Origin of the sequence: Streptomyces sp. WZ-12 (assembly GCF_028898845.1) — a bacterium.
Classification (GTDB): domain Bacteria; phylum Actinomycetota; class Actinomycetes; order Streptomycetales; family Streptomycetaceae; genus Streptomyces.
In genome coordinates this window covers 3889956-3945841 of the sequence record NZ_CP118574.1, presented here as the reverse complement: position 1 = coordinate 3945841, position 55886 = coordinate 3889956, and the positions used below count along the sequence as shown (strand labels likewise).

The 55886-nt window shown below is 72.8% G+C and carries 50 protein-coding genes, 1 tRNA gene, 1 pseudogene and 1 riboswitch (2 of these 53 cut by a window edge); of the genes and pseudogenes, 26 read left to right on the top strand and 26 right to left on the bottom strand.

Annotation, left to right across the window (positions count from 1 at the left end; genetic code table 11):
• Nucleotides 1–703: the 3' portion of a 23S rRNA (guanosine(2251)-2'-O)-methyltransferase RlmB gene (rlmB, locus tag PV796_RS16595; protein WP_274914007.1), read on the top strand. It extends 251 nt beyond the left edge of the window; 703 of the gene's 954 nt are visible here — the last part of the coding sequence; its start codon lies off the left edge, out of view; its stop codon occupies nt 701–703.
• A 186-nt stretch (nt 704–889) separates the two neighbouring features.
• Nucleotides 890–2488 carry a DoxX family protein gene (locus PV796_RS16590; RefSeq protein ID WP_274914006.1) on the top strand — a complete coding sequence of 533 codons (1599 nt, stop codon included), beginning with the start codon at nt 890–892 and terminating at the stop codon, nt 2486–2488.
• A gap of 405 nt (nt 2489–2893) precedes the next feature.
• Here the strand turns inward: PV796_RS16590 and PV796_RS16585 are convergent, their stop codons facing one another.
• The 3 genes from PV796_RS16585 to PV796_RS16575 form a co-directional block, all read right to left on the bottom strand.
• Nucleotides 2894–3631, bottom strand: coding sequence for a nucleotidyltransferase family protein (locus PV796_RS16585; RefSeq protein ID WP_274914005.1), 738 nt, complete (start codon nt 3629–3631; stop codon nt 2894–2896).
• Nucleotides 3632–3661: 30 nt separating this feature from the next.
• The gene (locus tag PV796_RS16580; protein ID WP_274914004.1) at nt 3662–4078 is read right to left on the bottom strand and encodes a hypothetical protein; all 417 of its coding nucleotides are present in this window, start codon (nt 4076–4078) and stop codon (nt 3662–3664) included.
• Nucleotides 4079–4404: 326 nt separating this feature from the next.
• Nucleotides 4405–5535: an ABC transporter ATP-binding protein gene (locus PV796_RS16575; protein ID WP_274914003.1), complete on the bottom strand. Its 1131-nt coding sequence runs from the start codon at nt 5533–5535 to the stop codon at nt 4405–4407.
• A gap of 269 nt (nt 5536–5804) precedes the next feature.
• On the opposite strand from PV796_RS16575, the gene PV796_RS16570 reads away from it, so the two are divergent.
• From PV796_RS16570 to PV796_RS16560, 3 genes are all read left to right on the top strand, one after another.
• Nucleotides 5805–5878 (top strand) — tRNA-Thr (locus tag PV796_RS16570).
• A 272-nt stretch (nt 5879–6150) separates the two neighbouring features.
• A complete protein-coding gene (locus PV796_RS16565) occupies nt 6151–6336 on the top strand; it encodes a hypothetical protein (RefSeq protein WP_274914002.1) in 186 nt (61 codons plus the stop codon).
• A 125-nt stretch (nt 6337–6461) separates the two neighbouring features.
• Nucleotides 6462–7583: an aminopeptidase P family protein gene (locus tag PV796_RS16560; RefSeq protein WP_274914000.1), complete on the top strand. Its 1122-nt coding sequence runs from the start codon at nt 6462–6464 to the stop codon at nt 7581–7583.
• Nucleotides 7584–7788: 205 nt separating this feature from the next.
• Here PV796_RS16560 and PV796_RS16555 read toward each other — a convergent pair whose 3' ends face one another.
• Complete coding sequence (locus tag PV796_RS16555; RefSeq protein ID WP_274913998.1) at nt 7789–8787, bottom strand: zinc-binding dehydrogenase; 999 nt, start codon at nt 8785–8787, stop codon at nt 7789–7791.
• A 209-nt stretch (nt 8788–8996) separates the two neighbouring features.
• Complete coding sequence (locus PV796_RS16550; protein ID WP_274913997.1) at nt 8997–10175, bottom strand: FAD-dependent oxidoreductase; 1179 nt, start codon at nt 10173–10175, stop codon at nt 8997–8999.
• Nucleotides 10176–10491: 316 nt separating this feature from the next.
• Here PV796_RS16550 and PV796_RS16545 point away from each other — a divergent pair, with 316 nt between their 5' ends.
• Nucleotides 10492–11136 (top strand): pentapeptide repeat-containing protein, encoded by a 645-nt coding sequence (locus PV796_RS16545; protein WP_274919064.1) that lies wholly within the window; start codon nt 10492–10494, stop codon nt 11134–11136.
• A 9-nt stretch (nt 11137–11145) separates the two neighbouring features.
• Here PV796_RS16545 and PV796_RS16540 read toward each other — a convergent pair whose 3' ends face one another.
• Entirely contained in the window at nt 11146–11643 is a 498-nt protein-coding gene (locus tag PV796_RS16540) for a hypothetical protein (RefSeq protein WP_274913996.1), read from the bottom strand.
• Between the two features lie 124 nt (nt 11644–11767).
• On the opposite strand from PV796_RS16540, the gene PV796_RS16535 reads away from it, so the two are divergent.
• The gene (locus PV796_RS16535) at nt 11768–13090 is read left to right on the top strand and encodes an SGNH/GDSL hydrolase family protein (RefSeq protein ID WP_376565638.1); all 1323 of its coding nucleotides are present in this window, start codon (nt 11768–11770) and stop codon (nt 13088–13090) included.
• A gap of 98 nt (nt 13091–13188) precedes the next feature.
• Here PV796_RS16535 and map read toward each other — a convergent pair whose 3' ends face one another.
• The gene (gene map, locus PV796_RS16530; protein ID WP_274913993.1) at nt 13189–13956 is read right to left on the bottom strand and encodes a type I methionyl aminopeptidase; all 768 of its coding nucleotides are present in this window, start codon (nt 13954–13956) and stop codon (nt 13189–13191) included.
• Between the two features lie 105 nt (nt 13957–14061).
• On the opposite strand from map, the gene PV796_RS16525 reads away from it, so the two are divergent.
• Nucleotides 14062–14349, top strand: coding sequence for a helix-turn-helix domain-containing protein (locus tag PV796_RS16525; RefSeq protein WP_274913992.1), 288 nt, complete (start codon nt 14062–14064; stop codon nt 14347–14349).
• A 177-nt stretch (nt 14350–14526) separates the two neighbouring features.
• On the opposite strand, the gene PV796_RS16520 is transcribed toward PV796_RS16525, so the two are convergent.
• Entirely contained in the window at nt 14527–15102 is a 576-nt protein-coding gene (locus PV796_RS16520) for a TerD family protein (RefSeq protein WP_274913990.1), read from the bottom strand.
• 279 nt (nt 15103–15381) lie between these two features.
• Between PV796_RS16520 and arfB the strand changes: the two genes are divergently transcribed.
• Nucleotides 15382–15810 (top strand): alternative ribosome rescue aminoacyl-tRNA hydrolase ArfB, encoded by a 429-nt coding sequence (gene arfB / locus PV796_RS16515; protein ID WP_274919063.1) that lies wholly within the window; start codon nt 15382–15384, stop codon nt 15808–15810.
• A 60-nt stretch (nt 15811–15870) separates the two neighbouring features.
• Here arfB and PV796_RS16510 read toward each other — a convergent pair whose 3' ends face one another.
• On the bottom strand, nt 15871–16479 hold the full coding sequence (locus tag PV796_RS16510) for a flavin reductase family protein (RefSeq protein ID WP_274913989.1): 609 nt from the start codon (nt 16477–16479) through the stop codon (nt 15871–15873).
• Nucleotides 16480–16836: 357 nt separating this feature from the next.
• Between PV796_RS16510 and cdgB the strand changes: the two genes are divergently transcribed.
• A complete protein-coding gene (cdgB, locus tag PV796_RS16505) occupies nt 16837–18525 on the top strand; it encodes a diguanylate cyclase CdgB (protein WP_274913987.1) in 1689 nt (562 codons plus the stop codon).
• Nucleotides 18526–18777: 252 nt separating this feature from the next.
• Complete coding sequence (locus PV796_RS16500; protein ID WP_274913985.1) at nt 18778–19689, top strand: CBM35 domain-containing protein; 912 nt, start codon at nt 18778–18780, stop codon at nt 19687–19689.
• 29 nt (nt 19690–19718) lie between these two features.
• Here the strand turns inward: PV796_RS16500 and PV796_RS16495 are convergent, their stop codons facing one another.
• The 3 genes from PV796_RS16495 to PV796_RS16485 all read right to left on the bottom strand — a co-directional run bounded on the left by PV796_RS16495 (nt 19719) and on the right by PV796_RS16485 (nt 23031).
• Nucleotides 19719–20648 (bottom strand): 1-phosphofructokinase family hexose kinase, encoded by a 930-nt coding sequence (locus PV796_RS16495; protein ID WP_274913984.1) that lies wholly within the window; start codon nt 20646–20648, stop codon nt 19719–19721.
• A gap of 206 nt (nt 20649–20854) precedes the next feature.
• A complete protein-coding gene (gene nagA, locus PV796_RS16490) occupies nt 20855–22099 on the bottom strand; it encodes an N-acetylglucosamine-6-phosphate deacetylase (RefSeq protein ID WP_274913983.1) in 1245 nt (414 codons plus the stop codon).
• Nucleotides 22099–23031 (bottom strand): ROK family protein, encoded by a 933-nt coding sequence (locus PV796_RS16485; protein WP_274913982.1) that lies wholly within the window; start codon nt 23029–23031, stop codon nt 22099–22101. The genes nagA and PV796_RS16485 overlap by 1 nt, the downstream gene beginning before the upstream one ends.
• A 306-nt stretch (nt 23032–23337) precedes the next feature.
• Here PV796_RS16485 and PV796_RS16480 point away from each other — a divergent pair, with 306 nt between their 5' ends.
• From PV796_RS16480 to otsB, 3 genes are all read left to right on the top strand, one after another.
• On the top strand, nt 23338–24606 hold the full coding sequence (locus PV796_RS16480) for an extracellular solute-binding protein (protein WP_274913981.1): 1269 nt from the start codon (nt 23338–23340) through the stop codon (nt 24604–24606).
• A gap of 107 nt (nt 24607–24713) precedes the next feature.
• Nucleotides 24714–24968, top strand: coding sequence for a DUF3263 domain-containing protein (locus PV796_RS16475; protein WP_274913979.1), 255 nt, complete (start codon nt 24714–24716; stop codon nt 24966–24968).
• A 206-nt stretch (nt 24969–25174) separates the two neighbouring features.
• Nucleotides 25175–26143 carry a trehalose-phosphatase gene (gene otsB / locus PV796_RS16470; protein ID WP_274913978.1) on the top strand — a complete coding sequence of 323 codons (969 nt, stop codon included), beginning with the start codon at nt 25175–25177 and terminating at the stop codon, nt 26141–26143.
• Here the strand turns inward: otsB and PV796_RS16465 are convergent.
• The 4 genes from PV796_RS16465 to PV796_RS16450 all read right to left on the bottom strand — a co-directional run bounded on the left by PV796_RS16465 (nt 26133) and on the right by PV796_RS16450 (nt 30591).
• The gene (locus tag PV796_RS16465) at nt 26133–26807 is read right to left on the bottom strand and encodes a hypothetical protein (RefSeq protein ID WP_274913976.1); all 675 of its coding nucleotides are present in this window, start codon (nt 26805–26807) and stop codon (nt 26133–26135) included. The two genes, otsB and PV796_RS16465, sit on opposite strands and share 11 nt — an antisense overlap.
• A gap of 84 nt (nt 26808–26891) precedes the next feature.
• Nucleotides 26892–27926, bottom strand: coding sequence for a cytochrome c oxidase assembly protein (locus tag PV796_RS16460; protein ID WP_274919062.1), 1035 nt, complete (start codon nt 27924–27926; stop codon nt 26892–26894).
• Nucleotides 27927–28077: 151 nt separating this feature from the next.
• Nucleotides 28078–29583, bottom strand: coding sequence for an alpha,alpha-trehalose-phosphate synthase (UDP-forming) (locus tag PV796_RS16455; protein ID WP_274913974.1), 1506 nt, complete (start codon nt 29581–29583; stop codon nt 28078–28080).
• 48 nt (nt 29584–29631) lie between these two features.
• Entirely contained in the window at nt 29632–30591 is a 960-nt protein-coding gene (locus tag PV796_RS16450; protein WP_274913973.1) for a glucosyl-3-phosphoglycerate synthase, read from the bottom strand.
• A gap of 175 nt (nt 30592–30766) precedes the next feature.
• A riboswitch (SAM riboswitch) is annotated at nt 30767–30922 on the top strand.
• Nucleotides 30923–30939: 17 nt separating this feature from the next.
• On the opposite strand from PV796_RS16450, the gene thrC reads away from it, so the two are divergent.
• The 5 genes from thrC to PV796_RS16425 all read left to right on the top strand — a co-directional run bounded on the left by thrC (nt 30940) and on the right by PV796_RS16425 (nt 36804).
• Nucleotides 30940–32217, top strand: a complete 1278-nt coding sequence (gene thrC / locus PV796_RS16445) for a threonine synthase (RefSeq protein ID WP_274913971.1) — start codon at nt 30940–30942, stop codon at nt 32215–32217.
• Between the two features lie 53 nt (nt 32218–32270).
• The gene (locus PV796_RS16440) at nt 32271–32549 is read left to right on the top strand and encodes a MoaD/ThiS family protein (RefSeq protein ID WP_274913970.1); all 279 of its coding nucleotides are present in this window, start codon (nt 32271–32273) and stop codon (nt 32547–32549) included.
• Nucleotides 32550–33012: 463 nt separating this feature from the next.
• The gene (locus PV796_RS16435; protein WP_003949956.1) at nt 33013–33216 is read left to right on the top strand and encodes a cold-shock protein; all 204 of its coding nucleotides are present in this window, start codon (nt 33013–33015) and stop codon (nt 33214–33216) included.
• A 456-nt stretch (nt 33217–33672) separates the two neighbouring features.
• Nucleotides 33673–35298: a chaperonin GroEL gene (gene groL / locus PV796_RS16430; protein WP_274913949.1), complete on the top strand. Its 1626-nt coding sequence runs from the start codon at nt 33673–33675 to the stop codon at nt 35296–35298.
• A gap of 330 nt (nt 35299–35628) precedes the next feature.
• A complete protein-coding gene (locus PV796_RS16425; RefSeq protein WP_274913948.1) occupies nt 35629–36804 on the top strand; it encodes a DUF998 domain-containing protein in 1176 nt (391 codons plus the stop codon).
• A 176-nt stretch (nt 36805–36980) separates the two neighbouring features.
• On the opposite strand, the gene PV796_RS16420 is transcribed toward PV796_RS16425, so the two are convergent.
• The 3 genes from PV796_RS16420 to PV796_RS16410 all read right to left on the bottom strand — a co-directional run bounded on the left by PV796_RS16420 (nt 36981) and on the right by PV796_RS16410 (nt 40864).
• The gene (locus PV796_RS16420; protein ID WP_274913947.1) at nt 36981–38621 is read right to left on the bottom strand and encodes a PTS transporter subunit EIIC; all 1641 of its coding nucleotides are present in this window, start codon (nt 38619–38621) and stop codon (nt 36981–36983) included.
• 67 nt (nt 38622–38688) lie between these two features.
• Nucleotides 38689–39654: an N-acetylmuramic acid 6-phosphate etherase gene (gene murQ / locus PV796_RS16415; RefSeq protein WP_274913945.1), complete on the bottom strand. Its 966-nt coding sequence runs from the start codon at nt 39652–39654 to the stop codon at nt 38689–38691.
• Between the two features lie 256 nt (nt 39655–39910).
• Nucleotides 39911–40864 carry a MurR/RpiR family transcriptional regulator gene (locus PV796_RS16410; RefSeq protein ID WP_274913944.1) on the bottom strand — a complete coding sequence of 318 codons (954 nt, stop codon included), beginning with the start codon at nt 40862–40864 and terminating at the stop codon, nt 39911–39913.
• A gap of 132 nt (nt 40865–40996) precedes the next feature.
• Here PV796_RS16410 and PV796_RS16405 point away from each other — a divergent pair, with 132 nt between their 5' ends.
• From PV796_RS16405 to PV796_RS16395, 3 genes are all read left to right on the top strand, one after another.
• Nucleotides 40997–41359, top strand: coding sequence for a hypothetical protein (locus PV796_RS16405; protein WP_274913943.1), 363 nt, complete (start codon nt 40997–40999; stop codon nt 41357–41359).
• A 1-nt stretch (nt 41360) separates the two neighbouring features.
• The gene (locus tag PV796_RS16400) at nt 41361–41630 is read left to right on the top strand and encodes a DUF4031 domain-containing protein (protein WP_274913942.1); all 270 of its coding nucleotides are present in this window, start codon (nt 41361–41363) and stop codon (nt 41628–41630) included.
• 212 nt (nt 41631–41842) lie between these two features.
• Nucleotides 41843–42133 (top strand): hypothetical protein, encoded by a 291-nt coding sequence (locus PV796_RS16395; RefSeq protein WP_274913941.1) that lies wholly within the window; start codon nt 41843–41845, stop codon nt 42131–42133.
• Between the two features lie 51 nt (nt 42134–42184).
• On the opposite strand, the gene PV796_RS16390 is transcribed toward PV796_RS16395, so the two are convergent.
• From PV796_RS16390 to PV796_RS16370, 5 genes are all read right to left on the bottom strand, one after another.
• Nucleotides 42185–43540 (bottom strand): Cmx/CmrA family chloramphenicol efflux MFS transporter, encoded by a 1356-nt coding sequence (locus tag PV796_RS16390; protein ID WP_274913940.1) that lies wholly within the window; start codon nt 43538–43540, stop codon nt 42185–42187.
• Nucleotides 43541–43628: 88 nt separating this feature from the next.
• Nucleotides 43629–44309 (bottom strand): HD domain-containing protein, encoded by a 681-nt coding sequence (locus PV796_RS16385; protein WP_274913939.1) that lies wholly within the window; start codon nt 44307–44309, stop codon nt 43629–43631.
• 18 nt (nt 44310–44327) lie between these two features.
• Complete coding sequence (locus tag PV796_RS16380) at nt 44328–45188, bottom strand: transporter substrate-binding domain-containing protein (RefSeq protein ID WP_274913938.1); 861 nt, start codon at nt 45186–45188, stop codon at nt 44328–44330.
• 29 nt (nt 45189–45217) lie between these two features.
• Complete coding sequence (locus PV796_RS16375; protein ID WP_274913937.1) at nt 45218–45961, bottom strand: hypothetical protein; 744 nt, start codon at nt 45959–45961, stop codon at nt 45218–45220.
• The gene (locus tag PV796_RS16370; protein WP_274913935.1) at nt 45958–46425 is read right to left on the bottom strand and encodes a hypothetical protein; all 468 of its coding nucleotides are present in this window, start codon (nt 46423–46425) and stop codon (nt 45958–45960) included. The genes PV796_RS16375 and PV796_RS16370 overlap by 4 nt, the downstream gene beginning before the upstream one ends.
• A 302-nt stretch (nt 46426–46727) precedes the next feature.
• On the opposite strand from PV796_RS16370, the gene PV796_RS16365 reads away from it, so the two are divergent.
• Both PV796_RS16365 and PV796_RS16360 read left to right on the top strand, forming a co-directional pair.
• Nucleotides 46728–47450, top strand: a complete 723-nt coding sequence (locus tag PV796_RS16365; RefSeq protein WP_274913934.1) for a copper homeostasis protein CutC — start codon at nt 46728–46730, stop codon at nt 47448–47450.
• 261 nt (nt 47451–47711) lie between these two features.
• Nucleotides 47712–50000 (top strand): FG-GAP repeat domain-containing protein, encoded by a 2289-nt coding sequence (locus tag PV796_RS16360; protein WP_274913932.1) that lies wholly within the window; start codon nt 47712–47714, stop codon nt 49998–50000.
• Nucleotides 50001–50133: 133 nt separating this feature from the next.
• Here PV796_RS16360 and PV796_RS16355 read toward each other — a convergent pair whose 3' ends face one another.
• Nucleotides 50134–52254 (bottom strand): HelD family protein, encoded by a 2121-nt coding sequence (locus PV796_RS16355; RefSeq protein ID WP_446750688.1) that lies wholly within the window; start codon nt 52252–52254, stop codon nt 50134–50136.
• 547 nt (nt 52255–52801) lie between these two features.
• Between PV796_RS16355 and PV796_RS16350 the strand changes: the two genes are divergently transcribed.
• Nucleotides 52802–53008 (top strand): hypothetical protein, encoded by a 207-nt coding sequence (locus tag PV796_RS16350; protein WP_274913931.1) that lies wholly within the window; start codon nt 52802–52804, stop codon nt 53006–53008.
• Nucleotides 53009–53514: 506 nt separating this feature from the next.
• A complete protein-coding gene (locus PV796_RS16345; protein WP_274913930.1) occupies nt 53515–54816 on the top strand; it encodes a glycosyltransferase 87 family protein in 1302 nt (433 codons plus the stop codon).
• A gap of 180 nt (nt 54817–54996) precedes the next feature.
• On the opposite strand, the pseudogene PV796_RS16340 reads toward PV796_RS16345, so the two are convergent.
• Nucleotides 54997–55886 (bottom strand): annotated as a pseudogene (locus PV796_RS16340) (DNA repair helicase XPB); its annotated part runs 745 nt beyond the window's last position; the annotation flags it as partial.

Below are 55886 nucleotides of genomic sequence, written 5' to 3'. Positions count from 1 at the left end.
CGAGGCGCTGCGCGAGGGCGTGCCGGCGACCACCCTGTACGTGCAGCAGTTCATCGACAACGACGAGCGGGTCCGCGAGGCGCTCCAGCTCGCCACCGAGCTCGGGCTGAACCTCCTGGAGGCGCCCCGCGCCGAGCTCGACCGGATGACGAACGGGCTCAACCACCAGGGCCTGGTCGCCCAGATCCCGCCGTACGAGTACGCGCACCCCGAGGACCTCTCGGCCGCCGCCTTCGACGACGGCGAGGACCCGCTGATCGTCGCCCTGGACGGGGTCACCGACCCGCGCAACCTCGGCGCCGTCGTCCGTTCCGTCTCGGCGTTCGGCGGCCACGGCGTCGTCGTGCCGGAGCGCCGGGCGGCCGGGATGACCGCCGGCGCCTGGAAGACCTCGGCCGGCACCGCGGCCCGTACGCCGGTGGCCCGGGCCACCAACCTGACGCGCGCTCTGGAGTCGTACCAGAAGGCGGGGCTGACGGTGGTCGGCCTGGCCGCGGACGGCGACACCGAGCTGCAGGACCTGGAGCTGCTGGACGGCCCGGTCGTCATCGTGGTCGGCAGCGAGGGCAAGGGCCTGTCCCGGTTGGTCGGCGAGACCTGCGACGTGCGGGTGCGGATCCCGATGCCGGGCGGCGCGGAGTCGCTGAACGCCGGCGTCGCGGCCGGCGTGGTGCTGTGGGAGGCGGCGCGCCGCCGCGCCTGACCCGTTGTGCCGGGCCGTACTTCGGGCCGGGCGGGCCACGCGCCGCCCGGCCCGGACCCGGAACGTCTGCCCGCCCGAGGGCGGGCAGACGTTCCGCGCGTCTCGCCGTATCACGTGATCTTTTGACGGGTCTCGGACAGATCGGGCCGGTCAAGGCAGTGTCTTAACCGCGGGTCACTCGGTTAGATGAGCGTGGACACCAGAACACCCCGCACACCTACGGGGGGACGCTCGCCGGGCTTCGACGACGAGCCGGTCCTGAGCTCGGTCAAGGTGCCGTGCGATCCCGCGCAGGTCATCGTCAACCACGCCAGCTTCCGCGTGCAGCTCGCCGCCCCCGTGGTCGCCGGCGCGCTGGCCGAGACCGCGCGCGTCCCCGCCCTCCGGGGATCGCCGCCCAGACGCCGCACGCCCGTGGTCTGGAGCGGCCGTACCGGACCGGGCGGCACCGCCGGCGCCACCACCCAGCTCCTGCACGCGGTGCGCGACGCGGGCGTCCGCCCGGACCCCCGTCCCGTCGACGACCTCGGCACGACCCAGGTGCTGCCCCGCGTCCGGCTCGGCGACGCCCCCGCCCCCGCCCCCACCGTCGTGGGCCAGCGCGGCCCCGCCGACGGTGAGGACACCCTGCCGCACGGCACCCGCGCGGTGCCCGGCCGGCTCGCCGGTCGCCGGTGGGACGACGGCGGGGACGGCCACGGCGAGGACCGCTTCGAGGACCATTTCGAGGCGCGCGATGGCTACGAGTCCGGGGCCCGGCGGCGCGGCGGCGACGCCGTCCGGCACGCCTACTACCCCGGCCGCCGGATGAACCTCGGCGTCGTCCTGCTGCCGCTGCGGATCTTCCTCGGCCTGATCTCGGTCTACGCCGGGATGGGCAAGCTCTGCGACCCCGTCTACTTCGACGGCGGCCAGCGGGGCTCGATGGTCACCTGGCTGCTCTCCCTGCACCCCTGGGAACTGGCCGTCCCGCTGCGGGACTTCGCGGTCGCGCACCCGGTCGGCGCCGGCCTGACGGTGGCCTTCCTCCAGGTCGTGGTCGGCGTGCTGACCATCTGCGGGCTGTGGCAGCGGGTCGCCGCCGCGTTCGGCGCGCTGCTCTCCGCGGCGCTGCTGATGACCGTGAGCTGGCGCGCCTTCCCCGCCTACGACGCCCCCGACATCATCTACCTCGCCGCCTGGAGCCCGTTGATCATCGCGGGCGCCCCCGTCTACTCCATGGACGCCCGGCTGGCCGGCGAGGCGTGGCGGCGGCTGGGCCCGCGCGTCGAGGTCGGCGCGCTGCGCCGCCGGGTGCTGCGCCGCGGCGCGGTGATGACCGCGGTGGTGGCCGGACTGACCCTGCTCATCGGCTCCCTGCTGGGCGGCGCCGTGCGGACCGCGCGGGTGCCGACCGTGCCGCGGCCCGGCGAGCCCGCGATCAACAACCTCCCCGGCTCGCCGCTGCCCCGCCTCGGCCACCACGCCACCCACCCCGACCACCGCACCCCCGCGCACCCCGGTACGCCCTCGACGAGCGCCTCCCACAAGGCCCACAAGCCCGGCGCGCCCTCGGCCTCGGCCCCCGGCACGCCGTCGGCGGGAGCCCACACCGGTGCCTCGGCGCACCGCCCGGGCGCGACCACCAGCGCCTCGCAGCAGTCGGCCCCGACCCACGCCCCGTCCCGTACGCAGGCGCCGGCCACCTCGGGCGGCACCGGAGCCGGTACGACCGGCAGCTCCAACAGCGGTGCCCCCGGAGGCGACTCCGGCCACGGCAACACCCTGGGCGGCCTCCTGGGCTGACCCGCCCGTCTACCGCCCCCACCTCGTCCCCGATCGCTCCGCTTTCCCCACGGCCCCGCGGCCGGGGTGGCGGGCGGTCGGGGACGACGCGTTGGAGGCGGGGCCGGGGAGCAGGAGAGGGGCAACCAGGAGGGCCTGTGGGGGCGTTGAGGGATGCGCGGGAGGCCGGGGGAGGTTACGGGGAGGGCCGGGAGTCGAGAGGGGCTCTGAGGCCCTTGCGCGCCCGCGACGGGGCCGTTTCACCCCCGCTTCGTCCTGCCTCTGCCGCGGTGTTGGCCCTCCGCGGGCGTGGCTCGGCACCCGGGGAGGCGGGGCGTACGCCGGTGCCGGGAGGGACTCAGGCGAGGGTCGTGTACGGCACGGGCGCCTGGGACGCGAGGGAACGGGCGGAACGGGCGGGCCCGCTCAACGGCCCGGCGACGTCAGCTCGTTCAGCTCCCTGGCGGCCTCGGTCAGGTCCTTGGCGGTGTCGATGGCGCGCCAGTAGGCCCCCTGGGGGAGCGGATAGCCGGCCAGCCGGCGTTCCCGGGCGAGGCGCGGGAAGGTGGTGCGCTCGTGGTCGCCCCGGGCGGGCAGCAGCGCGGTGAAGGCCGCGGAGAAGACGTAGACGCCCGCGTTGATCAAGTACGGGGAGGGCGGCGCCTCGATGAAGTCCAGGACGTGCCCGAAGGCGTCGGTCTCGACGGCGCCCCAGGGGATGCGCGGGCGGGCCAGCGCCAGAGTGGCCACGGCGTCGCGCTCGTGGTGGAAGGCGGCCATCTCGCGGAGCGCGAAGCGGGTCCAGATGTCGCCGTTGGTGGCGTACCAGGGTTCGTCCGGGCGGGGCAGGGAGCCGGCGGCGAACTTCAGGCCGCCGCCGCGACCCAGCGGCTCGGTCTCGACGACGGTCGTGACGCGCAGGGGGAGTTGGGCCCGCGCCAGCCACTCCTGGAGGACCTCGGCGAGGTGCCCACAGGAGACGACGGCGTCGGTGACGCCCTCCGTGGCGAGCCAGTTGAGCTGATGGCCGATGATCGGGGTTCCGGTACCGGGAATCTCGACCATCGGCTTGGGTCGGTCATCGGTGTACGGGCGGAGACGCGAGCCCTGGCCGCCGGCCAGGACCACGGCCTGCGTGGGGTACGGATGCGCTGCTCCGGTCATGGTTCGCACCTTATGCGGTGCGAGCGACGGTCACTGGGCGGCGGCCACGCCGGAGGCGAAGGAGGTGTCGCAGACCGGGCGGGAGAACGCCTGGGCGCGGTGCGCGGCACCGTACTTGGCGACCGCGGCGCGGCCGAGGGCACGGGCGATGGAGGCGCAGTGCTTGGCCAGCGAGGGCCGGGCGTTGGTGGCCTCCTGGAGGTGCGTCAGGGCGACGCCGGGGTCCTCCTCCTGGAGTTCGACGAGGAGACGGTCCCGGAGGACGTCCTGGGCGGCGCGGGGGCCGGCCTTGGTGGAGACCCTCCCGGAGGAAGCGGCGAGTACCTGCGACTCGGAGGTCTTCGAGGCCCAGGGGACGCGGGTGACCGCGAGGGTCCCGGAGAGCACGAGGACGACGGGCAGGACGAGGGCGAGAGTTCGGCCGATACGGCGGGCTGCGGAGTTCACGGTCGTGATGGTAGCGAGGAGTGATGATTTGGCGACATTTGGTCATCACATCGGGGGATGGATTGGGTTGTCGGTGCGGTCGTCGGGTTGACGCATTGATACGAAAACCCGTTTGCATGGCGGGAGATGGGGCGGATCCGGGGGTGCGTGCGCCGCCCCACGGAGCCGTGAGCACGGGTCCGTTGCCGCTCCGGACGCGCCGCGGCGGCGGAGCGGGGACCCGCAGTACCCCACCCTGCCGCCGCGGTAAACCCTGCTGGGCGGACGCAACGGCCCCCGCCCGCCCGGTGTTTGAGGCCGATCGGCCCGTCAACCGGGGCGGCCCCTCAGTCGGTCAGCCGCTTGCCCGTCGAGGTGGAGAAGACGTGCGTCTCGCCCGGCTGCGGGACGACGTGCAGTTGGGTGCCCTTGGCCGGCACCTGGCGGCCGTTGACCCGTACGACGAGGTCCTTGACCGCCCCGCCGACCTCGGCCGTCCCGTAGACGTAGCCGTCCGCGCCCAACTCCTCGACGACGTTGACCGTTACCGCCAGGCCGGCCGGGGCGTCCGCGGCCTCCTTGGACAGCGACGCGGCGGCCGCGCCGTTCTGCTCGACGATCTCGAAGTGCTCGGGCCGGATGCCGACCGTCACCGTCGCGTCGCCCTCGGCGCCGGCCAGCGCCTCCCGGCTGACCGGCACCACGCTGTTGCCGAACTTCACGCCGCCGTCGGTGATCGGCACCTCGACGAGGTTCATCGCCGGCGAGCCGATGAAGCCCGCGACGAAGAGGTTGGCCGGCCGGTCGTACATCTTCCGCGGCGAGTCGACCTGTTGGAGCAGCCCGTCCTTGAGGACCGCGACCCGGTCGCCCATGGTCATCGCCTCGACCTGGTCGTGGGTGACGTAGACCGTGGTGATCCCGAGGCGGCGCTGGAGGCCCGCGATCTGGGTACGGGTCTGCACCCGCAGCTTGGCGTCCAGGTTGGACAGCGGCTCGTCCATCAGGAACACCTGCGGCTCCCGTACGATCGCCCGCCCCATCGCGACCCGCTGCCGTTGTCCGCCCGACAGCGCCTTCGGCTTGCGCCCCAGGAACTCCGTCAGGTCCAGGATCCTCGCCGCGTCCTCGACCTTCTGCCGGATCTCGGCCTTCGGCACCCCGGCGATCTTGAGCGCGAAGCCCATGTTGTCGGCGACCGTCATGTGCGGGTAGAGCGCGTAGTTCTGGAACACCATGGCGATGTCCCGGTCCTTGGGCGGGAGGTGGGTGACGTCCCGGTCCCCGATGCGGATGGCGCCCTCGTTGACGTCCTCCAGCCCCGCGAGCATCCGCAACGAGGTGGACTTGCCGCATCCGGAGGGGCCGACGAGGACGAGGAACTCACCGTCCTCGATGGTGATGTCGAGCTTGTCGACGGCGGGCTTGTCGGAACCCGGGTAGATCCGGGTCGCCTGGTCGTAGGTGACCGTAGCCATGGTGTGTCCCTTCACCGGCAGGAACGTGCCGGACGATCCGAGTAAAGGAGTGCCGGCCCACCGCCCCGGAGGCCCACCACCCGAAGTGGTGTAGTCCACAGCGACGAACCGCCCGCGACGCTACCCGGACCGGCGGCCGGTGTCAGTAGGCGGTTGATTACGAATTGGGGGCGGTGGGCCGTGGACGGGCGCGCTGCGGGAGGGCGGCGGGGCAATGGGCGAAGAGGGCAACCGGCACCGGGCGCGCCTAGGTACACTTCTTCCGGTACGCCTCCTTAGCTCAGCTGGTCAGAGCACCGCTCTTGTAAAGCGAAGGTCGTCGGTTCGAATCCGACAGGGGGCTCTGGGAAGTCCAGGTCAGTTAGTTCCTGACCTGGGCTTTTTCTGTGTTTGGAGGGGGTGAGGGGGAGGTGGGTGATCCTTTGGGCGGAGGGCGTGCCCGTTGCGTGCTCGGTGGTGAGACGTGGGGTGCGGGGTGCGTTCGGGCGGTGTGGTGGGGGGTGACGTTTCTCGGGGTGGGGCGGGTCGTTGGGGGAGGTGAGGTGCGTCGAGGCAATGGGGCCTTGGCGGGAGGAAGGGAAGGTAACTGTGCGTCGAGTGAGTGCCGTTCTGGCCGTGGCTGCTGCGATGGGTGGGGTGATGGTGGGGGCGGTCGGCGCCCATGCCGCGGACAAGCCGCCGTACCGGTACGCCGACTGTGTGAAGACGGCGGAGAAGCAGAACCACGAAACGTCGCACCACGCACGGTGGCACTGCAACATCCTGGTGCAGAAGGGGTGGGTCAAGAAGCCGGGGGCCTGAAGGCCGGCGTGCGTGTGGTGGGGCGCTGGTGTTGGCGCCCCACGTGCGTGGCGGAAGGGGCGAAGTGGGGCGTGGGGGAAGGGTTTTGAGGGGCAGAGGGGGCGTGTGCGGCGTAGATTCGAGGCATGGTGAATTCGGGGTCCCTGACGCGGGACGGGTACGAGCGGCGGATGGTGCGGGCGGGGCGGGCCGCGGTGGACGCCGGGTTGGCGGGGCTGATCGTTACGCCGGGGCCGGATCTGGTGTGGCTGTGCGGGTACCAACCGACGGCCGTCACCGAGCGGTTGACGGCGTTGGTGATCGAGCCGGGGCGGGCGGGGCGGCTGCTGGTGCCCGTGTTGGAGCGGCCGGACGCGGAGCGTGCCGCGGGGGCCGGGGCGTTGGAGGTGGTGGGGTGGACCGACGGGGCGGACCCCTATGCCGAACTGGGCAAGTGGCTTGCTCCGCAGGGGCGTTACGGGGTGTCGGACGGGATGTGGGCGCTGCATCTGCTCGGGTTGCAGCGGTCGGCGCCGGCGGGCGGTTACGCGGCGCTGACGGAGGCGCTGCCGATGCTGCGGGCCGTGAAGGACGCGTACGAGGTGGAGCGGCTGGCGGCGGCGGGGGCGGCCGCGGACGCGACGTACCAGGACATCCTGGGGGTGCCGTTCGCCGGGCGGCGGGAGTGCGACATCGCGGCGGATCTGGCGCGGCTGTTGACCGAACACGGGCACAGCCAGGTGGACTTCACGGTCGTCGGGTCCGGGCCCCATGGCGCCAATCCGCACCATGAGGCAGGCGAGCGGGTCATCCAGGACGGCGACATGGTGGTGCTCGACTTCGGCGGACTGAAGGACGGGTACGGGTCGGACACCACGCGGACCGTGCACGTCGGGCAGCCGAGCGCGGAGGAGCGGACGGTGCACGAGATCGTGCGGGAGGCGCAGCAGGCGGCGTTCGAGGCGGTGCGGCCGGGCGTCGCGTGCCAGGAGATCGACCGGGTGGCGCGGCGGGTGATCAAGGCTGCGGGGTACGGCGAGTACTTCATCCACCGGACGGGGCACGGGATCGGGGTCACCACGCACGAGCCGCCGTACCTGGTGGAGGGCGAGCATCTGCCGCTGGTGCCGGGGATGTGCTTCTCGATCGAGCCGGGGATCTACCTGCCGGGGCGGTTCGGGGTGCGGATCGAGGACATCGTGGTGTGCACGGAGACCGGGGGGCGGCGACTGAACGTGACGGGGCGGGAGTTGGCGGTGGTGGGGTAGGGCCCAGTCCTCCGCGCTGACCTCGGCGTTCCGGGGGCCTTCGCCCGGGAGGGACCTTTGTCCTGGGTGGGGTGGCTCTGGTGGGGTGGGCTGCTCTCCGGGGGAGGGGGCGAGGGTGAGGCCGTCCCCTGGGCGAGGGGGCCCGTCCCTGGGGGCACGGTTGCCCGCCACCGGGGTGGGTCAAGTCGCCCAGGGGTGGGGCGGGTTACGGCTCCAGGACGACCTTGCCCATCGTGCCGCGGGATTCCAGGGCGCGGTGGGCGGCCGCCGCCTCGGCGAGGGGGAAGCGGTGGACGGTGGGGACGAGGCGGCCGGCGGCGGCCTCGGTGAGGGCGGCGGTCTCCAGGGTGCGGAGCGGGTTGAGGCCGCCCACCCGGGCCAGCATCGGGGGGCCGAGGACGGTCTCCGAGGTGAGTCCGCGCTCGGCGAGTTCGGCGTCCGGGAGCGTGAGCGGGGCGCCGGAGGACCAGCCGAAGACCAGGTGGCGGCCGCCGCGGGCGAGGAGGCCCACGGCCGCGCGGGCCGGGGCGCCGCCGACCGAGTCGAAGACGATGGTGGCCCCGGGGGCGCCGTGCCCGTCGAGGAAACTGCGGGCGAGGGCCGGCCAGTTGGTGTCGGTGTAGTCGAGGGCGAGGGCGGCGCCGAACCCGCGGGCGTGCGCGACCTTGGCCGGGCCGCCGGCCAGTCCGATGACCGTGGCGCCGACGTGCCGGCCGTACTGGACGAGCAGCGAGCCGATGCCGCCGGCGGCCGCCGGGACGATCGCGATGTCGTCGGCGGTGAGGGCGGCGCAGAGCAGGACGCCCATGGTGGTGCGGCCGGTGCCGATCATGGCGACGGCCTGGGCCGGGTCCAGGCCGTCGGGGATGGGGTGCAGCCGGTCGGCGCCGGTGACGGCCAGTTCGGCGTAGCCGCCGGGGACCATGCCGAGGTGGGCGACGACGGGCCGGCCGAGCCAACTGGGGTCGGCGCCCGCGCCGAGGGCGTCGACGGTGCCGGCGACCTCCCGGCCCGGCACGGTCGGCAGTTCGGGCAGCGGCGCGGGACCGCCCTCCTGGCCCGCGCGCAGGGCGGTGTCCAGGAGGTGGACGCCCGCGGCGGCCACGGCGATCCGGACCTCGCCCGGGCCCGGCGCGGGGTCGTCGAGGGTCTCGTGGACGAGGTTTTCCGCGGGGCCGAAGGCGTGCAGCCGTATTGCGCGCATGGTGGGGTCGTCTCCTGTGGGGAGGCAGGGCGGTCGCCTACGGGGGCGACCGGCCCTGCCGGTGGCGGTCGTCAACTGAACTGCCGCCACTGTGGTACCTCAAGTCGAGTTGAGGTCAAGGCGATGAGGGTGGCGTTGGGGGTGGGGCGGCTCCTGTGGTGGGTGGGGGTGGCGGGGTCGGTTGGTGGGGTGGGTGTGGTTCGTACGGGTCAACGGGCTTGGCCCAGTGGTGCGTTGGGAGTGCGGTCGGCGCCGGTGTTGAGGGCGAGGGAGACGGCCTCCAGGGCGCTGGTGAAGGAGACCTCGGCCAGTACACCGGGGGCCGCGACCTGGTCGCCGGCGAGGTAGACGCCGTTGCCGCGGGCGATGGCCGGGCGGTCGCGCCAGGACGTCCCGGGGAGGTCGAGCGCGCCCGAACGGCCGGTGGCCACGGAGGCGCGGCGCCAGGTGACGCGGTCGCGCCAGTGCGGGAAGCCGGCGTCGAGGAGGCGTTCGGCGCGGGCCTCGCCGTCGGCGCGGGTCTCGTCCGGGGCGATGCCGACCTGCCCCTGGAGGAGCTGTTCACCGGGCGGGGCGAGGTCCGGGTCCGGGCCGGTGAACCGCTCGATCCAGCCGGGGAAGTCGAGCCCGGAGAGCGCGAAGGGATCGCCGCGCCGGGTCCGGAGGGCGAGGTCGAGCAGGACCGTGCGGGCGCCGGTCCAGTGGAGCCGGTCGTCGCCCAGGAGGGTGCGGGCGGATGCGAGGTGGGTGGCGATGATCACCGGGGCGTTCTCCGGGAGGGTGTCGACGCGGGCCCCGGTCTCGATGCGGACGCCCAGGTCGCGGGCGCGGGTCGCCATCCGGTCGATGAGCCGGCCCCAGCCGCCGGCGACGTAGTGGGCCTCCGGCGGCAGGTTGGTGGTGCGGCGCAGCCGTTCGTGGACGAAGGCGGCGGAGAGGGCGCCGGGGTCGTGGTGGAAGGTGGCGACGCCGACGAAGTTGGCCGCGGCGCGGACGGTGGCCTCGTCGGCACGGGTGCGCGCCCAGGTGAGGAAGTCCTGGTCGACGGGGGCGTCGCGGTGCCTGCGCAGCCCCAACATGCCGAGCGGGGGCACCCGGTGCAGGGTGCCGCGGTGGAGGAAGCGCAGCCGGGCGGCGTCCTGGAGGGGCAGTCGGGCGAGCGGCTTGAGCAGACCGCGCTGCCGGAGCCAGGACCACTGCGGGCCGCGGCGGTAGAGGGCGTGCGGGCCGTCGTTGGTGCGGTAGGGGCCGTCGGCGGTGCGGGCGCGGCCGCCGAGCGTGCGGTGGGACTCGTAGAGGGTGACGGCGGCGCCGGCCTCGGCGGCGGAGAGGGCCGCGGTGAGGCCGGCGAAGCCGCCTCCGATGACGGTGAGCTTGCGGCGGGTCATGGAGCTCCTTCGTCGCGGATGGGCCGTGGGTGGGGCGGGGGCGGGTCGTGGGCGGTGGCGTCCGCCGGTGGGCGGGCGCTCACGAACGGGGACGGGTGGCGGCGTCGGAGATGTGACATGCGGGCGCGTTGAAGGGCGTTTTCGCAGGTCGGCGGCGATTGTCAGTGGGGTGCTTCAGCATGGGGTGTGGGCGTGGGGCCGGCCGCGCGGTGCGGGGTCGGGTCCGGTCCGCGGCAAGACAGGGGTACGGACGCGCCCGGGCAGGTCCGGGAGCGGAGGGAGGCGGCGAGTCGTGGCAGGGCGTGGGCAGGAGACGGTGCGGGCGGTGCGGCGGCCGGAGGTGCGGTTGCCGGAGCTGCGGGCCTATGACGGTGGGGAGTTGGAGACCGAGGGGGACTACGACGGGCTGGAGTTCACCGAGGTGGACTGCGCGGGGCAGTCGGCGCGCGGGGCCCGGTTCATGGACTGCGCGCTGCGGCGGTGCGCGCTGGACGAGACGGTGCTGAGCCGGGCGCGGATCTTCGACAGCGTGGTGAGCGGGGTGCGCGGGGTCGGCACGGACCTGTCGCAGGCGACGCTGCGCGACGTGGAGATGACGGACGCCCGGCTCGGCGGGATACAGCTCCACGGCGCGGTGTTGGAGCGGGTGGTGGTGCGCGGCGGGAAGATCGACTTCGCCAATCTGCGCAAGGCCAGACTGCGGGACGTCGCGTTCGAGGGGTGCGTGCTGGTCGAGGCGGACTTCGCGGGCGCGGAGCTGGAGCGGGTGTCGTTCGACGACTGCACGCTGGCGCGGGTGGACTTCTCCGCGGTCCGGATGAAGGACGTCGATCTGCGCGGGGCGGCCGGGCTGGACATCGCGCGCGGGGTGGACTGCCTGGGCGGCGCGGTGATCAGTTCGGTCCAACTGATGGATCTGGCACCGGCGTTCGCGGCCCAGGTGGGCGTGCGGGTGGAGTGAGGGGGCGGGTCAGATGCGGGGGAAGCGGGCCTGGAGCGCCCAGAGGGTGGCGTTGTCGCCGAGACCGTCGTGCATATCGGTGAGGTCGGCGATCAGGTCGTGCAGGAAGTCGCGGGCTTCGCGGCGCAGCGCGGCGTGGTTGAAGGTGAGGGGGGCCTCCTCGACCGGCACCCAGTCGGCCGTGACGTCGACCCAGCCGAAGCGCCGCTCGAAGAGCATCCGGTCGGCGGATTCGGTGAAGTCCAGCTCGGCGTGGACCGGGCGGGCGGAGCGGCTGCCGCGGGGGTCGGTGTCGAGCCGCTCGACGATGTCGCAGAGCGCCCAGGCGAAGTCGAGCACCGGCACCCAGCCCCAGGCGGTGGACAGTTCGCGATCGGTCTCGGTGTCCGCGAGGTAGACGTCGCCGCAGAAGAGGTCGTGGCGCAGCGCGTGCACGTCCGCGGTCCGGTAGTCGGTCTGCGGGGGGTCCGGGAAGCGCCGGGAGAGGGAATAGCCGAGGTCGATCACCTCTTGATGGTGTCACGCCCGGAGCGACACCGGTGCGGCGGAGGGGCCGAGCGAGACGGCCCCGCCGCCCGACGGTGGCGCGCCGGGCGGTCAGGAACGACACGGACGGACAGAGGGCGGGGTAATGATCATGTCTGGTTCCACGGTGAGACGTTCAGGGGTCGCGCTGGTGGCGGCGGGCGCGCTGGTGGCGCTGCCGACCCTGCTGCCCCCGCCGGCTGGCGCGGGCGCGGCGTACGCGGCCGGCCGGACGGGCGGTGCGGGGCCCGCCGGCGCCGCGCAGGGCCGGGAGCAGTGGCGCGGCGGCTGGGCCACGGCGCCGCAACCGGCGACGGATGTGTTCGGCAAGAACTGGTCCGGCAGCGGGTTCGCGCGGCAGACGGTCCGCCAGGTGGTCCGGGTCAGCACGGGCGGCTCGCGGGCGCGGATCACGCTGTCGAACCGCTACGGCGCCGTGCCGCTCAGGATCGCCGGCGCCACCGTCGGGCTGACCGACAAGGGGGCCGCGGTGCGCCCCGGCTCGGTGCGTCAACTGACCTTCGGGCACCGGCAGTCGGCGACGATACCGGCCGGTGGGGAGCTGCGCAGCGACGGCGTGGGGCTGTCCGTGCGGCCGCTCGCGGCGCTGACGATCACGCTGTACTTCGACGCGCCGACCGGCCCGGTCACCTTCCACGGGAAGGCGATGGCCACCAGCTACCGCGCGGCCGGCGACCACCGCGCCGACGTCGGCGCGGCGGCGTTCGCCGAGACCTCGTCGTCCTGGTACGTCCTCTCGGGCGTCGAGGTCGCCGGCGGCGGGCCGACCCGGCGGGACGGCATCGTCGCCTTCGGGGACTCCATAACGGACGGGTACGGCTCCACGGTCGACGCCAACCACCGCTATCCGGACGTCCTGGCCGAGCGGTTGGCCGCCGCCGGCCGGCCGCGCAGCGTGCTCGACGAGGGCATCAGCGGCAATCAACTGACCCACACCACCCCCGGGTTCGGGGAGAAGGCGCTGGCCCGCTTCCCGAAGGACGCGCTGAACGCGCCGAACGTCCGCACCGTCGTCCTGCTGGAGGGCATCAACGACATCGGGATGAGTGAGGTGTCGGGCCAGCCGGGCGAGCCCACGCCGGAGGTGTCGGCCCGACAACTGATAGCCGCGCAGCGGGAGTTGATACGTCAGGCACACCGCAGGGGCATCCGGGTGATCGGGGCGACGCTGACGCCGTTCAAGGGTGCGGCGTATTACACCGAGCGCGGCGAGCTCAAGCGCGAGGCGCTCAACGGCTGGATACGCGGCTCCGGCGCGTTCGACGGGGTGGTCGATCTGGACCGGGTGGTGTCCGACCCCACCGACCGGCACCGGATCGCCGCCGGTTACGACTCCGGTGACCATCTGCACCCGAACGACGCCGGATACCGCGCGATGGCCGGGGCGATCGACCTCGACGCGCTCTGAGGCGGGCCCGCGCGGTGCGCCCGGTGCGCCGGTGCGTCTGGGGCGTCGCGGGCCACCCGCCGCGCCCCGCCGCCCGTCACGGCACGCCCCGCCGTCCCCTACGGCAGGGTGAGGACGCGCGGTCCCTCTTCCGTCACCGCGACGGTGTGCTCGAAGTGGGCCGCGCGGCTGCCGTCGAGGGTGCGCAGGGTCCAGCCGTCCGCCGCCGTGGTGTAGTCGCTGCCGCCGCCGGCCAGGAACATCGGCTCGATCGCGATGACCAGGCCGGGGCGGAGCACATAACCGCGGCCCGGCCGGCCGTCGTTGGGGACCGGCGGGTCCTCGTGCATCGCCCGGCCGATGCCGTGCCCGCCGAAGTCCTCGGGGATGCCGTAGCCGGCCGCGCGGCCGATGCTGCCGATGGCGTGTGAGACGTCGCCCATCCGGGCGCCGACCACGGCGGCCGCGATGCCGGCCTCCAGTGCGCGTTGGGTGGTCTCCATGAGCCGGCGGTCCTCGGGGCGCTGGGTGCCGACGGTGAAGCTGGTGGCCGCGTCCCCGGCCCAGCCGTCGACGACCGCGCCGCAGTCGATGCTCACCAGGTCGCCGTCGCGCAGCCGGTAGCCGTCCGGAACGCCGTGCACGATCGCGTCGTTGACGGAGACGCAGAGCACCGCGGGGAAGGGGGTGGGCGCGAAGGAGGGGCGGTAGCCGAGGAAGGGCGAGCTGGCGCCGGCTTCGCGCAGCACGGTGCGGGCCGCCTCGTCCAGTTCGGTCAGGCGCGTGCCGGGGGCGGCCGCGGCGCGGGCCGCGGCCAGTGCGTCCGCGACCACCCGGCCGGCCACCCGCATCGCGTCCAGCGCGGCGTCGGTCTTGAGCTCCACCATCGGTCGGTCTCTCCTCTCGCCCGCCCGGCGCACGGCCGCGTCCCTCTCGACCACCGAGCGGTATTTCTTTACCGGTATTTGTTTACCGGTATTAGTATCACGACCATGGTGCGGACTCCATTGACCCCTTGGGAACGCGAGCGCGGCGAGCGGCTGGGCGCGCTGCTGCGGGCGGCGCGCGGCGAGCGGAGCATGGTCGAGGTCGCCGCGGTGGCCGGGCTGTCCGCGGAGACGCTGCGGAAGATCGAGACCGGGCGGGCGCCGACGCCGGCGTTCTTCACGGTCGCCGCGCTCGCCGGGACGCTCGGACTGTCGCTGGACGAGGTGGCCGTGCTGGCCGCGCCCCCGGAGGCGGCGCCCGGCGCCGACGGGTCGGGCAGCGCGGCGGCCTAGCAAGGGCCTGTCCGGTGGATCGGGGTCGGGCGGGCCGGGGTGCCGGGGCGCCGCTGGCGGATCGCCGCGGAGGCTCGGCGGAAGCGTCCTGGCGCGAAAAGGCCGAAGGCCGGCCCCCGTTGCGGGAGCCGGCCCTCGGCACCGGATCGGATCCGGCCGTGCCCTGGGGCGTCGTCGTCAGACGCTGACGCCGAAGTCCTGCGCGATGCCGCGCAGGCCGGAGGCGTAACCCTGGCCCACGGCGCGGAACTTCCACTCCGCGCCGTTGCGGTAGAGCTCGCCGAAGACCATGGCGGTCTCGGTGGCGGCGTCCTCGCTCAGGTCGTAGCGCGCGATCTCGGCGCCGCCGGCCTGGTTGACGATGCGGATGAAGGCGTTCCGCACCTGGCCGAAGTTCTGTCCGCGGTTCTCGGCGTCGTAGATGGAGACCGGGAAGACGATCTTGTCGATCTCGGCCGGCAGCGCGGCGAGGTTGACGTTGATCGACTCGTCGTCGCCCTCGCCCTGGCCGGTGGTGTTGTCGCCGGTGTGGACGATGGACTGGTCCGGCGTCGCGGTGTTGTTGAAGAAGATGAAGTGCTGGTCGGAGTGGACCTTGCCGGTCGCGTTGACCGCTATGGCGCTGGCGTCGAGGTCGAAGTCCGTGCCGGTGGTCGTGCGGACGTCCCAACCGAGGCCGACCGTAACGGCGGTCAGGCCCGGTGCCTCCTTGGTGAGCGAGACGTTGCCGCCCTTGGACAGGCTTACAGCCATGGGATGTCCCTTTCCTCTTCGGGTCGCGCCGACCTGGGGCCGGTGGGGTCGCTGCTGCGGGTGGTGTCGGTGATGCTCACGGTGGACCCGCCCGAAAGCGGGGCCGCCGTCATCCACCTCAACGTCCCGGGGACACCGGCTGGTTCCAGCTTTCTTTACCTTCTTTGCCCGATCCTGGTGCGGTCGGTGGGGGCGCTCCGCGGCCCCGCCGCGGGGTCCGTCGGCGGTGGCCGAGAAACCGAGGTGACGGGCGGCCGCGGGCGCGGGATCATGGGGGGCATGTCCGGGCCCCATGTCATCCGAGGTTCGGTCGTCCTCCCGGAGGCCGAGCTGGTCTGGCGGTTCTCGCGCTCCTCCGGCCCGGGCGGCCAGCACGTCAACACCAGTGACAGCCAGGTCGAGTTGCGCTTCGACCTGGCGCGGACGAAGGCGCTGCCCCCGGTGTGGCGGGAGCGGGCGCTGGAGCGGCTGGCCGGCCGGCTGGTCGACGGGGTGCTGACGGTGCGCGCCTCCGACCACCGCTCCCAGTGGCGCAACCGCGAGACCGCGGCGGTGCGGCTGGCGGCGCTGCTCGCCGAGGCCACCGCGCCCCCGCCCAGGCCGCGCCGCAAGACCCGCATCCCCCGGGGCATCAACGAGCGTCGGCTGCGCGAGAAGAAGCAGCGCGGCGACACCAAGCGGGGCCGCTCCGGCCGCGATTGGGGCTGAGCCGGCCGGTCGGTCGGCGGCGGCCCGACGGCCGGGCCCGGACCCGCGGCCGGCCCCCGCTCACGTCAACTGCCGGTACTTCCCCCGGAAGTACGCCAGCGGCCCGTCGTCCTCGTCGGACGCGGTCGTCGCCAGGACGCGTCCGATGACGAGGGTGTGGTCCCCGGCCACCACCCGCTGCTCGGTCCGGCACTCCAGCGTCGCCAGCGCGCCCCCGATGAGCGGAGCACCGGACGCTTCGCCCCGTTCAGATGGAATGTCCTGGAAGAGCAGTCGGTCGCTGATGCGGCCCTTCATCGCGAAACGTGCCGCTACCTGCCGTTGGTGGCCGGACAGCACCGAGACGGCCCACAGCGGCTGCTGCGCCAGCAGGTCGTCCATCCGCGAGTCGTTGCGAACGCTCACCATCACCAGCGGCGGGTCGAGGGACACGGAGAGGAATGCCGTGGCGGTCATGCCGACGTCCTCGCCGCGCGGCCCGGCATCCGGATCGTGGGCGGTGATCAGCACCACGCCGGCGGCGAGGCGGGACAGTGCGGCACGGAACTCGTCGTCACTCACCCCCACAGCATGCGCGATCGGCCCGTCACCCGGCACGGAGGCGAGGGCGACGGTGGGTGCGGCGGCCGAGCCGGCGGCCGGGGCGGTGGCAGGGGTCTTCGTGAACACGCCATGAACGCTAACGTCGCCCGGCGCGGGTGCGCATCGGACCCCGGGACCACCCGCGTCCTAGGTCCCGCGGCGGAGGCGGAATCGTTCGGGGCGGGTCGCGCGGGCGTTCCGAGGATGGCTGGAATTTGCGTTCAGGAACCCTTCGGGAGGTGTCCGGGTGGCGGTTGCGCGCGCGGATGAGGCGCTGGTCGGCGGTCCGTAACGACCCGTCACTCCTTGTGACTTGAGTCACATGAGCCGCTAATTGTTGACCCTGTGTACCGAGTGAACAGCTCACTGTGATTCAGTGAGCGAGGAATCGGACGACGAAGAAACCCGGTGGAGTTGCTGTCGAGGTCTCAGGGAGAGCGAGCGATGGAGACCGAGTCGGAGCCCTATGTCCGTCTTGCGACCCTGCGGCAGCTACACCGAGTGGTCGCCGAGTTGAACACCGCCCGCAGCCTTGCGGACACCTTGCAGTCCGTCGCCGACGGGGCGATCGCCGGGCTCGGCTACGAGCTCGCCGCGGTCAACCTCGTGCGGCAGGACGGCGACCTCGTGGTCGCCGCGGTGGCCGGCAGCGCGGGCGCGGAGGCGCTGATGGCCGGGCGGGTGGGCTCGCGCGCCTCCTGGGAGCGCCGGTTGGCCATGGGGGAGCGCTGGGGCGAGCTGTGCTTCATCCCGTACACCGAGGGCTGGGTCCTGGATGACGACGACGTGCCGCAGTGGCACACCGCCGGGCCGGCACCGCGGTTCCCCGACGAGTGGCACCCGATGGACCGCCTCTTCGCACCCATGTACACCGCCGCCGGCGGCAAGGGCGAGCTGCTCGGCGTGATCTCCGTGGACCGGCCGCGCAACGGACGGCGCCCCGGCCCCTGGGGCCGAGAGGCGCTCCAGATGTACGCGTTCCAGTCCGCCATCGCGATCAGCAACGCCCGGCTGCGGGCCAACATGCAACGCGCCCTGGTCCGCCTGGAGCGCGAGCAACAGGCCCTGCGGGCAAGCGAGGAGAGCTTCCGGCAGGCGTTCGAGTACGCGCCGAGCGGGATGGCCGTCGCCGAGATGGGCGGCGACCAGCACGGCCGGCTGCTGCGCACCAACGACGCGCTGTGCCGGCTGCTGGGCCGCCCGGCCTCCGGGATGCGCCGGCTGTCGTTCTCCGACATCTGCCACCCCGAGGACATCGGCACGCTGCTGCGCACCTCGGCCGAGGGCGGCCGCGCCGAGCTGCGGCTGCAGCGCCGGGACAGCAGCTACGTCTGGGTCTCGCTGCGCAACTCGGTGGTCGCCGACACCACCGACGGCCCCCGTTTCCTGCTCACCCACGTCGAGGACATCGAGGAGCGCAAGCGGCACGAGCTCCAACTCGCGCACCGGGCCAGTCACGACTCGCTGACCGGCCTGCCCAACAGCGCCGAGCTGCGGACCCGGCTCTCGGGCCGGCTGTGCGCCCACCCGCCGAGCGCGCTCGCCGACGCCTACGCCTCCTCCGGTGCGGGCGGCGATCCGCGGGCCCCGCTGGGCTTCGCGGGGGACGGGGAGCCGTTCGACGGGCTCGACGGCTTCGAGGGCGAGAAGCCCCGGCCGACGCCGCGCGGTGCGCTCCCCTTCGACCACCACGTCCACCTCTCCGCGCCCGCCGACGGCGCCGAGGACGACGGCGCCAAGGGGCTCGCGGTGCTCTTCTGCGACCTCGACGGCTTCAAGTCGATCAACGACCGCTTCGGGCACAACACCGGCGACGCGGTGCTGATCGAGGTCGCCCGCCGGCTGACCAGCGGCGTCCGGGACGGCGACACCGTCGCCCGGCTCGGCGGCGACGAATTCGTGGTGCTGGCCGACGGGTTGGGCACCGCCGACGCCCAGGACCTCGCCGTCCGGCTGCGGAACGCGATCATCCCGCCGATCCGTGTCGAGGGCCGGGCCGTCCGGGTCGGCGCCAGCTTCGGCATCGGGTGGGCGAGCTGCGGGATGACGGCCGAGGAGGTGCTGGAGTCCGCCGACCAGCGGATGTACGTGGAGAAACGGCGGTCCAAGAGCAACCGCCGGGCGGCGGGCTGACCGCCCGGCCCACCCGCCGGCCCGGTGCCGCGCATCTCACACCGCCCGCGTCCTGCCTGGGCACCGCCCGTTCACCGCGCCTTGGTGATCTTGTGCGTGGACGGGGACGGCGTGGCCCTGCTCCGACGGGGTAGGCTGCGCCGATGCGGCGCGGCGGCGCCAGGGTGGCCGCAGAAGGCCGGGCGCGTGCACGGCCCGCGAACGTGTACGGACGCGCACAGACGCGTAGAGACCGCTTGGGAGTGACACGGAATGACGGCCGGCAACAACGGCGCGGACACGCCGGAGAACGACGACCCCTTCGCCCACCTGTACCGCTCGGAGGGCGGCGAGGGCGGCTCGGGGTCGGGCGTCGGTGCCGCGCGGCAGCCCGGCGTCCCGCGGACCTCCTACAACCAGGTGCGCGCGGTCGGCGAGCGGCAGTACGGCAACCAGCAGGGCCCGCCGGCGTACAACCGGCCGAACCCGACCTACGCGGCCCCGGAGACGCTGCCCGGCAGCGGTGGCGGCGACCGCACCCGCCCGACCCCCGGGTACGGCCAGGAGCCGCGCAAGGGGCGCAACGGCCTGTTGATCGGCGCGGTCGCGGTGGTCGCGGTGGTCTGCATAGGCATCGGCGTGGCGATGCTGACCAACTCCAAGGACTCCGCCAACGACACCGCGAACAAGCCGGGCCCGACGGCCGGCGACTCGGTCAAGCCCAGCGACAACCCCTCCACCAAGCCGACCCCGGGCCAGCTCCCCAAGGACGACGCGGGCGCACTGCGCCTGGACGGCGGCGCGACGACCGCCAAGGACATCCCCGGCGCCCGGACCGCCAGCGGCTCGTACGTCACCAACATGAACAACCCCGGTGCGTCGGCGACTTGGACGCTGGACGTGCCCAAGTCCGGGGACTACACCGTCTTCATCGGCTACGGCGTGCCGGGCAAGGCGGCGGACTCCACGCTCACGGTCAACGGGAACGCCAGTCCGCGGGCGATAAACATGGGCAACTTCGCGAACGCGGCGGACGGGGACTGGGCGAAGGGCTGGACCCGGACCTTCTCCTGGATACAGCTCAACAAGGGGGCGAACACCATCAAGATCTCCTGCGAGCAGAACAACAAGTGCGACTTCAACCTCGACCAGGTCTGGCTGAAGGCCGGGCACGTGAAGGGCTGACGGGCCTCGTTGACGTCGGCACGGGCCCCTCACGCGCCGCCGGGACGTTCCGTCACCACCACGTGCGGCAGGAGTTCCGCATAGGTCGTGGCGTCGAACTCGCCGGCGGCGGGGGCCCGTACGGTCGCGGCGGAGAGCGCCACCGCGCGGCTCAGCCGGTCCGGCCAGGGCAACTCCTCGACCAGGCCGGAGAGTAGGCCGGCCACGGCGGAGTCGCCGGCGCCGGTGGGGTTCCCGGCGATCCGGCGGGGCGGGACGGCCTGCCAGGCGCCGTCGGCGGTCACCGCGAGCATCCCGTCCGCGCCGAGCGAGGCGGCCACCGCATGGGCGCCGCGGCGGCGGGCGGCGCGGGCGGCGCGCAGCGGTTCGGTGCTGCCGGTGAGGGCGGCCAACTCGTCGGCGTTGGGCTTGGCGAGGTCGGGGCGGGCGGCCAGGCCGCGGCGGAGCGGTTCGCCGCTGGTGTCCAGCAGGACGGGGACGCCGGCGGTGCGGGCGGCGCGGGTGAGCCGGGCGTAGACGTCCACCGGGACGCCGGGCGGCAGGCTGCCGCAGAGGGCCACCGCCCGTGCCTCGCCCAGGAGTTCGCGGTAGGTGCCGAGGAACGCGGCCCACTCAGCGGGGGAGACGGTGGGGCCGGGCTCGTTGAGCTGGGTGGTGTCGCCGGTGCTCGCGTCCACCACGGCGATGGTGCGCCGGGTGGCGCCGCCGACCGGGACCAGCGCGTCGGTGACGGCGGTCTCCTGGGCGAGCAGGTTGCGCAGTGCCGCACCGGTGCCGCCGCCCGCGAAGCCGGTGGCGACCGTGCGGTGGCCGAGCGCGGCCAGCACCCGGGCGACGTTCAGGCCCTTGCCGCCCGGGCGTTCGGTGGCCTCGGTGACGCGGTGGGTGGTGTGCGGGCGGAGCCGGGGGACGCGGTAGGTGAGGTCCAGGGCGGCGTTCAGCGTGACCGTGAGGATCATGGTCTCCCCTCCGGGAGGAGGCCGGCCGGACGGCCGTGGGTGAGGGCACCGCGCTCCGCGGTGGCATACGGACAAGTGCGCGAGCGATCATGCCATCGCGAACGGCCGTTGGCCCAGACCCGGGTCGGCCACCCTGTGGCGCCCGGCCGCCGGTGTGGCGGCCGGGCCGGGGGAGACCAGGGGTACCCCAGTGGTGGCCGGGGAGATCAGACGCCCGGCGGGCGGACCACCCAGGAGCCCTGCCGCACCACGCCCACCACGTCGTGGGCGGCGTCCAGCACCACCAGGTCGGCGTCCTTGCCGGCCTCCAGGGAGCCGGTCCGGCCGGCGATCCCCAACAGGCGGGCGGGGTTCGCCGACAGCATCTGGACGGCCTGGTCGACGGGGAGGCCGTCGACGGTGACGGCCCGTTTGAAGGCCCGGTCCAGGGTGAGCGTGGAGCCCGCGATGGAGCCGGCGGTGGGGCCCTGGCTGATCCGGGCGACGCCGTCGGCGACCTCGACCGGCATCGGGCCGAGGTAGTACGTGCCGTCGTTCATCCCGGCCGCGCCCATCGCGTCGGTGATGAAGGCGACCCGGTCGGCGCCGGCCTCGCGGACCGCCATCTGCACGATCGCCGGGTGCAGATGGGTGCCGTCGTTGATCAGCTCGACGGTGATCCGGTCGTCCTCCAGCAGCGCGGCGACCGGACCGGGCGCGCGGTGGCCGAGCGCGGGCATCGCGTTGAAGAGGTGGGTGGCGACGGTGGCGCCGGCGTCGATGGCCTGGCGGGTGGCCTCGTAGGAGGAGTCGGTGTGGCCGATCGCGGCGATCACGCCGGCGTCGGCGAGCAGCCGCACCGAGTCCAGGCCGCCGGGGAGTTCGGGGGCGACGGTCATCATCACCGCGGTGCCGCGGGCGGCGTCGAGCAGCCGGCGCACGGCGGCGGGGTCCGGGTCGCGCAGCAGCTCGGGCTGGTGGGCGCCGCAGCGGTGCGGGGAGATGAACGGACCCTCGAAGTGGGCGCCCACCAGGTCGCCCTGCTGCGCCAACTCGGCCAGCACGGCGGCCTGTCGGGACAGGTCGTCCAGGTCGCCGGTGACGGTGGAGCCCACCATCGACGTGGTGCCGTGCCGGCGGTGGGTGTCGATGACCCGCAGGCACTCCTCGGGGTCGGCGGACGAGAAGGAGCCGCCGCCCCCGCCGTGCAGGTGCATGTCGATGAAGCCCGGGACGACGAGGTGGCCCGTCAGGTCGACGACGGTGGCCGGCGCCGGCCGTTCGTCCCCCTCGGGCGCGGTGTCCGGCGGCAGGCCGAGGTCGTCGCCCCGGCTGTGGACCGCGGTGATCCGGGTGCCCTCGATGGTGATCCGGCCGTCGTCGGTGACGCCGGAGGGCCGGGCGATCCGGGCGCCGGTCAGGACGGTGCGCCCGGCGTCCGAGGGGCGGCCCGCGGACTGTTGCTGTGCCATCAGGCGGTTACCTCCGTTGCGAGAAGATCCCAGGCGAGCAGTCCTGCGCCCAGGCAGCCGGCGGCGTCCCCGAGGGCCGCCGGGACGATCGAGGGGAGGTGCTGGAAGGTCACGCGCGCCCGTACCGCCTCCCGCAGTGGGGCGAACAGCGTGGCGCCGGCCTCCGCGAGCCCGCCGCCGATGATGATCGTGTGCGGGTCGAGCAGGGTGAGCGCGGTGGTCAGGCCGTCGGCGAGCGCGTCCACGGCGCCCTGCCAGACCTCCTGGGCGCGGGCGTCGCCGGACTCCACGGCCTTGGCGCAGTCGACGGCGCCGGCCTGCGGATCGCCGCAGACCTCAGCCCAGTCGCGGCCCACCGCCGCGGCCGAGGCCACCGCCTCCAGGCAGCCGAGCTGGCCGCAGCCGCACCGGCGCCCACCGGGCCGGACGACGATGTGGCCGATCTCGCCGGCGCTCCCGTGGGCGCCGGCCTCGATGCGGCCGCCGGTCCCGATGGCGCCGGCGATCCCGGTGCCCAGGGGGACGAAGAGGAAGCGGTCGGCGTCCCGGCCGGCGCCGATCCGGCCCTCGGCCAGGCCGCCGGTGCGGACGTCGTGGCCGAGCGCGACCGGCACCCCGCCGAGCCGTTCGGAGAGCAGGGTCCGCAGCGGGAGGTCGCGCCAGCCGAGGTTGGCGGAGTAGGTGGCGATGCCGGTGGTCTCGTCGACGATGCCGGGGACGGCGACGCCGGCGGCCAGCGCGGTGCTGCCGAACCGCTCCCGGCCGGCGTCGCGCAGGTCGGCGGCGAAGCCGAGGATCGTCTCGACGACCGCCGCGGTGCCGCGCTCGCGCCCGGTGGGGCGCCGCGCCTCGTACAGGAGGGTGCCGTCCGCCCCGGCGAGGGCGGCCTTCATTCCGGTGCCGCCCACATCAAGGGCGATGACGTGTTTCACGGGGGACAGTGTCGCGCGACCCCCCAATAAAGGTCTAGTCCACTCACCGTGCTGATCGCCACGTCGCGGGCGCCGTCGAGTGCCGCTGCCCGCTCTCGGGCACGCCCCGCGTCGCGCCCGCTCTCACGGAGGGCCCCGACCTGCACAACGGACGGGGGCGATAAGGGAAGTGGCGGGTGGGTGGTGTAGACCTTGTGGGGGGACAGTGGAGGGACCCGCTGTTCCGCGTCGTGCGAGGGCGATCCCCGAGGCGGCGGAGGGAACACCCGCATGTGCGGAATTCGGGACAAAGGGGCGGTAACAGCGGTGCGACGGCGGTACGTGAGCCTGGCGGCGGCGGGACTCACCGCAGCCCTGACCCTGACTCTCACCGGCTGCGGCAGCGGCTCCGGCGACAACGGCGTGACCCTCACGCTGGTCGCCGCGGACTACGGGGACAGTAAGGCCAACAGCTCCCGGCACTACTGGGACGACCTCGTGCACGCCTTCGAGGAGCAGAACCCCGGCATCAAGGTCGACGTGCAGGTCTACAACTGGACCCAGGTCGACAAGAAGGTCGAGGACCTGGTCCACGCCGGCAAGGCCCCCGACATGGCACAGATCGGCGCCTACGCCGACTACGCCGCCCACGGCAAGCTCTACACCGCCGACGAACTGCTCTCCATCCCCGTCCAGGCCGACTTCACGCCGTCCCTCGCGGGGGCCGGCGAGTACCAGCGGAAGCAGTACGGCATGCCCTTCGGGGCCAGCACCCGGCGCCTCTTCTACAACAAGAAGCTGTTCGCCGACGCCGGCATCACCTCCCCGCCGCAGACCTGGAACGACATCGTCAACGACGCCAAGGCGCTCAAGGCGCACGGCGTGAAGATGCCCTTCGCGCTGCCGTTCGGCCCGGAGGAGACCCAGGCCGAGACGCTCCAGTGGATGCTCGCCGGCGGCGGTGACTACACCGACAACATCGGTAAATACAGCATCAATTCGGCCGAGAACGTCAAGACCTTCGAGTGGCTCCAGAAGGAGCTCGTCGGCAAGGACCTCACCGGCGGCGACCCCGCCAAGGTCAACCGCGAGGACGCCTTCGCCGCCTTCGCCGACGGCAACGTCGGCATGCTCAACGGCCACCCCACCCTGATGAAGCAGGCCGAGGCCAAGGGCATCGACTACGGCACCGTCGAACTCCCCGGCCCCAACGGCAAGGCCAAGGCCACCATGGGCGTGGCCGACTGGATGATGGCCTTCAAACAGAACGGCCACCGCCAGCAGATCGGCACGTTCCTGAACTTCGTCTACAGCGAGAAGAACGTGCTGAAGTTCTCCGCCGACTACAACCTGCTGCCGGTCACCACCTCCGCCTCCCAGGCGATGCTGGCCGACGACAAGTTCAGCAAGCTGCACGGCTTCCTCAACCAGTTGCCCACCGCGCACTTCTACCCGTCCGCCAAGACCTCCTGGCCGCTGGTCTCCAAGACCATCAAGGCCCGGATGGGCATCGCGGTCGGCCCGCAGGGCAACCCCTCCGCCACCCTCACCGACATCCAGAACACCGCGGACATGGCGGACAACAGCGCGCAGTAGCGCCCCCCCTTGCCCGCCCCGGGCCCGGCCCAGCCGCCGGGCCCGACCCGCCGGGCGCCGGGCCGGTGGGCTTATCGTGGAAGCGTGACCAGGGACGGCGGGACGGGATGACGGACGGCAGCGACGAGGGCGCCGCACGCGGGCTCTCCGCCCGCGACGAGGCGGTCCTCGCCGTCGAGCGCCGCTCCTGGCCCGGCCCCGGCGCCAAGGAACGCGCCATCCGCGAGCAGCTCGGCATCTCCCCGACCCGCTACTACCAGCTCCTCAACGCGCTGCTCGACGACCCCCGCGCCCTGGAGCACGACCCGGTGACCGTCAACCGGCTGCGCCGCGTACGAGACGCGCGCCGGTCGCGACGCTGACCCGACCTCCACCCCCAGAAGACGGCGCTGCGCGCCGGCCCTCCCTCCCGCCGCCCGACCTCCGCCCCCAGATGACGGCGCTGCGCGCCGGCCTCCCTCCCGCCACCCGACCTCCACCCCCAGAAGACGGCGCTGCGCGCCGGCCCGCCGGTTTTGTGCGCCCGTACACCCGGCGTGCGCCCGTGTTCCGCCGGTAGGGTCGGGTCATGGGCACCCCGAACGCCGCGCCACCCAACGATCCGGTACCGGACCCCACCCCGGCGCCGTCCGCCGTCCCGCTCCCGGACACCGCAATCGGCCGCGCGGGCCTCACCGCCCTGCTGGCCCACCCCGAACGCGCCGTCGTCGCCCTCGACTTCGACGGCACGCTCGCCGACATCGTCCCCGACCCGGCCAAGGCCCGCGCTCACCCCGGCGCGGCCCGGGCCCTCGCCCGGCTCGCCCCGCACCTGCGCGCGGTCGCGGTGATCACCGGCCGCCCGGCCGCGGTCGCGGTCCGCCTCGGCGGCTTCGACGGGGTGCCGGGCCTGGCCCACCTCTCCGTCCTCGGCCACTACGGCGCCGAGCGTTGGGACGCCGCGACCGGCGCCCTGCACGCCCCCGCCCCGCATCCGGGCATCGCCGCCGTGCAGGCCGAACTCCCCGGCGTGCTGGACCGTTCCGGGGTCTGGCACGGCACCTGGGTCGAGACCGCGGTGGAGCGCAAGGGCGGCCGGGCCGTCGCCGTGCACACCCGCCGCGCCGCCGATCCGCAGCGCGCCTTCGACAAGCTCCGGGAGCCGCTGGCCGAGCTCGCCGAACGACACGGCCTGATCGTCGAACCGGGCCGGCTGGTACTGGAGTTGCGCCCGCCCGGCATGGACAAGGGCGTCGCGCTCGCCAACTGGGTGGAGGAGACCGGGGCCGCCGCCGTGCTCTACGCCGGCGACGACCTCGGCGACCTGGCCGCCTTCGGCGCCGTCGAGAAGCTCCGCTCCGAGGGGACCGGCGGCGTCCTGGTGTGCAGCGGCAGCAGCGAGGTCACCGAACTCGCCGACCGCGCCGACCTGGTCGTCGACGGCCCCAGGGGAGTGGTGGCCCTGCTCGACGCCCTCGCCGACCGGATCGAGGACTCACCGAAGGAGCCCGGGGAGCCGGCGGGGGCGGAGCGGCCCGGGGGGCCCGCTACTCCTTGAGTCCCAGGGAGGACAGCGCCGTCGTCCAGTCGTGCGCGATGGCCTGCTGGGCCTTGGCCAGCTCGACCTTGTTGCCACAGATGGCGGCCTTGAGCTTGTTCTCCACGCCGTCCTTGGGGTTGTTGGGCCCGGCGCCCGGCTTGTGCCCCGGGGACGGCGGCTCGACCCAGAGGTTGCGCGGGTCGTTGGGGTCGCCGCCCAACTGGAGGCTGATGAGGTGGTCGTACTCGGCGTCGTGCAACGAGCCGGTGTAGCCGTACGACTTGGCGTTGGCGGTCTTCTCCCGGTTGGTGATGCTCACCGGCGGCCGGATGCCCTTGGTGTAACCGCTCTTGCAGATCGTGGCCTTCACCGTCTGCGGGGTCACCTTCGGATTGGTCGCCCCGGGCGTGCACTTGGGGTCGGGCAGCGGCTGCTTGTCGGCCGTGTAGTGGACGTGGCAGCTCCCGGGCGCGGGCTGCTGCTGCACCGTGTACGCGGACTGCGGACCGGGGCCGACCGGTATCGCCCCGGACGGTGCGGACGCGGAGGAGGAGGCGGAACTGCCGCCTTTGGAGTCGGGGCTGTTCTTCCCGGACGAACACCCGGCGACCGTGGTCGCCAGGACGGTGACGGCCGCAACTGCGGCCCACCGGGCGGAACATGACCGTGCGCTGAGAGCCATGGACAAGGACTACCCCGCTTCGGCCCGCTCCAGCCGCGGCACGGGCGCGTGCGGGAGCACCCGCGGGGCGGACGCGCCCGCCGGCTAGCGCTCCCCGCGGAACCGCGCGCCGACCTCGCCCTGATCGGTCTCCCACCACGGCCGGGTCAACTCCGGCCGCGGAGCGTCCGCTTCCGACTTGGCGGCCGCCGACACCGCTGCTGTCGCCGACTCCGACACCGCTGCCGCCGTCGGGGCCGTCGCCGCCGGTCCGGCCACCGCCAGCTCCCGGTCCAGCCGGGCGTCCAACGCCGTCGTCTTGCGCCGCTCGTCGCGCACCCACTCCGCGAACACCGCGATCATGAACGGCAGTCCGACCAACTCCGCGATGGTCAGCATCAGTCCGCCGCCGATCATCTGGTCCTGCTGGAGGCTCGGGTCCCACGGCCGGTGCTGGGTGGCGTACCAGCCGCCCGCGATCAGCGTCCCGCTGGTCATCACCACGATCCCGGGCACCGCGTCCACCAGCCCGTCCACCAGCACCAGCAGCGCCCGCACCGGGTGGCTGCACCACGACGGCAGCAGCTCCTCCCGGGTGAGCATCGGCAGCACGAAGAGGCTGCCGACCACGAGCAGTTGGAGGTACATCAGCTCGTGCACCGGGCCGTGCCGCAGTGCCGTGGGGAAGTACGGGGTGAAGTAGATCGCCAGCTCGGAGGAGAGCACCAGCACCGTGCTGACCAGCGGGAAGGTCAGGAAGCGGAGCAGGCGGCCGGAGACCGTCGCGCGCAGCCAACGGGCCGCGCGCCGCTCCGGCGGCAGCGCCCTGAGCGCCAGCGACAGCGGGTCGCCCAGCGCCAGGCCGAGCGGCGCGATCAGGTCCAGCACGATGTTCTGCACCGCGGCCGGCCAGAACAGCTCGTGGTCGTAGACCGCCAGCCCCGACATGGTGGCCACCGCGATCGCGCCCAGCCCCAGCCCGGCGAACGCCACCACCCGGGCCGCCGGCCAGCGCTCCCCGCGCCGGGCCAGCCGCGCCACGCCCCAGGCGTACAGGCCGCCCAGGACGACGATCAGGACCAGTGCGTACGGATCGGGCTGCCAGGTGCCGAGCAGCCGGCCGGCGGTGAGCTCCGGCAGTCCGGCCGCGAGGGTCTGCGCGGGCGGGCCCGCGGCCGGGACGAGCGTCGTGGTCGCGGCCGCCGCGAGGGGGGAAACTGTCACGGCCCACCACGCTAGCCCCGCCCGCTGACGATCTACCGGCGGGGCACCCCTCGCGGGCGGCCGGCGGTCACTCGCCCAGTGCCCGCAGTTGCTCCAGGAACCACCGCGTGGGCGGCAGCGCCGTCGCCGCGGCCGCCAACCGGGCGCAGCGCGCGGCCCGCTCCCCGGCCGGCATCGTCAGCCCCGCGTGCAGCGCCCGCGCGGTCTGCGCCACGTCGTACGGATTGACCGTGAGCGCGTCCGCGCCCAGCTCCTCCCAGGCGCCGGCCTCCCGGGAGAGGACCAGGGCGCACCCCGCGTCGGAGACCACCGGCACCTCCTTGGCGACCAGGTTCATCCCGTCCCGGATCGGGTTGACCAGCGCCACGTCCGCCAGCCGGTACGCCGCCAGCGACCGCGCGAAGTCGTCCTTGACGTGCAGCACCACCGGCTGCCAGGTGGCCGTCCCGTATTCCGCGTTGATCTCCTCGGCGAGCGCGCCGACCCGCGCGGTGTAGTCGCGGTAGACGGCCAGGTCCTGCCGCGAGGGGTAGGCGAACGCGAGGTGCACCACCCGCTCCCGCCACTCCGGCCGGTCGGCCAGCAGCCGCCGGTAGGCCAGCAGCCCGCGCACGATGTTCTTGGACAGCTCCGTCCGGTCCACCCGGACGATCGTCTTCCGGTCGGCCCCGCCGATCTGCTCGCGCAGCGCCGCCATCCGCTCCTCGACGTCCGGCCGCCGGGACCGCTCCCGCAGGAACTCCGCGTCCGCGCCCAGCCCGTGGACCCCGATCCGGGTCCGGTGCGCCTTCTCCTCCGGCACCACCGTGACCACGCTCGGCGTCTCGTGCCGCGGCCAGTGCGCGGTGCAGTCCGGCCCCAGCGCCCGCTCGCAGCAGGCGGTGAACGCCCGCGCCCAGCGCTCGGTCAGGAAGTTGGCGCGGTCGGCGCCCAAGATGCCGAGCAGCAGCCGCCGTTGGACGTCGTCGGGCAGTATCGCGAAGTACTCCGGCGGTGCCCACGGGGTGTGCGAGAAGTGCGCGATCCGCACGTCCGGCCGGGCCTCGCGCAGCATCCCCGGCACCAGCGCCAGGTGGTAGTCCTGCACCAGCACCGCGGCCCCGGGGCCCGCGCAGTCCGCGAGCGCGCCGGCGAACGCCGCGTTGTACGCCTCGTACGCCGCCCACTGGTCCCGGAAGTCCGCGTCGAACGCCGGCTCCAGCGGCGTCTGGTACAGCATGTGGTGGACGAACCACAGCACGGAGTTGGCGATGCCGTTGTAGGCCGCGGCGTGCACCTCCGCCGGGATGTCGAGCATCCGCACGCGCTGCCCGCCGGTGTCCGCGACGTCCAGCGGCCCGCCGGTCCGCCGCACCGCCTCCCGGTCGCCGTCCCCGAGCGCGGCACAGACCCACACCGCGTCTGTCTCCGGCCCGATGGCCGAGAGTCCCGACACCAGCCCCCCGCCGCCCCGCTTGGCGGTCAGTTCCCCGCCCGCTCCCAGGGCGTACGACACGGGTCCGCGGTTGGACGCGACGAGGACCTCGGCACCTGGCTGGACCGGACTGCGCTCGGAGACCGTCTCGGAGACCATGTCGCGACATTAACCCGTCGGGGAACCGCGCAAACGTACGGACCGCCCTCAGGCGGCCCGCCGTTCCGCGTATTCGGGTATCTCCGCCATCGGGGGCCGCTCCTCGGTGTCCACCGCGGTCGTGTGCGGCACGAAACCGTTCTCCCCGCGGTCGAACTGGGTCAGCCGGGGGCGGATCAAGTGGCCGCGGGCCAGCCGGAGTTGGGCGGTACGGTAGATGGCGGCGGCCATCCGGCCGAGCGCCTGGCCGCCCTGGTGGCGGTGCTTGCGGACCCCGACGTCCACCTGGGCCAGGGCGTCCAGCCCGACGGTGTGCAGGGCGTCCACCAGCAGGCCCAGCTCCACGCCGTAGCCGACCGGGAACGGCAGCCGCTCCAGCAGCGAGCGCCGGGCCGCGTACTCCCCGCCCAGCGGCTGCACGAAGCCGGCCAGTTGGGGCCAGTGGAGGTTGAGCAGCGGCCGGGCGACCAGCTCGGTGACCCGCCCGCCCTGGCCCGGCGCCGGGCCCTGCCCGGTCTCCAACGGCCGGTCGTACATCGCCTTGACGAACTGGACGTCCGGGTCGGTCAGCAGCGGTCCGACGATCCCCGAGACGAAGGTGGCGGAGAACTCCCGCAGGTCGGCGTCGACGAAGCAGACGATGTCGCCACCGGTCACCATCAGCGAGCGCCAGAGCACCTCACCCTTGCCGGGCAGCGCGGGAATACGGGGCAGCACGCTGTCCCGGTGGACGACCCGGGCGCCGGCCGCCGCGGCGACCTCGGCGGTGTGGTCGGTGGAGCCCGAGTCCAGCACCACCAGCTCGTCGACCAGCGGCACCTCCCCGGTCATCAGGTCGGCGTGGATCGCGGCGACGATGGCGCCGACCGTCGCCTCCTCGTCGAGCGCGGGCAGTACCACGCTGACCGTCTGGCCCGTCTGGCGCTTGGCCTCCAGCAGCCGCGTGAGCGGGCGGTCCGCGGCGGACCAGGAGCGGCCGGCCAGCCAACGCTCCACTTCTTCCAGCACGTCTACGACTCTCCTCGGTGGGTCCCGAACGGGAGCCCGTTATGTGATCCATCTCGCGGACCGGACGACTATCTCAACGGTCAGTGGCTTCGGTTACAGTCTTGAACAACGCGGACGCGCCCCGCATGTCGGGGTCGCCGCGTGACAAATGCCTGGGCTCCGCCCAGCGCCATAGCGCTCATCCAGAGGGGCAGAGGGATACGGCCCGTTGAAGCCCCGGCAACCCTCCAGCCGGTCTCCGCCGCACGACAGCAGTGCGCGCGCGAGGCTCCCGGCTAGGGAAGGTGCCAAATCCGTCTCGCGGCGAAATGCGCCGTGAGGAAGATGAGGAGAAAGGGCCTCGCCTCCATGGCTGTGCAAGCAACCGAACCCACCCCCGCCGTCGCCCTCGGCCCCGCCGTCGCGCTCTCCTGCCGCGAGTGCGCACAGCGCTTCCCGCTCGGCCCGATCTTCGCGTGCCAGGAGTGTTTCGGCCCGCTGGAGATCGCCTACGACCTGCCGACCGGCGACCCCGAGGGCCTCAGGAAGCGGATCGAGTCCGGTCCCGCCAACATCTGGCGTTACGCCCCCCTGCTGCCCGTCCCCGCCGACGTGGCCGACAAGCCCAACCTCAACCCCGGTTTCACCAAGCTGGTCAAGGCCGACCGGCTCGCCGCCGAACTGGGCGTCACTGGCGGCCTGTACGTCAAGGACGACTCCGGCAACCCGACCCACTCCTTCAAGGACCGGGTCGTCGCGATCGCCGTCGAGGCCGCCCGCGCCTTCGGCTTCACCACCCTCTCCTGCTCCTCGACCGGCAATCTGGCCGGCGCGGTCGGCGCCGCGGCGCGCCGCGCGGGCCTGAAGTCCTGCGTCTTCATCCCGCACGACCTGGAGCCCGGCAAGGTCGTGATGGCCGCGGTCTACGGCGGGGACCTGGTCGCCATCGAGGGCAACTACGACGACGTCAACCGCTTCTGCTCCGAGCTCATCGGCGACCCGCTGGGCGAGGGTTGGGGCTTCGTCAACGTCAACCTCCGCCCGTACTACGGCGAGGGCTCCAAGACCCTGGCGTACGAGATCTGCGAGCAGTTGGGCTGGCAACTGCCGGACCAACTGGTCATCCCGATCGCGTCCGGCTCCCAGCTCACCAAGATCGACAAGGGGCTGAAGGAGCTGATCGCCCTCGGCCTGGTCGAGGACAAGCCGTACAGGATCTTCGGCGCGCAGGCCGAGGGCTGCTCGCCGGTGTCCGCCGCCTTCAAGGCCGGGCACGAGGTCGTCAGGCCGCAGAAGCCGAACACCATCGCCAAGTCGCTGGCGATCGGCAACCCGGCCGACGGCCCGTACGTGCTGGACATCGCGCGCCGCACCGGCGGTGCCGTCGAGGACGTCACCGACCCCCAGATCGTGGACGCCATCAAGCTGCTGGCCCGTACGGAGGGGATCTTCGCGGAGACCGCGGGCGGGGTGACCGTCGGCGTGACCAGGAAGCTGATCGAGGACGGCGTGCTGGACCCGTCGTTGACCACGGTGGTGCTGAACACCGGCGACGGGCTGAAGACCCTCGACGCCGTCGCCGCCGGGCCCACCGCCACCATCCGCCCGGACCTGGACGCGTTCCGCGCGGCCGGCCTGGCGGACTGAGCCGGCCCCGCCCCTCCCGCACCCCCTCTCCCCGCAGCCCTGGAGGCAGCAACATGAGCGTCACCGTCCGCATCCCCACCATCCTGCGCACGTACACCGGCGGCCAGGCCGAGGTCCCGGCCGAGGGCGCGACCCTCTCCGAGGTGATCGCCGACCTGGAGAAGAACCACTCCGGCATCGCGGCCCGGGTGCTCGACGACGCCGGCAAGCTCCGCCGCTTCGTCAACGTCTACGTCAACGACGACGACGTCCGCTTCGAGCAGGGCCTGCAGACCCCGACCCCGGAAGGCGCGGGCGTCTCGATCATCCCGGCGGTGGCCGGCGGCTGCTGAGGCCCCTCGACCGCCCCGCGCGGAGCGCGCAGATCGAAATTGCGCCAACTCTGTCCCGGTGGTGTCCGGAAATTGCCCCGTCCGTGCCAAACGGATGGGGCAATTCCGTGTGGTGAAAGGGGATACCATTGAGGCGATCCCCCTCCGTTTATCTCCGCGTGCATGCCGAACGCATATGAGATCGCGGTGACTTGTGCGCAAGTTGTGTGCGCAATTTGTCGTCTGTGTGGCTTATTCCTGGCCCGACTTGCTCTGGAATAACGGCATTTGAGCGCATACGGCCGTTTCCCTGACTCCAGAATTCTCGTCCGATTGACCTGTTGCGCTGGGCATCGGTCCAGATACATTCAGCGGCGGTCGACGCGTTCCGGCGCACACCCCACGGACCATTCCCAGGGGTGAGGTCTGACCCGGGTCCGCGGAGTGCGGTCCTGTGCAAGGGCCAGTAATAGGGGAGTTAGGCATGGCTCAGGGCACCGTCAAGTGGTTCAACGCGGAGAAGGGGTACGGCTTCATCGCGGTCGACGGTGGTGCGGATGTTTTCGTCCACTACAGCGCGATCCAGATGGACGGGTACCGCACCCTTGAGGAGGGTCAGCGGGTCGAGTTCGAGATCTCGCAGGGCCAGAAGGGGCCACAGGCGGACATGGTCCGGGTCGCCGCCTGAGGCGGCGACCGACCGCATCGTTGGGAAGAAGGCCCGCACCCCCGCGCACGGGGTTGCGGGTCTTCTGCTGTTCCCGGGCCCGGAGTTCGGCCCCGTCCCGCCGTGCTACGCGGGCGCGCGGGGCGCGCGCACGGTGGCAGGGGTGGCCCCGCGAGCCGGGTGGCCACCGGTCGGGCGCCCGCGTCCACCCGTCGCCCGACCGTCATCCCCGGGGCAGACATCTCCCATGCCGCTTGCACTCGATGGGTGCGAGTGCTAATCATTGCGTTAGCACTCTCCTCGTGAGAGTGCTGAATGTGGACCGGGTCGGTGAGGCCCGCAGGCCGGGTGGGGCAAGGAACCGCACGGCACGCAGGCCGTCCGTCGCGGGCGCCAGCACGGTCCGGAGCTTCCTCCCCCAAGCTCGGCTTGGTTCGAGTCGGGGGTACCCCCATCAGTCCGGAGGGACCACTTCACATGGCCAAGATCATCGCGTTCGACGAGGAGGCGCGGCGCGGCCTTGAGCGCGGTATGAACCAGCTCGCCGACGCCGTCAAGGTCACCCTCGGCCCCAAGGGCCGCAACGTCGTCCTTGAGAAGAAGTGGGGCGCCCCCACGATCACCAACGATGGTGTGTCCATCGCCAAGGAGATCGAGCTGGAGGACCCGTACGAGAAGATCGGCGCCGAGCTGGTCAAGGAGGTCGCGAAGAAGACGGACGACGTCGCCGGTGACGGCACGACGACCGCGACCGTCCTGGCCCAGGCGCTGGTCCGCGAGGGCCTGCGCAACGTCGCCGCCGGTGCCAACCCGATGGCCCTGAAGCGCGGCATCGAGAAGGCCGTCGAGGCCGTCTCCGGTGCGCTGCTCGACCAGGCCAAGGAGATCGAGACCAAGGAGCAGATCGCCTCCACCGCGTCCATCTCCGCCGCCGACCCGCAGATCGGCGAGCTCATCGCCGAGGCCATGGACAAGGTCGGCAAGGAAGGCGTCATCACCGTCGAGGAGTCCCAGACCTTCGGTCTGGAGCTGGAGCTCACCGAGGGTATGCGCTTCGACAAGGGCTACATCTCGGCGTACTTCGCGACCGACATGGAGCGCATGGAGGCGGCGCTTGAGGACCCGTACATCCTCATCGTCAACTCCAAGATCGGCAACGTGAAGGACCTGCTGCCTCTCCTGGAGAAGGTCATGCAGTCCGGCAAGCCGCTGCTGATCATCGCCGAGGACGTCGAGGGCGAGGCCCTGTCGACCCTGGTCGTCAACAAGATCCGCGGCACCTTCAAGTCCGTCGCGGTCAAGGCGCCCGGCTTCGGTGACCGCCGCAAGGCCATGCTCGGCGACATCGCCATCCTCACCGGTGGCACCGTCATCTCCGAGGAGGTCGGCCTCAAGCTGGAGAACGCCGGTCTCGACCTGCTCGGCCGCGCCCGCAAGGTCGTCATCACCAAGGACGAGACCACCATCGTCGACGGTGCCGGCGACAGCGAGCAGGTCCAGGGCCGGGTCAACCAGATCCGCGCCGAGATCGAGAACAGCGACTCGGACTACGACCGCGAGAAGCTCCAGGAGCGCCTCGCGAAGCTGGCCGGCGGCGTGGCCGTCATCAAGGCCGGTGCCGCGACCGAGGTCGAGCTGAAGGAGCGCAAGCACCGCATCGAGGACGCCGTTCGCAACGCGAAGGCGGCCGTCGAGGAGGGCATCGTCGCCGGTGGTGGCGTGGCCCTGCTGCAGGCTTCCTCGGTCTTCGAGAAGCTGGAGCTGGACGGCGACGAGGCCACCGGTGCCGCCGCCGTGAAGCTGGCCCTGGAGGCCCCGCTCAAGCAGATCTCCGTGAACGCCGGCCTTGAGGGTGGCGTCATCGTGGAGAAGGTGCGCAACCTGACCCCGGGTCACGGCCTGAACGCCGCGACCGGCGACTACGTCGACATGATCGCCGAGGGCATCATCGACCCGGCCAAGGTGACGCGCTCCGCGCTGCAGAACGCCGCCTCCATCGCGGCGCTGTTCCTCACCACCGAGGCCGTCATCGCCGACAAGCCGGAGAAGGCCGCCGCTGCCGGCGCGCCGGGCGGCATGCCGGGCGGTGACATGGACTTCTGATCGACCTCTGGTTGATCTCGTCCGTTCCGTTCGCCGGGGCGGCACCTCCCTCCAAGGGGGTGCCGCCCCGGCGGCGTTGTATCCGGCGCCCGCGTCCCACGGGCCCTCGGGCCGTATGGCTGACGGTCCTTACGGCAGGCGCACTCCGCCGGCACGCTGACGGGACGTCAAACCCGTGGGCGGGCACGGCCGGATACCGCGTTCAGGGGATCGGTTCGGCCTGACGGGTGGCGGCTCGGCGCGCCTCCACCCGGCGCTCCTACGTGGAGGGCCATGCCGGGGAGAACCTTCGCACTAGGCCCCCGCCCCCCACCCGGAACAGGACCGCCCGTGCCGAACGTCCCGAACCCCACGCGGACCGGTGACCGCACCGCCTACGAGCCCGTGGTCGCGCCCACCACCCACTACGCCGGCCGGGAGGCGACGGCGGCCGTCCTCTTCGGCGCCGCCGCCCTGCTCTACAACTGGTGGCTGCTGGAATTCCGGCTCCCCACCGGCCTCGACCCCCGGCACTCCTACGTCAGCGAGCTCTACGCCGCTGACCAGCGGTTCCGGGTCCTCTTCGGCGCCCTGGAGAGCGGTTGCGCGCTCCTCGTCATCGCGGGTGCCCTGCTCGCCCGCAGCACGCCCGCCGGGCACGGCCGTTGGGCCCGCGCGGGTTGGCTCGCACTGGCCGGCCTCGGCCTCTCCTCGCTGGCCGACGTTCTGCTCCCGATGACCTGCGCCCCCTCGCTGGAGCCCGGCTGCGAGCCCGTCCACCCCTGGCACACCGCAACCAGCGCCCTCGCCCACTTCTTCCTCTTCGCCTCGATGGCGGGCCTGAGCCGCGCGGCCGCGGTGCAACGGCCGCCGATGCCGTTGGTCCGCCGCTGGGGGCCGCGCGTCCTGGCCGTGGCCATGCCCGCCGCGATCCTCACCGTCGGTCCGCTCCTGGGCCACCCCGGTTGGCACGGCGTACCGCAGCGGGTCCATCTGATGCTGGTGGGCGTGTGGTTCGCCCTGCTGGCCGCGGAGTTGGGGCGCTCGGTGCGCCGGCGTCGGCGCTGGGCCGGCCACTGGGACGGCCGCTGGGAGCGGTACGTGGAAGGACTCAGGCGCGCCTGCCGAAGCGAACCTCTGGGGCGAGTGGGCGAGCTCGGTGAAGAGGACGGCGCGCTTCCCGGGCCGGAGCGCGGCCGTCGTGGCGGGGAGGGAGTGCTTGCTGGGCGGGAGGGCGGTTCTCTTGGCGGGGAGGGTGTGCTTCCTGAGCGGGAGGGCGGTTCTCTTGGGCGCGAGAGTGAACTTCCCGGAGGGGAAGGGGGACTTGAAGGGGGGCTTCTCGGGCTGGGGAGTGCACCTCCTGGGCGCGAGGGCGCGCCTCTCGGGCCGGAGGGCGAACTCCTTGGAGGCGGGCGTGGACCTGCTGGGCGCGGGCGTGGGCCTGGTGGGGAGGGATCCGGTCCGGCGGAAGCAGGGTGGGAGACATCTGGACCGGAGGGGACGGGGCGAGAGGGGACCGGCTCATAGGAGTTGGGCCCGGAGGAGCGCGGTCGAGAGGTGTCGGATCGAGAGGCGCCGGGTCGGCAGGGGGCCGGGCCGTGGGGGTTCGGTGCTGAGGGGGTTGGCTCTGGGAGGGCCGGTTCCGCGGGGGTCGGTTTGGAGCGAAGGGGGCTTCGGAGCGCGGTGGGTGAGGGGTTGGGCGGCTATCCGGTGCCTTTGAGCGCCGTGGTTCGAGCTTCGGGGGCGGTGGGCCGCAGGGCGTCGTGGGTGCTTGCGTCGGTGTGCTGGGGTGTGGCCGGGTCGCTGGTGGGGGTGTTGAGGCCGTTGAGCACATCGAGATTGTTGGGGGTGTTGGGGGTATTGAGGTCGGTGCGTTGTTGTTTGCTGAGGCCGAAGAAGTAGGTGGCGACGAAGCCGACGGCGTAGCCGATGAGGAGACCGAGGGCGTAGACGGCGATCGTGGTGGTGAGTGGGTGGTTGCCCTTGACCAGCGGGAAGAGCGCCCAGCCGGAGGGGCCGATGGCGGTGGCGCCGACGGCGTCGCCGAGTTGGTTGAACAGGCCGATGAAGCCGCCGCCGAACGCGCCGCCGAGGCAGGCAGTGATGAAGGGGCGGCCGAGGGGGAGCGAGACGCCGTAGATCAGGGGCTCGCCGATGCCGAGGAAGCCGGCGGGGAGGGCGGAGCGGATCGTGGTGCGGAGTGAGTGGTTGCGGCGGAGGCGGGCGTAGAGGGCGAGGGCGGCGCCCACTTGGCCGGCGCCGGCCATGGCGAGGATCGGGAGCAGGGTCGTATAGCCCTGTTGCTGGATCAGGGTGGTGTGGATGGGGATGAGGGCCTGGTGGAGGCCCAGCATCACCAGGGGGAGGAAGAGGCCGCCGAGGAGGAGGCCGGCGATGGCGCCGCCGTGGGCGAGCAGCCAGGTGGCGGCGGTGCCGATGGCGGTGGAGATCTCACCGGCGGCCCACATCAGGCCGAAGACAGTGACCAGGCCGGTGAGGAGGACGGTGAGGGTGGGGGTGAGGAGGACGTCCAGCGCCTCGGGGATGCGTCTGCGGAAGTGCTTCTCCAACTGGGCGGCGAGCAGGGCGGCGGCCAGGGCGCCGAGGACGCCCCCTTGGCCGGGGGCCAACTGCTGGCCGAACGCGGTGACGTGGGCGATGCCCGGGAAGACCGTGACGGCGGCGACGGCGCCGCCGAGGACGGGCGTGCCGCCGAACTCCTTCGCGGTGTGGTAGCCGACGAAGAGCGCGATCAGGGACATGAAGCCGGAGGCGATGGCCGTCAGGGCCGGGACCAGGGAGGGCAGCCAACCGGCGTTGGTGAGCAGGCCGTTGAGACCGGCGATGATGCCGCAGCCGATGAGGGCGGGGATGAGCGGCACGAAGATGTTGGCGATGCGGCGGAGGAACAGCTTCACCGGGGTGGCGTTGCGGGCCTTCTGCCGCGCCTTGAGGGCGGCGCCCCGGGCGGCTAGGTCGGTGGCGGCGGATTCGTTGGTTGCCTGGGGTGTGGGTGTGGGTGTGGGTGTGGGTGTGCGTGCGGGTGTGGTTGGAGGGGTGGGCGTGGTTGTGGGGGCGTGGGCCGGGGGCTCGTTGAGGAGGCGTTCGAACTCGGGGGTGACTCGGGCGACCGTGCCGGGGCCGAGCACGATGTGGTAGGTGTCGTCCTCCACGACGCCCAGGACGGCGGGGAGCGCTTTGAGGGCGTCGTCCTGGACCAGGGAGCGGTCCTTGATGCCCAGGCGGAGGCGGGTCATGCAGTGGGCGACGGAGGTGACGTTGCCGGCGCCGCCTACGAGGGGGAGGAGCGCGGCAGCGGTGGCGCGGTGCTTTTCTTCGGTCATGGGCGGTGCCTTGCTGTGTGGTCAACGGGAGGGGAGGGGTGGTGGGTTGGCGGATGGGGGCTGGGCGTCAGTTGTGGTGAGGGTGGCCGGTGGCGGGGGTGCGCGAGGACTGGAGGGCGGTGCGGAGGTGGCCTCTGGAGGTGTCGAGGAGGCGGCCGGCCTCGTGGCCGTCGACGCCGCCGAGCAGGACGAGGATGGCGTTCTTCACCTCGCCGCCGGTCTCGGTGAGGGCGGCCTCGATCTCCAGGTCGGAGGCCCCGGTGGCGAGCGCGACGATGCGGCGGGAGCGGGCCCGTAGCTTGTCGTTGGAGGCGCGGACGTCAACCATCAGATTTCCGAAGGTCTTGCCCAGGCGGATCATGGTGATCGTCGAGATCATGTTGAGCACCAACTTCTGCGCCGTGCCCGCCTTGAGGCGGGTGGAGCCGGTGATCAGCTCGGGGCCGACGACGATCTCGATGCCATGCTCGGCGGCCGCGGCGAGGGGGGAGTCGGCGTTGCAGGACAGGCCGATGGTCAGGGCGCCGATGGCGCGGGCGTGCTCGACGGCGCCGACGGCGTAGGGGGTGCGGCCGGAGGCGGAGATGCCGACGACGACGTCGCGGTCGGCTACGGCCAGCGCGGTCAGGTCCCCGGCGGCCAACTCCTTGCTGTCCTCGGCTCCTTCGACGGCGGTGACCATGGCGGTGGGGCCGCCCGCGATCAGGCCGAGGACCTCGGAGGGGTCGGTGTTGAAGGTGGGCGGGCATTCGCTGGCGTCCAGGACGCCGAGGCGGCCGGCCGTACCGGCACCGGCGTAGATCAGGCGGCCGCCGCGGGCCATACGGGCGGCGGTGGCGTCGATGGCGGCGGCGATCTCCGGGAGGCGTTCGGCGACGGCGGCGGGGACGGTGGCGTCCTCGTCGTTCATCAGGCGGGCGATGTCGAGGGTCGGGCGGCGGTCGATGTCCGAGAGCTCGGGGCGGAACGCCTCGGTGGTGAGGGACTCCAACTGGGTTCGCAGGGCCGTGTAGTTGGGGTCGGTGGGTGGCATGGGGGCTCCTTGGAGGTGGGGTGGGACGGGGTGGTGAGTGGTGGTGCGGCTGGTGTTGGTGGGTTGCCTTCGCTCTTTCCGTCGCTGGTGGGCGTGCATTTGCCCGTTGGTGGGTGCGCAGCCACCTGTCGATGGGTGTGCGTCTGCCCGACGGTGGGTGTGCCGCGCTTTCGGCTGGCTCGCCCGGGGTGTCGTGATGCCCGTACGTGCCGCCTCGGGGCCCGCGGTACGAAGCCCACTGCGCGGGGCCGGCCGGTCAGTGGCGGGGGTTGTGGCGGTGGGCCAGGGCCTCGTATGACGCGGAGAGGGCGGGGGCGGCCGTTTCGTAGGTGCGCTGGGCGACGCCTATGAAGAGGCAGTCGACGACGAGGAGTTGACTGGTGCGGGAGGACATGGCCGCGGGGCGCAGCTCGCTCTCGCGGGCCGTGGACGTCGTCAGGATGTGGTCGGCGTAGGCGGCGATCTCACCGTCCGGGCGGCCGGTGATGGCGATCGTCGTCGCGCCGTGCTCGAAGGCGACCCGCAGCGGCTCTATGACGTCGGTCGTGCGGCCGGAGTGAGTGATCGCGATGGCCACGTCGCGCGCCCGCATCTGCACGGCGTTGGTGACGGCGAGGTGCGGGTCGGAGTGGGCGTGCGCGATCAGGCCGATGCGCAGCAGCTTTTGGACCAGGTCCTGGGCGACGAGGTTGGAGGCTCCTATTCCGTAGACGTCGATCCGGCGGGCGGAGGCGAGGGCGGCGACGGCCGCCTCCAACTGCGTCACGTCCAGCGCGGTGGCGGTGTCGGCGAGGCACTGCCGCTCCTCCTGCGCCAACTTGGCGATGACATCGATCAGGGAATCGTCGACCGCTATATCGGCCGTCACGGCGGGCGCGCTGCCGGTCGCCTGCTGCGCGGCGAGGGCGGCCAGGGCCAGGCGGAGGTCGCGGTAGCCCGGGTAGCCGAGGAGGCGGGAGGTGCGCACGACGGTGGCCTCGCTGGTGCCGGTGCGCTCGGCGAGGCCCGTGACGGTCAGGGCGGCGCAGCCGGCCGGGTCGCCGGCGACCGTCTCCGCTACGCGCTGCATGGAGCGCGTCATCGTCGGCGCGAGCGTACGGACCTTGGCGGCCAGCGCCGCGGGGGCGGGTGGGGCCGGCGCGGCCGCCGGCGGGGCCGGTGCCGGAGTCGACCTGCGGTCGTTGAAAGTTTCCTTCACTGCACTGTTCATGACTGAAAGCTATTTTCAGCGCCGGTGGCGCGTCAACACCCTCCGTGACGCCTGTGGACGGACCGTGGCGGCGTTGGCGACCAGCCTGTGGATAACTTCGGCCCGGTCGGCTGCTCGCGCGAGAATGAGGTCATGGAGCTGGAACAGGCATTGCACGCCGCGCGAGCGCTGGTGCTCGCCGACCTGGTGGCAGACGACGTCGCGGACGCAGAGATCGTCTCGCTCGTCGAGGATGCGGTGACGCATCGCCGATGGTGGGTGGAGCAGTGGCCTGAGGGCGCCTCGTTCGTCGCGGGGTTGATAGCGCAGGACGTACAGGACGCACTGCTGGAGCGCTACGGGCGGTGGCCGCTGTGCCCGGTGTGCACGGAGGGCGGCGACCCGCACGCGCTCGACGTGGAGCCGGAGTTGGGCCCGGACCCGCACTGGGTGTGTCCGAAGACGGCGGTGTCCGTCGCCCCGGTGGGGCGGTTGCGGGCGCCGGCGGGGGACTGAGGTGACGCTCTACATCGACCCGCCCATCTGGCCGGGGCACGGTCGTATGTGGTCGCACCTGGTGAGTGACCGGTCGTTCGACGAACTGCACCGTTTCGCGGCGTCGATAGGCGCGCCGCGGCGCGCCTTCGAGCGCGACCACTACGACCTGCCGGCCGAGCGGTACGACGATGCCGTGCGGGCGGGGGCGTTGGAGATCGGCTCCAAGGAGCTGGTCCGCCGGCTCACGGATGCGGGCCTGCGACGCCCGAAGGGGCGGCGCACCGGGTGACGGCGTGTGCGTGTGACGGGCGGGCTTGGGGCGTCTGTGGAGTGGCCGTGCGGTGGGGCGGTTGCGCGACGTGTGCTTGTGGGGATTCGGGGGAGGGGTGGCTGTGACGTTCGCGGGGGTGGTCCCGCGCGGCCACGGCCGTGGGCAAGGAGAGGCCGGCCGAGAGGCTGGGTTGGTAGTCCGGCGAGCAGCCGGGGAGAGGGGGAGGCGTCGTGGGAGACGCAGAGAACGGTCCCGGTGCGGGGCGTAGCGGTGGGAAGGGCCGCTGGAGAGACGACGAGAAGTTGGTCGACGGTGTGAAGTCGGCGCTGATCGACTTCGTCAGACCCTCGGGGAACCGTCCGTTGGTGCTGGGGGTCGGGTTCACGATCGCCGGGATCGTGGGATGCCTGCGCGCGATAGCGACGGGCGCCGGCACCGTCGTTGTTGTGGGCGCCTTGGCGGCGTCCGTCATCGGCGCCTGCGTCGCGGTGCTGAGTGTGCGGAAGTACCTGAAGAAGTGAGCCGGTCCGGCCGCTGAGCGCAGCGGCCGGACCGGGGAGGCGGCGGGACCGTCAGCGGTTGTCCGCGGCCTCAGCGGTGGTGGAGGTGGGGGAGGGGGCCCCGCTGCCGGTGGGGGAGGGGGCCCTGCGGCGAGCGGCGGCGGCCGCCCCCACCTCCCCACCCCCCGCCCCCAACGCCCCGGCGCCCCCCGCGGACGACGCCACGACCCGCGAGCGCCCCGTGGCCCGGTGGAGGCGGTAGGCGACGGCGGTGGTCAGGACGGCGACGGCGGCGAGGGCGGCGCCGGTCCAGGCGACGGACGGGTAGCCCCAGCCGGCGCTGATCGCCAGGCCGCCCAGCCAGGGGCCGAGGGTGTTGCCGATGTTGAACGCGGCGGTGGTGGTGGCGCCGGCGAGGGTCGGGGCGGCGTTCGCCACGTTGAACATCCGGGCGTTGAGCGCCGGGGCCGTGGTGAACGCCGTGACGCCGAGCATCAGGGCGAGGGCCACCGCGGCGACCGGGCTGTGCGCGGTCAGCGCCAGGATGGTGAGGACGAGGGTGGAGGCCGAGATGCCGGTGAAGAGCGTGCCGAAGAGGTGCGCGTCGGCGATCCGGCCGCCGATGAACGTACCGATCAGCGCGCCGACGCCGAACAGGGCGAGCACCGTCGGGACCCAGCTCTCGGCGAGGCCGGCGGTCTCGGTCAGCAGCGGGGAGAGGTACGAGAAGAGGGCGAAGACCGCGGCGCCGTTCATGGCGGTGGCGATCAGTGCCAGCCAGACCTGCTTGTCCTTGTAGATGGTCAGCTCGCGGCGGAGCTGCGGGCGGTCCTCGCCGGTCGGCACCTCCGTGCGCGGCACCAGGGCGATGACGCCGACGAGGCCGATCACGGAGAGCACGGCCACCGCCCAGAAGGCGGAGCGCCAGCCGGCGTGCTGGCCGAGCAGGGCGCCGGCCGGCACGCCGGCGATGTTGGCGATGCTCAGGCCGCCGACCATGACGGCCATGGCGCGGGCCCGGGCGGTCACCGGGACGAGCGAGACGGCCACGGCCGCGCCCACCGCCCAGAAACCGGCGCAGGCCAGCGCGCTGACCACGCGGGAGGCGAAGAGCATGCCGTAGGAGGGTGCCAGCGCGCCCGCTGCCTGGCCGAGGCCGAAGACGGCGAGCAGGGATATCAGAGTGGTGCGGCGCGGCAGGCGGAGCGTCGCGGCGGCCAGCACGGGGGCGCCGACCACCATCCCGATGGCGAACGCGGAGACCAGCAGTCCGGCCTGTGGGATGGAGACCCGCAGATCACGGGCGAGCGGCTGGAGGATGCCGGAGAGCATGAACTCGCTGGTACCCAGGGCGAATACGGACAGGCCGAGGACGTACACGGCGATGGGGAGGCGGGTGCGGGGAGGGGGGACGGATGGTGCTGGCATGACAGGTGACAACGGTGCGGGCGGGGGCCGGCATTCCCGTTCGTGGGGTGGCGTTCGCCACGTGGTGGAGCGCGCCCTCCCGCCCCGGTTAGTCGCCGTCGCCGGTAACGGGGGCGCCGCCGCTCTCCAGGAGGGCGAGTTCGGTCGCCAGGTTGCGGCGGGCCGCGCCCTCCCACTGGTCGTGTGCCCACGGGGTGCGGAACAGGCGGGGGAGGGCGAGGAGTTGGCGGAGCACGGTGGCGCGGCCGGCCCGGAAGTCCGGGTCGGGGACGAAGCCGTACTCGGCGCGGACGGCGGCGGCATAGGCGGCGTACGCGTCGGGGCCGCCGGCCAGGACGGCCAGGTCGGCGTCGCACAGCACGGCGCCGTTGCGGTCCTCGGGCGCCGGGTCGTGGGTGACGGTGAGGCGGACGAGGCGGGCCACCTCGGCGGTGCGGGTCGCGTCGACGCCCAGTTCGGGGAGGGCGCGCTCGGCGAGGGCGGCGCTGCGCTCCTCGTTCTCGGAGCGGTCGGGCCGGTAGACGGCGTCGTGGAACCAGGCCGCCAACTGGACGGCGGGCAAGTCCTCGGCGTGCGCGGCGAGTTCGTCGATCCGGTCGAGGACGGCGATGAGGTGGTCGGTGGTGTGGTAGCGACGCTGTGGCTCGGCCCAGCGGCGCAGCAGGTTGTCCGCGTACGGGGCGGGGTCGGGGCCTTCCTGGGCGGTGTCGCGGGCCTGCGCGACGGTGGCCGTCCAACGGGCGGCCAGGGTGGGGCGGGGGTCGGTCATGGGCGTCATTGTGTCCGGTCAGAAGGCGGGCTTGGCGCGGCAGGAGAGGGCGTCGATGTTGGCCGTGCGGGGCTTGTAGTGGCCCTCCCAATCGGGGTCGGCATGCGGAATGGACGGGAGGGTGGTGGAGAAGTCCTGGCTCCAACTGCTGCCCGAGACATAATCCTTCAGCGCGTCGCGGATTTTGACGCAGTCGGCGTGGTGTCCCTTGTCCATCGCGATGCCGTATTGGTTGAAGGGCCCGTAGGTGATGTTGGGGATGACCTTGAGGTCGCGGTGTTCCTGGGTGAATCCGTAGAGGATCATCTGGTCGGTGGAGACGGCGTCGGCGGTCTTGTTCAGCAGGTCGGTGATGCAGCCCTGGGCGGTCTGCGACTGGTAGACCTTCATGCCCGCGCCCTCCGGGCCGTTGAGGGTGTTGTACGAGGTGGTGCCTGGCCAGGCGCAGACGCGTTTGCCGATGACGTCGGAGGGTTTGGTGATGCGGTGGTCGTTCTTGCGGACCATGATTCCCTGTCGGGTATTGGCGTAGGGGCCCGCGAAATCGAGTTGTTTCATGCGGTCGGGGGTGATGGAGAAGGTCGCGATGATCAGGTCCTTCTTCTTCCCCGTGAGCACGGTGAGCCGGTCCTCGGAGGGGACGGCGCTGAAATCCGGTTCCGCGCCAACGGTCTTGAGGATGTGCCGCGCGAGGGTGATGTCGAATCCGGACGGGTTGTAGCCGTCCGGGAAGTATCCGGTGCCCGGCTGATCGCTTTTCACGCCCACCAGGACTTTTCCGGAGGCGAAGAGCGAAGCGGGCTCGCTGGAACTGCACGCGGTGGCGGTGAGCGCGGTGAGCGCGAGCGCGGCCGCGATGCCGGTGGTGCGGAAGTGCATGGGTCCCCGTTTCTCGTGCGTGCGGTGGTTCACCGGTCGTGGAGCGTGACCCGCGTGGGTCGGACGTTCATCCGGCAACCGGGGCCGGTGGTCAGCGTGACCTCGATCCGTACGGCGTCGGCCTGCGCACCCAGGTCGAAGTCGGCGGTGCCGTCGGGGTTGACGCTCTGCTGCTGGGAGGGCACGCCGGAGCTGATCAGCGAGGCGGTGGCGGAGGAGTCCGGGACGCAGGTCGGGCCGGCGGGGTCCTGGTCCTCGATGGCCAGGGTGACGCGGAGGGCGTTGCGGCTCCCCTTCAGGGAGGAGGGTTCCAGGCGCAGGGTGACGGTGCGGTGGGCGGTGTCGTCCAGTGGTTGCCGGCCCTGGAGCGTGATCTTGCCGGTCACGTCGAGCTCGCCGTGGGTGGCCACGTTCCGGAAGGCCAGCCAGCCGCCGACGCTGGCCAGGACGGAGACGAGGGAGAGGGCGGCCACGATCCGGGCGTCGCGGGGGCGTTGGACGAGGACGCGGGCGGCGGCGGTGGCCAGGGAGAGGGCGACCAGGACGGCCCACAGGGCGTACTGGGTGGCCGGGCCGTCCGGCCAGGTGGTGCCGGCGAGGAGCAGGGCGGCGCAGGCCAGGAGCAGGGGCAGCCAGCGGGCGCTGGGGTGTTGCAGGGCCCAGCGGATGACGACGTTGCGGATGTTGCCCGCGGCGATGGAGTGGTCGCCGTGGCTGGTGGCGTTGTTGTGGGTGGGTCCCTGGGGCGGGCGGGGTGGTCGCCGGGTGCTCATGCGTCGTCCCGCGTCTGGGGGCCGCCTCCCATGTTGATGGTGCCGTGGATCTCGCCGGCGGCGATGGAGCCCTGGCCGGTCGCGGTGGGGTTGTTGTAGGTGATCCGCGGGCCGCCGGCGGCGAGTTGGGCGACGTGCCGGCGGAAGCCGTCGGCGTCGTGCTCGGGGGAGTTCAGCCAGGCGGTCAGGGCGGCGGCGAGCAGCCGGCGGTCGCCGTCGTCGAGGGTGGCCAGCAGGCGGTCGAGGGCGTCGGCGCGGTCGGCGTCGAGGAGCGGCTGCGCGGGGTCTTCGCCGAGGGCGGTGTCGCGGCGGTGCAGCAGGCGGCGGAAGAAGCCCTCGCCGGCGGTCACGGTGCGTTCGGCGATCCGGTCCTGGGCGGCGGTGAGGACGGAGGTGCCCAGGCTGTTGGCCGCTATGGCGAGATATGGGGCTATTTCGGTGGAAACGGTGGCAAGGTCGGTCATTGGGCCTCTCCGTCCTCGGGGTGCGGGCGAGCGGCGGATGGGAGCAACGCCCTTACAGGAAAGGCGTGTTACCCATGTGGGCGCTGATTCACACTCCCTTCATTGAGTGGTTTCGGGAGGATGGGAGGGGAGGGAACGGGTGGTTTTCCGTCACGTTGCGAGGTGCATGGCGGTGCGGTGAGGGGTGAGCGCTTAGGCTGGGTATTGGACTAGACCTGTTGTGGGGTGTGGGGCGGGCGCCGCCCCGGGCCCGCGCCCCGCGCGCTCTTGCCACGTCGTTCGTCATCGGAAGGTTGGGTCGTATGAATCAGCGCGCGCTCCTGGAGGTGATCGCGCTCGGTCCCGAGGACGCGGTCGCCGCGCAGGCCGGCGGTGCCGACCGCCTGGAACTGGTCGCGGACATGGCCGCGGACGGACTGACCCCGTCGCGCACCACGTTCGCCGCGATCCGGGCGGCCGTCGACATCCCGCTGCGGGTGATGCTGCGCGCCGCCGACGGCTTCGCCGCGGGCGACGTGGACGCGCTGCGCGCACAGGCGGCGGCGCTGCGGGCCGAGGGCGCCGAGGAGTTCGTCCTGGGCTTCCTGACGCCGGACGGGCGGCCGGACCTGGCCGCGGTGCGGGCGCTGGCCGGGGCGATCGACGGGTGCCGGTGGACCTTCCACCGGGCCGTCGACCGGGCCGCCGACCGCGACGCGCTCCGCCGGGAGCTGGCGGGCCTCGCCGGCCCGTCCGGGCTGGACACCTATCTGACCGCGGGTGCCGCGGAGGGCGTCGGCGCGGGGCTGGCGACGCTGATCGGCGAGCAGGCGCGCACCGCGGCCGACGAACCCGGGTACGCGCCGCGGATCTTGGTAGGCGGCGGGCTCCAGTTGGGGCACCTGCCGGAGCTGCGGGCGGCCGGGCTGGACGCCTTCCACATCGGGGGCGCGGCCCGCCCCGCTGGCTGGAGCGGCCCGGTGGACGCCGCCGCCGTACGGGAGTGGCGGGCGGCCCTGGACGCGCCGGTGGTCTCGCCGGTCTGAGCGGCGTCGAACGGGCGGGCCGGTCCGGGGAGTTCGTCGGGCCGACCCGCGATCGCCCGTAGCGCCGCGGGGCGTTACGCGCGCGGGCCCGTAGAGGCGGAACATCTCCGCTCCGGGGGCGAAAAAAACGGACAGCGCCCGCGAACTACCCATTGGTAGGATTTACGCGAATCGGCATGGGGGAGCGAATTCCATCGGCTTGGGGGATTCGCGTCCTTCCGGCCACCCTCCGGCCCGCACCACGCCTCGCCAGGAGGGCAGATGACCCAGTCCGCCATACCCCGTCGGCCCCGCACCCCCGGGTCGGCCGGCCGTTCGCGTCAACTCGTGACCGGAGCCGTCGCGTTGGCCCTGGCGGTCACCGCCGGCCCCCTCGTCGCGCCCGCCGTCGCCGCCACCCCCGCCGCCTCCGCGACCACCGCCCCCGATCCGGCGCTGAAGATCGCCGCCGGTTCCGAGATCGTCAGCGCGGGCCGCACCGGCTTCCTCTCCGTCGACGCCCAACACACCGTGCGGTGGACCCGGTACGCGGACGGCACGACGACCAAGCTGGCCCAGGACGACCGCCTGTCCTCCTACGAGACGACGCACGGCACGGCGTCCGACATCGTGGCCCTCGGGGACGACCCGGTCATGGGCGCCTCCCAGAAGATCACCCTGCGGGACATGGCCACCGGGTCGTCCACCCTCATCGACCTCACCACGTACGGCTACCACTACCTGGGCACCGTGGGGTCGCGGGTGGTCGCGTACGAGCGGGACAAGGGCAGGGGCACCGTACGGGCGCACGTCCTTGAGGCCGCGGGCGACAAGGTCACCGACCAGGTGATCACCGGGCTGCCCGACGCCACGCGGGAGGTCGACCTGGAGGCGGGCTTCGACGGCCGGATCGTATTGCGCTACTCGACCATGCCGCCCGGCGCCCAGGACCGGCACTTGTACGAGTTCACCGTGGCCGATCTGCGTCACGCCAAGGTCATTACCGGCCCAGGCGTGATCGGCGGATACACGGCCAGCATCGCGTTGTCCAACAGACATTTGGCGGTCGCCGGCCCATCGGTTGTGGACGACACCAAGACGACGCTGGTGACGATGACGATGAACGGGGCTCTGTGGGAGACGGACCTCGACCGCGTCGTCACCCCCAAGGTGGGCCTGGTCGGCGACTGGGCGCTGTACGGGAACGCCTGGCGGGCCAACGAGGGCCACGGCAGCGGCGATCCGGCCTTCCGGGCCGTCCCGATCGGCGGCGGCAAGGGCCGCAAGGTGCTGGACCACGCCTCCTCGCTCACCCCCACCCCGGACGGCGACCTGCTGGTGATGGGCGGCACCACGGAAAACGGGGAGGGGCTCTACCGCGTCTCCCCCGGGACCGACGGTGCGCCCGTCGCCAAGCTGCTCGCCAGCACCGGCGAGCGGACCGGGCTCGCCCTGGTGGGCGCCCAGGTCCCGAACGTGGTCGAGCTGAACAAGGGGCACTGGAAGCCGCGTTGGCAGCTCTCGCACGGCAACGCCGACGTGACCGTCACCCTGCGCCACACCGCCTCCGGCGCGTCCCGCGAGTTCGAGCTGCCGATCGACCCCGCCAAGTGGGAGGACAGGGGGCCGATCTGGGTGGACCTGGACTGGGACGGTCTGCTCGGCCCCTCCTACGCCCCCAACCAGGCGGCCCCCAACGGCCGTTACACCTGGAAGCTGACGGCCAAGCCGCGCAACGGCATCGGGCCGGCCCTCGACGCGGACGGCACCTTCACGGTGTCGCGCCCGCCCGCTCCGCACGACTACTCCGACAACGGAACGCCGGACCTGCTGCTCCGCGGCAGTTGGGGCGAGATGAAGCGCGAGGACACCTACCTCGACCCCGAGAACGGGAAGTTGAAGAGCCCTGACGCGGCCCGGATCGGGGGCGGTTGGGACACCTACAACCAGGTCACCGCCGTCGGCGACGTGGCCGGTGCCCCACACGGCGACCTGGTGGCGCGGGACAAGTCCGGTGTGCTGTGGCTGTACTTGGGCAAGGGTGACGGCAACTTCGACGGCCGCGTCAAGATCGGCGGCGGCTGGGGTGGTTACACCCAGCTCACCGGTGGCGGTGACGTCAACGGCGACGGCCGCGCCGACCTGCTGGCCCGCGACTCCGCCGGGGTCCTCTGGCTCTACAAGGGCACGGGCAACTGGAAGGCGCCGTTCGCCCCCCGGGTGAAGGTCGGCGGCGGCTGGAACGCCTACGACCAGATCACCTCGGTCGGCGACGTGGCCGGTGCCCCGCACGGCGACCTGGTGGCGCGGGACAAGTCCGGTGTGCTGTGGCTGTACTTGGGCAAGGGTGACGGCAACTTCGACGGCCGGCGGCGGATCGGCGGCGGCTGGGGGGCGTACTCCCAGATGGTCGGCATCGGTGACGCGAACAACGACGGCAAGGCCGACCTCCTGGTCACCTCGTCCAACGGCGACGCGTACGTCTACCACGGCACCGGCAACTGGCGGGCGCCGTTCGCCCCGCGGGAGAAGACGGGAATCTCGATCTATCCGGGCCAGACCCTCTCCTGAGGACGGGAGGCGGGGGCGGGCGCCTGAGCGGGCGCGCGCCCCCGTTTCCGTGCCGGGGCGCTCGATTCTGCGCAAGCGCCGCCCGACGGCTCCCCGGACGAGGAGCCGTCGGGCGGGCCCGGCCAGCCCGCCGTCAGCCGTTCCCCAACTGCCCCGGCAGGGCCGCCGCGTGGACGATCGTCAGGCCGGAGACCGGGCGGGTCAGGCACACGTACAGGCGGCGCAGGCCGGTCCGTTCGTCCGGCTCGCCGGCCACGATCGCGGCCGGTTCGTCCAGCACCACGTAGTCGTACTCCAGGCCCTTGGCCAGAGTGGCGGGCACCAGCGTCAACCGGGCGTCGGCCGAGGTCTCCGCGCCCGGGGGCAGCGCGTTGATGCCGGCCTCCTCAAGTGCCGCGCGCAGCAGCGGAATACGCGCGTCCGCCGCGATCAGGCCGATCGAACCCTCCTTGACCAGCGCGTCCCGACAGGCCGCCAGGACCGTCGCGTCCAGGTCCGCCGGCTGCACCGCGCGGATCCCGAAGTCGCCCGCCGACTCGCGGATGGAGGTGGCCTCCTTCAGATCGGGCGCGATCGCGGGCAGCAAACGGGACGCGTAGCCGATGACCTCACGCGGCACGCGGAAGCCCTGGGTCAGCTCCTCCACGGCGGAATCGGGCTTGCCCAGGTGGGCCAGCGCCTGCCGCCAGGTGTCGGTCGCCCACGGGGTGGTGCCCTGGGCGATGTCCCCCAGGATCGTCGCCGACCCCGTGGTGCAGCGGCGACCCACCGCGCGGTACTGCATCGGCGACAGGTCCTGCGCCTCGTCCAGCACCACATGGCCCAGCGAGTGCGTGCGGCTCACCAGGTCCATCGCCTCGTCGATCAACACCGCGTCCGCGGCTGACCACTTGGCGCTCCGCACGCTGCGCGGCGGCTTCTTCCCCGATCCGGGCGGCGCCCACAGGATCGTCTGCTGCTCCTCGTCGGAGAGGACCCCCTCGGCGTGTTCGGCGAGAAAGTCCGCGTCGCCCAGCAGCCGCAGCACCAGCTTCGCCGGATCGACCGGCGGCCAGATCGCCTTGACCGCCTCCTTCACCGCGGCATTACGGGCCACCGCGTCCTGCACCCGGTCATCGGGCGCCTCGCCCGCCTGCTCCATCCGGACCAGCACGGCGTGCGCGATCCGCTGCGGAAGCGCCTCGCGGGCCGCGCCGTAACGGATGTCGCGGTCCCGCAATTCCTGGACGATCTCCTCCAGTTCGTACGCCGGAACGCGCCAGCGGCGGGAGCCACGGACCACCACGCAGGGCTCCTGCGGCGCCGTGACGTGCGAGCGGACCGCCCGGCGCAGCACCTCGGCCATCCGCGCGTCGCCCTTGATCGTGGCCGCGGCCGCGTCGTCCGCGCCGAGCACCTCCACATGGCCGACCAGGTCGTCGATCGTGGCCTGCTTGACCTCCAACTCCCCCAGGGTGGGCAGCACTTGCTCGATGTAGCGGAGGAACGAGCGGTTCGGGCCGATCACCAGGGTGCCGGAGCGGGCCAGCCGCTCCCGGTGGGCGTACAGCAGATACGCGACCCGGTGCAGGCCCACCGCGGTCTTGCCGGTGCCGGGCGCGCCCTGGACGCAGACCGTGCCCCCGATGCCGGCCCGGACGATCTCGTCCTGTTCGGGCTGGATGGTGGCGACGATGTCCCGCATCGGGCCGACGCGCGGACGCTCGATCTCCGCCTGGAGGAGGGCGCTGGTGGTCTCGGCCTCGGCCGGGTCGGTCAGGTGCTCGTCCTCGTAGGCGGTCAACTCGCCGCCGGTGTAGCCGAAGCGGCGGCGCAGCTTGAGGTCCAGCGGGTCCTTCTTGGAGGCCCGGTAGAACGGCTGGGAGACCGGGGCGCGCCAGTCGATGACCATGGGGTCGCCGTCGGAGTCGTGCACGTGCCGGCGCCCGACGTAGAAGTTCTCCCCGTCGGCCCCCTCGGCGACGTCCACGCCCGGGGCGTGGAGGTAGTCGAGCCGGCCGAAGAACAGCGGGGTGCCGGAGAGGTCGGCGAGCGCCTTGATGCGGGCGTCGATCTCGCCCTGGAGGACCTCGGCGTTGACCCAGTTCGCGGTGACGTCCGCGATGTTCAGGGACTGCGCGTCCTCCCGCATGGCGCGCAGGGCGGCCCGGGAGGCGGCGAGGTGCGCACGCTCCCGCTGGAGCGGGTCGGATGCCGCGCCGGGCGCGGAGCCCTGATCGGGGACGGGGGCGGGGGCTGGCGGAGCGGGCTCCAGGCCGTGGGCGTCGCCGGGCGACGGTGTGGGGCTTTCGGTGCGTAGCGCCGGCGTTGAGGGGTGGTGGTCGGGTGACGGTGTGGGGCTTTCGGTGCGTAGCGCCGGCGTTGAGGGGTGGTGGTCGGGTGACGGTGTGGGGCTTTCGGTGCGTAGCGCCGGCGTTGAGGGGTGGTGGTCGGGCGACGGGTGGGCGTGCGAGGGCACGGGCTTGCCTCCGGTGGGCGGTCATTCAACGGCATGCGGCGCCGGTGCGACGGTGGGCTGCGGCATGATGCGAAGGGCCGGCCGGTTTCCGACCGGTCGGCGGCGCTGCCCAGGCGGGAGGCAGGCAGGCGCGCGATTGTAGTCAGCGGCCAGGCCAAGGTGCCAACGGGTTTTCCGGCGGGCGGCCGCGCGCCTCCTCCTCGTGCCGTACTCGCGGCGGAGAACCCCGAGTCCCGTAGGTCTCCCGTAGGGGATGGGGTGGACCCAGAGGCGGATGCCGAGCCGCGAAGAGATCGCACTGTGGGGCGATGTGCGCCAATCGCGCGAAAACGATGATGGAGGCATGAGCAGCGCAACGTTCACCTCAGCCCCTGTCCACGCCGTCCCACTCCGCTCGACCAAGGGCGACACGTCCCTCGGCGCCGCCGCCAACGGCTCGGCGGACGCACCCGAGCACCGTCACGCGCTGGGCAACGCCCTGCGCGCGGTCAAGGTCTTCACCGCCGCCGCCTTCAGCGTGGTGGTGATGGGCGAGTACACCGAGCGGTGACCCACCGGCGCCCCGCCTAGCCGAGGGCGTGGGCACCACCCGGCGCGCACACGAGCCGGCGCGCACGAGCCCGCACGGGCCACGTCCGCACACCGGCACGTCCGCACACACGCGAGCCCGGACACATGAGTCCGCACGCCGCGCACACACGAGTCCGTCCACACATCGCCACGCATCCGAGTCCGTCCGCACACATCGGCACGCATACGAGTCCGAGCACAAACGAGTCCGAGCACAAACGAGTCCGAGCACGTACGAGAGTCCGAGCACGTACGAGAGTCTGAGAACACCAACCACTACGCACGGCTGCGCACCGCTACCCACGGCTGTACGGCCGCCATACGTACCGCACGGGCAGGCGGGATCGCGATCGCGTACCTTTCGTGCGTGTGACGCCCGATTCCGCATGGACATCCGGTTGACCGGAAAGCGTTACGGACGGTCGGTCTCGATCCACTAGCGTCGCCGCAGCGAGCGCGCTCAGGGCGACGAGGAGGGGTCAACGGGTGTCTGCCGCCGACGGGACGGGGACGTGGACGTGGAGACGCACATGGGCGCAGAGCATGGCGAGCCCCGGCCGACTGGGGATAGGCGTGGCGCTGCTGGCGCTGTCCTTCGCCGGGCTGTATGCGCTCTCCCTGGCCGTGCAGCTCCCGATGTCCGACATAGAGGTCTACCGCGCCGAGGGGCACGCCGCCGCGACCGGCGGTGATCTCTACGGCTTCACGGTCACCAAGTGGGCGCTCCCGGCGACGTATCCGCCGTTCGCCGCCCTGCTGTTCGTCCCCACCACCTGGATCTCGCTCACCACTCTCAAGATCACCTGCGTCCTGGTCAACGCGGCCCTCCTGGCGCTGCTGATCCACCTCTCCTGCAAGGCCGCCGGCCTGCGCCGGGCCGCGTACTCCGCGCCGCTGGTCCTCGCCACCACCGCCGTCGGCCTCTGGCTCGAACCGGTCTTCCAGACCCTGGTCTTCGGGCAGGTCAACCTCGCCCTGACCTGCCTGGTGCTCTGGGACCTCTCCCGTCCGGACGGCGCCCGCTTCAAGGGCTTCGCCACCGGCCTCGCCGCGGGCATCAAGCTCACCCCCGCGATCTTCGCGGTCTATCTGCTGATCACCGGCCGGGTGAAGGCCGCGTTCACCGCCCTCGCCGGGTTCGTGGCGTCGGTGCTGCTGGGCGCGTTGGTGCTGCCCGGGGCGACCGTGGAGTTCTGGACGCAGCGGATGTTCGAGACCCAGCGGGTCGGCAAGGTGTGGATCGTCGACAACCAGTCGCTCCAGGGGCTCGTCGCCCGGCTCCTGCACACCGCCGAACCGGGCGCCTGGTGGCTGGCGGCGGCCGCGATCACCGCGGTGGCCGGGCTCTGGGCCGCCCGTCAGGTCTACGTCCGCCGCGGCCACGACCTCTGGGGCGTGTTGGCCACCGCCGTCACCGCGCTGCTGGTCTCGCCGATCAGTTGGTCGCACCACTGGGTCTGGTGCGTTCCGCTGCTGGTCGCGCTGGCCGCGCACGCCCGGCGGGACCCCTGGCGGTGGGCGCTGGTGGGCGCCGTGGCGGTCGCCTTCAGCGCCCGCACGATGTGGCTCCAGTACCACCAGGGCACCGTGGCCCTGCACTTCTCCTGGTGGCAGCAGCCGCTCGCCGCCCCCTACCCGTTGCTCGGCCTCGCGCTGTTGGCCGCGCTGATCTGGTGGGCGTACCGGACGCCACCGCGCGCCGGCGTCCCGGGCGGCATCACCGCCGACCGCCGCGTCCCGTTCCCGCGCACCAGCGGCCGGAGCCCCGCCGCCACCCCGTCGGGCTGACGGCGGGGAAGGCGCTCACGCCGTCGCCGGATCGTCCTCCCCGGCCGCCAGGCCACCCCCGCCCGGGAGTTCGTCCCCACTGACGAGCCCGTCACCGCTCACGAACTCGTCACCGCTCACGAGCTCGTCCCCACCCATCAGGTCGTCCAGCTCGTCCCCGTCCGTGTCGGCGTTGCCCGTCGCGAGCAGCTCGCTGGCGTCCACGATGCGGTAGGCGTAGCCCTGTTCGGCGAGGAAGCGTTGGCGGTGGGCGGCGAAGTCCTGGTCGATGGTGTCGCGGGCGACGACCGAGTAGAAGCGGGCCTCGTGGCCGTCCGCCTTGGGGCGCAGGACGCGGCCCAGCCGCTGGGCCTCCTCCTGGCGGGAGCCGAAGGTGCCGGACACCTGGATCGCGACGGTGGCCTCCGGCAGGTCGATGGAGAAGTTGGCGACCTTGGACACCACCAGGACCGAGAGCTCGCCCTCGCGGAAGGCGTCGAAGAGCTTCTCGCGCTGCGCGTTGGAGGTCTCGCCCTTGATCACCGGCGCGTCGAGGTGCTCGCCCAACTCGTCGAGCTGGTCGATGTATTGGCCGATGACCAGCGTCTGCTCGCCCGCGTGCCGCCGCACCAGCGCCTCGGTCACCCGCTGCTTGCTGCCCGTGGTGGCACAGAAGCGGTACTTCTCCTCCGTCTCGGCCGTGGCGTACGCCAGCCGCTCCGAGTCGGTCAGGTCCACCCGCACCTCGACGCAGTCCGCCGGCGCGATGTAGCCCTGCGCCTCGATCTCCTTCCACGGGGCGTCGAACCGCTTGGGCCCGATCAGCGAGAAGACGTCCGACTCCCGCCCGTCCTCGCGCACCAGGGTCGCGGTCAACCCCAGCCGGCGCCGGGCCTGGAGATCGGCGGTGAACTTGAAGACCGGGGCGGGCAGCAGGTGCACCTCGTCGTAGAGGATCAGGCCCCAGTCACGGGAGTCGAAGAGCTCCAGGTGCGGGTAGACGCCCTTCCGCTTGGTCGTCAGCACCTGGTACGTGGCGATGGTGACCGGGCGGATCTCCTTCTTCGTGCCGCTGTACTCGCCGATCTCGC

Bases quoted from the DNA above. Each gene is read 5' to 3' on its own strand.
- murQ (WP_274913945.1), bottom strand. From the start codon at position 39,654: ATGCCACCCACCGACCCCAACTACACGGCCCTGCGAACCCAGTTGGAG.
- PV796_RS16550 (WP_274913997.1), bottom strand. From the start codon at position 10,175: ATGACCCGCCGCAAGCTCACCGTCATCGGAGGCGGCTTCGCCGGCCTC.
- PV796_RS16555 (WP_274913998.1), bottom strand. From the start codon at position 8,787: ATGCGCGCAATACGGCTGCACGCCTTCGGCCCCGCGGAAAACCTCGTC.
- PV796_RS16375 (WP_274913937.1), bottom strand. From the start codon at position 45,961: ATGAGCACCCGGCGACCACCCCGCCCGCCCCAGGGACCCACCCACAAC.
- PV796_RS16350 (WP_274913931.1), top strand. From the start codon at position 52,802: ATGAGCAGCGCAACGTTCACCTCAGCCCCTGTCCACGCCGTCCCACTC.
- groL (WP_274913949.1), top strand. From the start codon at position 33,673: ATGGCCAAGATCATCGCGTTCGACGAGGAGGCGCGGCGCGGCCTTGAG.
- PV796_RS16370 (WP_274913935.1), bottom strand. From the start codon at position 46,425: ATGACCGACCTTGCCACCGTTTCCACCGAAATAGCCCCATATCTCGCC.
- PV796_RS16520 (WP_274913990.1), bottom strand. From the start codon at position 15,102: ATGGCTGTAAGCCTGTCCAAGGGCGGCAACGTCTCGCTCACCAAGGAG.
- arfB (WP_274919063.1), top strand. From the start codon at position 15,382: ATGTCCGGGCCCCATGTCATCCGAGGTTCGGTCGTCCTCCCGGAGGCC.
- PV796_RS16495 (WP_274913984.1), bottom strand. From the start codon at position 20,648: ATGATCCTCACGGTCACGCTGAACGCCGCCCTGGACCTCACCTACCGC.
- PV796_RS16365 (WP_274913934.1), top strand. From the start codon at position 46,728: ATGAATCAGCGCGCGCTCCTGGAGGTGATCGCGCTCGGTCCCGAGGAC.
- PV796_RS16360 (WP_274913932.1), top strand. From the start codon at position 47,712: ATGACCCAGTCCGCCATACCCCGTCGGCCCCGCACCCCCGGGTCGGCC.
- PV796_RS16455 (WP_274913974.1), bottom strand. From the start codon at position 29,583: ATGGTCTCCGAGACGGTCTCCGAGCGCAGTCCGGTCCAGCCAGGTGCC.
- cdgB (WP_274913987.1), top strand. From the start codon at position 16,837: ATGGAGACCGAGTCGGAGCCCTATGTCCGTCTTGCGACCCTGCGGCAG.
- PV796_RS16435 (WP_003949956.1), top strand. From the start codon at position 33,013: ATGGCTCAGGGCACCGTCAAGTGGTTCAACGCGGAGAAGGGGTACGGC.
- PV796_RS16465 (WP_274913976.1), bottom strand. From the start codon at position 26,807: ATGGCTCTCAGCGCACGGTCATGTTCCGCCCGGTGGGCCGCAGTTGCG.
- PV796_RS16575 (WP_274914003.1), bottom strand. From the start codon at position 5,535: ATGGCTACGGTCACCTACGACCAGGCGACCCGGATCTACCCGGGTTCC.
- nagA (WP_274913983.1), bottom strand. From the start codon at position 22,099: ATGGCACAGCAACAGTCCGCGGGCCGCCCCTCGGACGCCGGGCGCACC.
- PV796_RS16440 (WP_274913970.1), top strand. From the start codon at position 32,271: ATGAGCGTCACCGTCCGCATCCCCACCATCCTGCGCACGTACACCGGC.
- PV796_RS16390 (WP_274913940.1), bottom strand. From the start codon at position 43,540: ATGCCAGCACCATCCGTCCCCCCTCCCCGCACCCGCCTCCCCATCGCC.
- PV796_RS16535 (WP_376565638.1), top strand. From the start codon at position 11,768: ATGATCATGTCTGGTTCCACGGTGAGACGTTCAGGGGTCGCGCTGGTG.
- PV796_RS16590 (WP_274914006.1), top strand. From the start codon at position 890: ATGAGCGTGGACACCAGAACACCCCGCACACCTACGGGGGGACGCTCG.
- PV796_RS16475 (WP_274913979.1), top strand. From the start codon at position 24,714: ATGACGGACGGCAGCGACGAGGGCGCCGCACGCGGGCTCTCCGCCCGC.
- PV796_RS16405 (WP_274913943.1), top strand. From the start codon at position 40,997: ATGGAGCTGGAACAGGCATTGCACGCCGCGCGAGCGCTGGTGCTCGCC.
- PV796_RS16385 (WP_274913939.1), bottom strand. From the start codon at position 44,309: ATGACCGACCCCCGCCCCACCCTGGCCGCCCGTTGGACGGCCACCGTC.
- PV796_RS16420 (WP_274913947.1), bottom strand. From the start codon at position 38,621: ATGACCGAAGAAAAGCACCGCGCCACCGCTGCCGCGCTCCTCCCCCTC.
- map (WP_274913993.1), bottom strand. From the start codon at position 13,956: ATGGTGGAGCTCAAGACCGACGCCGCGCTGGACGCGATGCGGGTGGCC.
- PV796_RS16380 (WP_274913938.1), bottom strand. From the start codon at position 45,188: ATGCACTTCCGCACCACCGGCATCGCGGCCGCGCTCGCGCTCACCGCG.
- thrC (WP_274913971.1), top strand. From the start codon at position 30,940: ATGGCTGTGCAAGCAACCGAACCCACCCCCGCCGTCGCCCTCGGCCCC.
- PV796_RS16525 (WP_274913992.1), top strand. From the start codon at position 14,062: ATGGTGCGGACTCCATTGACCCCTTGGGAACGCGAGCGCGGCGAGCGG.
- PV796_RS16410 (WP_274913944.1), bottom strand. From the start codon at position 40,864: ATGAACAGTGCAGTGAAGGAAACTTTCAACGACCGCAGGTCGACTCCG.
- PV796_RS16560 (WP_274914000.1), top strand. From the start codon at position 6,462: ATGGTGAATTCGGGGTCCCTGACGCGGGACGGGTACGAGCGGCGGATG.
- PV796_RS16585 (WP_274914005.1), bottom strand. From the start codon at position 3,631: ATGACCGGAGCAGCGCATCCGTACCCCACGCAGGCCGTGGTCCTGGCC.
- otsB (WP_274913978.1), top strand. From the start codon at position 25,175: ATGGGCACCCCGAACGCCGCGCCACCCAACGATCCGGTACCGGACCCC.
- PV796_RS16500 (WP_274913985.1), top strand. From the start codon at position 18,778: ATGACGGCCGGCAACAACGGCGCGGACACGCCGGAGAACGACGACCCC.